Consider the following 57,671-nt stretch of genomic DNA (forward strand, 5'->3'; position numbering starts at 1 on the left):
CATCGCCTTCTTCTTCGAGTCCACCTTCATCGGGCTCTGGATCTTCGGCTGGGAACGCCTTCCCAAGAAGATCCACCTGGCCTGCATCTGGATGGTGTCCATCGGCACCGTCCTCTCCGCGTACTTCATCCTCGCCGCCAACTCCTGGATGCAGCACCCGGTCGGGTACCGGATCGGCGCCAACGGCCGGGCCCAGCTCACCGACATCGGCAAGGTCCTGTTCCAGGACACCACCCTCGTCGTGGTGTTCCACACCCTCACCGCCGCGTTCCTCACCGGCGGCGCCTTCATGGTCGGCATCGCCGCGTACCAGCTGCGCCGCAACAGCCGGCTCTCCGCCGTAGACCGCAACCCCGACAAGGTCGGCTCCATGCGGACCTCGCTGCGCCTCGGCCTGATCGTCACGATCATCGCCGGGCTCGGCACCGCGATCAGCGGAGACACCCTCGGCAAGGTCATGTTCGAGCAGCAGCCCATGAAGATGGCCGCCGCCGAGGCACTCTGGGACACCGCGCAGCCCGCGCCGTTCTCCGTCTTCGCCTACGGCAACGTCTCCCAAGGCCGGAACACCATAGAGATCTCCATCCCCGGCCTGCTCTCCTTCCTCGCCCACAGCAACTTCCACGACGCCGTCCCCGGCATCAACAACACCAACGCCGCGGAGAAGGCAAAGTACGGCGACAAGGCTCCCAACTACGAGCCCAACATCCCCACCACCTTCTGGGCCTTCCGCTGGATGATCGGCTTCGGCATGACCTCCTTCGTGGTCGGCGTCATCGGCCTCTGGCTCACCCGCAAGCGCTTCTGGCTCGCCCCCGAGCACCGGCGCGGCGGCGACGAGGTCCCCCTCCTCATGCTCACCAAGCACCGGGAACTGAGCCCCTTCCTCAACACCTGGGCCTGGCGCCTCGCCATCCTGACCATGGGTTTCCCCCTGATCGCCAACTCCTGGGGCTGGATCTTCACCGAGATGGGCCGCCAACCCTGGGCCGTCTACGGCCTGATGACGACCGCCTCCGCGGTCTCCCCCAACGTCTCCCTCGGCGAGCAGATCACCTCGCTCACCGTGTTCACGCTCCTCTACGCGATCCTCGCGGTCATCGAGATCCGCCTGCTCGTCACCTACGCCAAGGCGGGCCCCACCGACGAGGAGCCACCCGCCCAGGACCCCACCCTCCGCGGCCCGTCCGGCGACGCCGACAAGCCACTCGCCTTCGCGTACTGAGGAGATCCCCATGCAACTCCACGACGTCTGGTTCGTGCTGATCGCGGTCCTCTGGACCGGCTACTTCTTCCTCGAGGGCTTCGACTTCGGCGTCGGCGTCCTCACCAAGCTGCTCGCCCGCGACGAGCGCGAACGCCGGGTCCTGATCAACACCATCGGCCCGGTCTGGGACGGCAACGAGGTCTGGCTGCTCACCGCCGCGGGCGCGACCTTCGCGGCGTTCCCCGCCTGGTACGCGACGCTCTTCAGCGGCTTCTACCTCCCGCTGCTCGTCATCCTGGTCTGCCTGATCGTCCGCGGCGTGGCCTTCGAGTACCGCGCCAAGCGTTCGGACGAGCGCTGGAAGCGGAACTGGGAACACGCCATCTTCTGGACCTCCCTGGTACCGGCCTTCCTGTGGGGCGTGGCCTTCGGCAACATCGTCCACGGCGTCAAGATCGACGCCTCCGGCAACTACGCGGGCGACGTCATCGACCTGCTCAACCCCTACGCCCTCCTCGGCGGTGCGGTGACGCTGGCTCTGTTCACCTTCCACGGCACGGTGTTCGTCTCGCTGAAGACGCTGGGCGACATCCGCGACCGTTCCCGCAGCCTGGCCCTGAAGCTCGGCCTGCTCACGGCCGCGCTCGCGCTGGGCTTCCTGAGCTGGACCCAGGCGAGCAGCGGGAACGGCCGATCGCTGGCGGCGATGCTCGTCGCCGTCATCGCGCTGGTCGCTGCGCTCGGCTTCAACCAGGCCGGACGCGAGGGGTGGGCGTTCATCCTGTCCGGCCTGACGATCGTCGCCACGGTGGCGATGCTGTTCCTCTCGCTGTACCCGAACGTGATGCCCTCGTCGCTGAACCCGGCCTGGTCCCTCACCGTCGCCAACGCCTCCTCCTCGCCGTACACGCTCAAGGTGATGACCTGGGTCGCCGGGTTCATGACGCCGGTGGTGCTCTGTTATCAGGCCTGGACGTACTGGGTCTTCCGCAGGCGGATCGGTGTCCGGAACATCCCGGCCTGAGGGGTGCGCCTGCGGCGGGGGTGGGTGCAGGTGGTGCGGGGGTGGGCCGGTTCGGGGTAGTCGCTCTGGGGCCTTCATATTTACGGGCGGCTGTGGACTCGAGGTGCCTTTGCTACGCCGCTGCCACCCGCACATACGAGGTACGGCCCCTGCCGCGACCACCCCGCCCCGTCCCACCCCCTCCCCTGCGTCGGTGGGAAAAGCGCGGTGAATCCGCCGTAGTTCAAGAGTCTGAGGTGAGTGGTCATGAAGCCGGTTGATCCGAGGTTGGTGCGGTACGCCGGGGCGACGCGGGTCTTCCTGCTGGCGTCCGTGGTGTTGGGGATGCTCGGCGCGGGGCTGGTCATCGCCCAGGCGATGGTCATCGCGGACGTTGTGGTGGGCGCCTTCCAGCAACACCGTTCCGCAGCGGAGCTGTCAGTCGCTCTCTGCCTCCTTGCCGGTGTGAGCCTTCTGCGGGGTCTGGTCTCCTGGGGGACCGAGGTGGCCGCGCACCGGGCTTCCGCCCAGGTCAAGTCGCAACTGCGCGAGCAGCTCCTCGACCGGGCCACTGCCCTCGGACCGTCCTGGCTGACGAGTCAGCGCAGCGGGGAGCTCGTCACGCTCGCGACCCGCGGCGTGGACGCGCTGGACGACTACTTCGCCCGTTACCTCCCCCAACTCGCCCTCGCCGTAGTGGTGCCGGTCGCCGTCATCGCGCGCATCCTCCTGGCCGACTGGCTCTCCGCACTGATCATCGTGCTCACGCTCCCCCTCATCCCGGTCTTCATGGTCCTGATCGGGCTGGCCACCCAGAGCAGGATGGACCGCCAGTGGCGGACCCTGGGCCGTCTCTCGCACCACTTCCTCGACGTGGTGGCCGGCCTGCCGACGCTCAAGGTGTTCGGCCGGGCGAAGGCCCAGGCCGAGGCCATCAGGAAGACCACGGACCAGTACCGCAGGGCGACCATGCGCACCCTGCGGATCGCCTTCGTCTCCTCCTTCGCGCTGGAACTGCTGTCGACCGTCTCGGTCGCCCTGGTCGCCGTCACCATCGGCATGCGCCTGGTCGACGGCAGCCTCGACCTCTACACCGGCCTGGTCGTCCTGGTCCTGGCCCCCGAGGCCTACCTCCCCATCCGCCAGGTCGGCACCCACTACCACGCCAGCGTCGAGGGCCTGGCCGCCGCCGAGCGGATCTTCGAGGTCCTGGAGACCCCGAAGCCCGCCACGGGCGACCACGAAGCCCCCATCTCATTCACCATCGACATCAGTGACCTGACAGTCACTCACGCACCCGGGATCAACAACCTCTCCCTCCAGATCACCCCAGGGGAGACCCTGGCCGTCACCGGTGTGTCCGGGACCGGCAAGACAACCCTGCTGAACGTCCTCCTCGGCTTCACCACCCCGACCTCCGGCCAGATCCGCATCAACGGGCAGGACCTCAACGACATCTCCACGGAGTCATGGCGCTCACGCATCGCCTGGGTCCCCCAGCACCCCTACCTCTTCGCGGGCACCATCGCGGACAACGTCCGCCTCGCCCGCCCCGAAGCCTCCGACCAGGATTTGCAGCGCGCCCTCCAGTCCGCGCACGCCTGGGACTTCGTCAGCAACCTCCCCCAGGGAGTGCGCACCCCTCTGGGCGAGAACGGTCACGGCCTCTCCGCCGGCCAGCGCCAGCGCCTGGCCCTCGCCCGCGCCTTCCTGTCCGATCGCCCCCTGGTTCTCCTCGACGAACCGACGGCCAACCTTGACGGCGCAAGCGAGAAGACCATCGTCAACGCGATCCGCGAACTCGCCCGCGACCGCACGGTGATCGTCACCGCACACCGCCCCGCGCTCCTTGCTCTCGCCACCGCCAGGCTCGCGCTGTCGGACGGCGAGCGCACCGCGCTTTATCCCACCCACGCAGGGGAGGGGGTGGGACGGGGCGGGGTGGTCGCGGCAGGGGCCGTACCTCGTATTTGCGGGTGGAGCGGCGAGGAAAAGGCACCTCGAGTCCACACCGCCCGTAAATATGAAGGCCCCAGAGCGACTACCCCGAACCGGCCCACCCCCGCACCACCTGCACCCACCCCCGCCGCAGGCCCAACAGCAACCCCGCTGAAGCGCATCCGCGCCGCCGCCCGAACGCCGAAGCACCGCCGTCGGATGACCCTCGCGGTGACCCTCGCCGCGGCCGCACTCCTCAGCGCCACCGCCCTCATGGGCACCTCCGGCTGGCTCATCGACCGCGCCTCCCAGCAGCCGCCGGTGCTCTACCTGATGGTCGCGGTCACTGCCGTCCGCACCTTCGGCACGGCGCGCAGCGCCCTCCGCTACGCGGAGCGCCTGGTCAGCCATGACGCGGTGTTCCGCTCGCTCGGGACCCTCCGCGCCACCGTCTACCGCCGCCTGGAGCGCCTCGCGCCGAACGGCACCGGAAGGAACCTCCGCGGCGACCTCCTCTCCCGCATGGTCGCCGACGTGGACGCCGTCCAGGACTACTTCCTCCGGTTCCGCCTCCCGGCCGCCGCAGCCGCCCTCGCGTCCGCCGCGACCGTCGCCGTGGTGGCCTGGTTGCTGCCCGCCGCCGGGGCGACCCTCGCCGCGGGCCTGCTCCTCGCAGGCGTCGCCGTCCCCGCACTCACCGTGCGACTCTCGGCCCGCGCCGAGCAGGCCCAGGCCGCGACCAGGGGAAAACTCGCCGCCGAGGTCGTCGGCGTGCTCGACGGCACCGCCGAACTGACCGTCAGCGGCGCCCTCCCGCGCCGCCTCGCCCAGCTCAGGGCCACCGACGCCGGTCTCACCGCGCTCGCCCGACGCTCCGCCGCAGGCGCCGGTGTGGGTACGGGACTGGGCACGGCGTTGACCGGGCTCACCGCGACAGCCTGCGCGCTCCTCGGCGTTCAGGCCGTCGCCTCGGGCCGGATCCACGGCGTGGTCCTCGCCGTGCTCGTCCTGGCGCCCCTGGCCGCCTTCGAGGCGGTGACGGGCCTGCCCGTCGCCGCCCAGGTCCGTCGCCGCAGCGCCCAGTCCGCCGCCCGGGTACTGGAGCTCGTCGACGCACCCGAGCCGGTCCGGGAGCCCGAGCAGCCCCGCCCGCTCCCCCGGAATCCGTTTCCCCTGCGGGCCCGGGGCCTCGCCGCCCGCTGGCCGGGACAGGAACAACTGGCCCTCCACGCCCTCGATCTGGACCTCACCGAGGGCCGCCGCGTCGCGGTGGTCGGCCCCAGCGGGTCCGGCAAGACCACCCTCGCCAACGTCCTGCTCCGCTTCCTGGAGCCGGCCTCCGGCGAGGTCACCCTGAACGGCGTCGACGTCACCGGGATCGACAGCGACGACGTCCGCACAGCGGTGGGAGTCTGCGCCCAGGACGCGCACATCTTCGACAGCTCGCTCCGGGAGAACCTGCGGCTCGCCCGCCCCGAGTGCACCGAGGCCGACCTGTGGGCCGCCCTCCGCGCCGCCCGCCTGGACGGCTGGGTCGAGGCGCTGCCGGAGGGCCTGGACACCATGGTCGGCGAGCACGGGGCCCGCCTCTCCGGCGGCCAGCGCCAGCGCCTCGCGCTGGCCCGCGCGCTGCTCGCCGACTTCCCCGCGCTGATCCTGGACGAGCCTGCCGAGCACCTGGACCTGGCAACGGCAGACGCCCTGACGGCGGATCTGCTCGCTGCGACCGAAGGCCGCACCACGCTGCTGATCACCCATCGGCTCGCGGGCCTGGACGCCGTGGACGAGATCCTGGTGCTGGACGCGGGCCGGGTCGTCCAGCGCGGCGGCTGGCACGAACTGGTCCTCGCCGACGGCCCCCTGCGGCAGATGTGGGAGCGCGAGCGGGAGGCGGACGCGCTTCTGGTCTAGCCGCTACAGCGAGGCGACCAGCTTCTCGATGACCTCCGCCACGCCGTCCTCGTCGTGGTCACCGGCTCGCCCCGGCGTCGCGGCCAGCACCTGCGGGTGCGCATTCGCCACGGCGTACGCCGTCCCGGCCCAGGCCAGCATCGGCAGGTCGTTGGGCATGTCGCCGAAGGCGACGACCTCCTCCGCGGCGATCCCGCGGTCCGCGCACCACCGCGCCAGCGTCGTGGCCTTGCTCACGCCGGTCGCGCTGATCTCGAGCATCGGGCTGGAGCGGGTGATCTCAGCGAGGTCCCCGGCCGCGAGGCAGGCGCGGCGCAGCATCTCGTCCGGGTCCAGGTCCGGGTGCTTCGCGAGGATCTTGAAGACGGTGTGGGCGTCGGCGGCCCCGAGGATCTCCTCGGCGGGGGCGATCCGCTGCACCCCGTCCGAGCCCCACATCTGCGAGGTGTAGTCCGGTTCGTGGGAGAACCCGCTCGGATACTCGAAGGCGAAGGACACCCCCGGCAACTCCCTGCGCAGCGCCTCGACCACGGCCAACGCGTCCTCCGCGCGCAGCGGGAACGACTCCACCAGCTCCTTGCGCCGCACGTCGTACACCGCGCCGCCGTTGGAGCAGATCGCGACCCCGTGCGGCCCGGTGTGCTCGCTCAGTGACTCCATCCAGCGCGGCGGGCGGCCGGTCACGAAGACGATGCACAGTCCCGCGTCCTCGGCCAGCGTCAGCGCGGCCTGGGTACGGGCCGACACGGTGCCGTCGCTGCGCAGCAGGGTGCCGTCGAGGTCGGTGGCGATCAGGCGCACAGGTGGGTGCGGGGGAGGATTCACCTCACCATCCTCGCTCACCTCCGGAGAAACACCGACGGGCCGGTACCCGGGTGGGGTCCGGCCCGTCGCGGCGGCGGTCAGCCGACGGCAGGGAGCGGGATCTCCGCCACCTCCTCGTTCCGCTCGTCGTCCTGCGTGTCGGTGATCACCGCCGGGACTCCGCGCAGGGCGAAGAGCGTGACGGCCGCGCCGGCTGCGAGCAGGGCCGCGCCGATCAGCGTGGTGGTGTGGATGCCGTGGACGAACGCCTGCTGGGCGGTGTTGACCAGCGCGGGCCCCTGCGGCGCGGGCAACGCCGCGCCGGTCGCCATCGCGCCGCCGACGGTCTGGTGCGCCGCGGCGACAGCGGCCGGGGACAGCCCGGCCGGGAGGTGCAGTCCGCTGCGGTAGCTGCCGGCGAGGACGCTGCCGAGGACGGCGATGCCCAGGCCGCTGCCGAGCTCCATGGCGGTCTCGCCGATCGCGGCGGCTCCTCCGGCCCGCTCCTTGGGGGCGGTCGCCATCATGGTGTCGTTGGTGACGCCGAAGATGAAGCCCATGCCGACGCCGTTGAGGACCACGGCGGGGGCGAGCAGCGCGTAACTGGTGTGCACGCCGACCAGTGAGAAGCAGACCATGCTGACGGCCATCAGGCCCAGTCCGAGAGCGGTGGTGCGGGCCCGGCCGATGCGAGCGATCAGCACGGCGCAGGAGGGGCCGCCGATCATCGCGCCGACCGGTCCGGCGAGCAGCGCCAGCCCTGCGGTCAGCGGCGACCAGCCGCGCACGTCCTGGAAGTACTGGGAGAAGGCCAGCGACAGCGCTGACACGGACAGGATCGTCACCAGGTTCGCGCCGAGCGAGCCGGCGAAGGCCCTGTCGCGCAGCAGCGGCAGGTCGATCAGCGGGGAGGCGATGCGCGTCTGGCGCAGACCGAACGCTGCCAGCGCGGCCAGGCCGACCGACGCGGCGACCAGGACCTTCGGCTGGGTGAAGCCGTCGTGCGCGCCGGTCTGGACGGCGTAGATCGCACCGAACAGGCCGACCGCGGACAGCAGCACGCTGGACATGTCGAGGCGTCCGCGGGCCGGGTGCCGGGACTCGACCAGCAGCACCGAACCGAAGCCGAGCAGCAGCAGCATCACCGGCACGTTGATCAGGAAGACGGATCCCCACCAGAAGTGGTCGAGCAGCGCGCCGCCGATGACCGGGCCGAGTGCGAACCCGGCCGCGCCCACGCCGCCGGCGATCCCCATGGCGAGGGTGCGCTCCTTGGCGTCGGTGAAGGTGGAGCGGACCAGCGAGGCCGTGGACGGCATGATCGTCGCTCCGGCGACGCCGAGCAGTACCCGGGCGGCGATCAGCAGGTCCGGGTTACCGGCGTAGGCGGTGAGCAGGGAGGCCAGACCGAAGCCGGTGGCGCCGACCAGGAGCAGCCGCTTGCGGCCGATCCGGTCGCCGAGGCTGCCCATCACCACGAGCAGGCTGCCCAGGGCGAAGCTGTAGGCGTCGGCGATCCACAGGATCTGGGTGGACGACGGGTGGAGGACCTTGACCAGGTCGGGGATGGCGAGGTTGAGGACGGTGTTGTCGATGCCGAGGAGCAGCGCCGCTGCCGAGCAGATGGCAAGCGTGCCCCACTTGCGGGCGGAGGAGACTGTCGAGGAGGTCATGTGCGGTAGCGTCGCGCCGCGCGCTGACCGCTCACTGACCGGTCACTGACCGCCTCTGGGCCTCGTCGGTCAGCGCCCGGACCGCGTCCTCGACCCGGAGTGCCGCGCCTTCGGCGTGGGTCCTGTCGTAGCCGGCCCTGCCGAGTGCGGCGAGGGCCGCCCCGGTGGTCCTGAGCTGGTCGGCGTCGGCTGGTGCCTCGTTGCGCCGCAGGGCGCGGGAGACGCCGAGCAGGTAGGCGGCGCGCCCGGGTTCTCCCTCCAGCACGCCGAGGCCGGCGACGGCCTCGGCGGCGATGGCCAGGGCGGGCAGGTTGCGGTGGTCCACGTCGTGGGGCAGCGCCTCGCGGTAGTACGCCCGGGCCGCCTCGGCGTTCGGCTCGGCCTCGGCGATCCGGCCGAGCTCGACCAGAACGGAGATGCGGAGCCAGTCCCCGCTGAACGATCCGGGCGGGGAGGCCGCGAGGGCGCTCGCGCAGAGCTCGCGCGCGGTGGAGAGATCGCCTCGGAGCCGGGCGATGTCGGCCAGGCAGAGCCGCGCGCGGGCGACGCTGTCGGGCGCGCCCACCCGCCGGAACAGGCCGATCGCCTGCTCGCAGTCGGCGACCGCGGCGTCCAGCTCCCCGGCCCTGACCCGGCGTTCGGCGCGGGCGCAGACCAGCTCGGCGATGTCCTCGGCCGCGCCGAGCTCGGCCGCGAGCCGTAGTGACTCGGCGGCGAGCCCCTCGGAGCGCCCGTGGTCACCGCGCCAGTCGGCGATGTTCGCGAGCTCGCCCAGCGCGATGATCTGGCCCCAGCGGTCGCCGATGCTCCGGAACTGCTCGACGGCGGCGGTGAACTCCCGGTCGGCGGAGGCCGCGTCAGCGGTCACATAGAGGTGCCGGAAGCCGTCGCCGACGTGGATCAGGCCGGTGGACCAGGGGTCCGCCCGCCACTGCGCGACTTCGGCCGGAGTCAGCTGGTCCATTTCCTCGGGGACGCCGGTGAAGGGTGCCCAGAGCAGGGTCAGCGCGGGGTTGCGCCTGGGCGTGCGCCGGAAGTTCCTCATCAGCGCCTCGGTCACGGCGAGCTGCGGTGCCAGTTCCTCGCGCCAGTTGGGGGTGGTGGCGGCGAGCATCAGGCAGATCGCGTACTCCTCCTCCAGGCCCGGGGCGGGGTGCGGGCCGAGTTCCTCCAGGACCTTCCGGGCGTGCGGGGCGCCCTCGAAGCGCAGGCCGCGCAGCATCCAGTAGCCGGACAGCTCGCCGATCATCCGCAGTGCGGTGAGGGTGTCGGCGCCGCGCAGCGCGGCGTGCAGGTTGTCGTGGTCGGCGGTCAGGCGGCGCAGCCAGCGGAGCTGGTCAGCGGTGCGCAGGCGCGGGTTGGCGGTGGTGGCGAGGTCCAGGAAGAACCGGAGGTGGGCCTGACGGGCGTGCTCCGCCTCGTCGGATTCCGCGAGGCGCTCGGCGGCGTAGGCGCGGACGGTCTGCAGCAGCCGGTAGCGCACCTCGCCGTCAGCCTCCTCCTGCTGGGCGACGACGAGGGACTTGTCCACCAGCGCGCCGATCAGCTCCAGCACGTCGTCCGATCCGTCGCAGCAGACCGTTTGGCCAGCCTCCAGGGTCCATCCGCCGGAGAAGACGGAGGCGCGTCGCAGGGCGGCGCGTTCGGTCTCGGGCAGCAGGTCCCAGCTCCAGTCGACCACGGCGCGCAGGGTCTGCTGGCGGGGCTGCGCGGTACGGCTGCCGCCGGTGAGCAGCCGGAACCGGTCGTCCAGCCGTTCCGCGATCTGACGCGGCGACAGCATCCGCAGCCGGGCCGCCGCCAGCTCGATGGCGAGCGGCAGTCCGTCGAGACGGCGGCAGATCTCGGCGACGGTGTCCGCGTCCTGCTCGGGGTCGAAGCCGGGGTGCACGGCGAGGGCGCGCTCGGCGAACAGCTGGATGGCGGCGGCCTCCGGCAGCGGCGGCAGCGGGAGCAGCCGCTCGCCGGTGATGCCGAGGGGCTCCCTGCTGGTGGCCAGGACGCGCAGCTCGGGGCAGGCGGCGAGCAGTTGGACGGCGAGCCGGGCGGCGTCGGCGACCAGGTGCTCGCAGTTGTCGAGGACGAGCAGCAGCGGACGCTCCGTCAGGGCGGCGGTCAGCCGGACCATCGGGGTGGGGCCCTCGCCGGAGCCGAGCAGGCCGGAGCTGCGCAGCCCCAGCGCGCTGAGCACGGCCTGCGGCAGGTCGTCGCCCTGGCCGAGACCGGAGAGGTCGGCGAAGCAGCTGTCGCCGGGGTGGCGTGCGGCGGCCTCCACGGCGGTCCGTGTCTTCCCGGTGCCGCCGGGGCCGGTGAGGGTGACCAGCCGTCCGTCGTGGAGCAGCTCGACGATCCGGGCGAGTTCCCGTTCGCGGCCGATCAGCCCGCTGAGCTGTGCGGGCACTGCGAGGTGGCGTGCCGCAGGAAGGGCGGCGACCCCTCGGACGATCCCGCTCGGCGGCGGCGCGAAGGCGTCGGGCTCGCCCCGCAGCACCGCGAGGTGCGCGGCGGCCAGTTCGGGACCCGGGTCAGCCCCGAGCGCGTCGGCCAGGGCCTCGCGGGTCTCCGCGAACGCGGCCAGCGCTTCGGCCTGCTGCCCGCTTCCGTGCAACGCCCGCACCAGCTGGGCGCTCAGGCGCTCGCGCAGCGGATGCGCGGAGACCAGCTCGCGCAGCTCGGAGATCACCGTCCGGTGGTCGCCGAGCTCCAACTCGGCCTGTATTCGGTCCTCGGTCGCGGCGAGCCGCTGCTCCTCGAGCCGTACCGTCTGCGGCCCGGCGAACGGTGCGTCGCCGACGTCGGCCAGCGCAGGACCGCGCCACAGTGCCAGTGCGTCCCGCAGCAGGTCCGCGGCCTTGGCCGGGTCTCCGGCGGCCAGGGTGTCGCGGCCCTGCGCGGCCAGCCGGGCGAAGCGGTGCGCGTCGACGTGGTCCGGGTCCACCGCGAGCCGGTAGCCGGCGGGATGGTTCTCGATCAGCTCGGGCCGCCCGGCCCCTCGCAACGCACCACGGAGCCGGGAGATCTGCGACTGCAGGGCGTTGCCGACCCCGGCGGGTGGGTCCTCCCCGTACAGCCCGTCGATCATCCGCTGCACGGTGACGATCCGTCCGGCGTCGAGCGCCAGCAGCGCCAGTGCCGCCCGCCGCCCCGGGCCGCCGACGGCGACCGCGCCCCGGTCGGCGTCCCACGCCTGTGTCGCGCCCAGAAGCCCGAATCTCACCCGCTGATTCTCCCGTACACCCGCTCTGTACGACAGCAGGATCCGCGAGCCCGAGCACGACGCTGCGCGGCACCCGGGGGAGCCGCGCAGCGGAGGGAACCAAGGGTCAGGACGCCGCCGGCGTGCTCTGCGCGACCACCGCGAAGAACGCGCCCTGCGGGTCCTGCAGGACGGCCATCCTGCCGACCTTCTCCATATCGAAGGCGGGCGCCATCACCGAACCACCGGCCCGCACCAGCGCGTCGACCGTGCTGTCGGTGTCGTCCACGGCGAAGTTCACGAGCCAGTGCGGGGGAACCCCGTCCGGGAGGTTCTCCATGCCCTGCACGCCGCCGATGGGGCGCCCCTTGACCATGAGCCCGGTGAACTCCGGCATCTCCGGGATCGGTGCGGCCTCCAGGCCCAGCGCGGCCTGGTAGAAGACCCCGGCGGCCTTGGGGTCCGTGGTGCTGAGCTGGTTCCAGACCAGTGCGCCGGGCTCGTTGACGATCTGCGCCCCGGGGAACTCCAGCGGCTGCCACACCCCGAACACCGCGCCCTGCGGGTCTGCGGCGACCAGCATCCGGCCGAGAGCGCCCACGTCCATGGCCGGGGAGATCACCGTGCCGCCGTTCGCGCTGATCGCCGCCTGGGTGGCGTCGGCGTTCGCGCTGGAGAAGTAGGTGGTCCAGGTGGGGGGCGGCGCGGGCTGGTCGCCCATCGCCATCGACTTCATGATGCCGGCGACCGGCTTGCCCTTGAGCGCGCAGACCGAGTAGCCGCCGAACTCCTCGGGACCCACCTCGCCCTGCCAGCCGAGGAGGTCCCGGTAGAAGTCCAGCGCGGCCTGCTGGTCCGGGGCCATCAGGTCGATCCAGCACGGCGTGCCGGGTTCGTACGGAGCGGTGACTTCAGACATGTGTCGTCTCCAAGCGGTGGTCCGCCTCGGGCGGGCGCCCGGGCGGGTTCGCGTCCCCCTGGACCACCTTCCCCGCGCTCCGCCGAAGGCGCCATCCGGGGCAGCGGAGGTAGCCCCGTCCGGGCGAGAGTCCGCATGTGAGGAGCGTCAGTGGAGCTGACTGAGGCTCTCGGTGGCGATGTCCTCGAAGACGCTGAGGTCGGTCGCGAAGATGGAGTCGGGGACGGGCCAGTGGATGACCACTTCGTCGATGCCGAGTTCCTGGTAGGTGCCCGCCCAGTCGACGAACGCGTCCACCGAGGCGAGGGGCTGCTCGGCGGTCGAACCCTGGAGCAGCATCGTGTCGATGGTCGCGTAGTCGCGGCCCCGGGCCTCGCAGGCGGCGCGGAGCTTGGCGAGCTGGGCCTCGATCACGGTCGGCGCCTGGTCGACGGGGACGTCAGCCGGGCCGCGCGGGTCGCCGTAGGTGACCGAGCCCTGACCGTGGTCGGCGGCGAGTCCCAGTCCGCGCGGACCGGTGGCGGCGACGTAGAAGGGGAAGCGGGGCCGCTGTACGCAGCCGGGGATGTTGCGTGCCTCGACGGCGGAGCAGTACTCGCCCGGCTCGGTGGTGGAGTCCTCGGTCAGCAGTTTGTCCAGCAGCCTCCACCTTCCACGCCCAGGCCACCACCACCCTGCGCGACCAAAATGTCGCTAAAACGACCCACGGGAATCAGGCCGGCACATCCGAGCCGAGTAAAGCCACTGCGGCGATTCCGGGAATTCGATGTCTATTCACGCGTATCCCCCATCGTGGACCCTCTCGTGAGCCCGACTGGAACGCTACCCCTGCCCCTCCCCGGGGTTCTGACAGGGCGGGCAGGCAGAACGGAGCCATGTGCCCCTGCCGCAGACGGCAATGGACGGGGCGTTCCGACCGGCCGGAGAATAGCGTGCGCGGCGCCCGGCGAATCACCACTAGAATCGCTGCGCCGCATGTTTTCCCAGGAAAAGCGAGCATAGATGCACGAGATACTTTCCCGACGATTTGTTCCGATTGTGGCGGTGGCAATCACCGCCGTGGGCCTTTCCGCCCTCTCCGCCCCCGTTGCCCAGGCGGCGCTGCCCGGGAGCCCGGGCCTACTGGCGGGCTCCAAGATCATCAACGGTGGCGAGGTCACCACGGCCACGGAGAACCCGGACGGCTCCCGCCTGGTACTGCACCTGAACTCCGGCGGTGGATCGGACCAGGGTGGAGGTACCGCCTGGTCCCCTGACGGCAAGTCGGTGGCCTATGTCAACGGCGCTCCGGCGGTGGACACCTACTTGCCGAACGGCACCAGTGAGCAGTTCATCACCGAGGGCGGCGTGGACCCGACCTTCACCCCGGACGGTTCGACGATCGTCGAAGGCATGGTGGGCAGCGACTACACCACCTACCAGTTGGCGTCCACCACGGCCACGGCCCACCCGCTGGGCCCCAACCCGCAGCCCCCCGCACCCTGGTTCGCGACCCCGACCGGCGGGTCCGACCGCTACCCCAGCGTGTCGTCGACGACCGGCGCGGTGCTGTTCGAGCACGACGCCAACGGCGCGTCGGACATCTGGACCGACCACGGCAACCACACCGCCGGGCTGCTCATCGTCAACGGCCACCAGCCGGACGTCTCGCCGGCCGGTTCACAGGTCGCCTTCTACCGGGCCGTGAACGGCTGCGACCAGCTCTTCGTCCAGGCCTCGGACGGTTCCGGCACCGCCACCCAGGTGACTAGGGGCAACACCAACCACACCCACCCCAAGTGGACCCCGGACGGCCTGGGCCTGGACTACAACGCCAACCCGGGTACCAACTACCTGGACATCGTGGGCCACCACCTGGTGCTGGCGTCCAGCACGGACACGGTCATCCCGGGCGGCCTGTTCTCGGTCACCCAGCAGCCGACAGGCAAGACGCCAGTCGGCATTGCTTCCACGTTCCACAGCGCCGGTCCCCAACGGGTGCTGGACACCAGGTACGGGATGGGCCAGGTGTCCAAGGGCGCCGTCCCGGCGGGCGGCACGGTCGCGCTGGCCGTCGACGGCACGAACTCGCTCCCGGCCGGCGGGATCACCGCCGTCGTACTGAACGTCACCGTCACCTCGCCCGCGTCCAGCGGCCACCTGTCGGTGTACCCCGAGGGGACGGCTGTGCCGAGCACGTCCAACCTCAACTGGACGGCGAACCAGACCATCTCCAACCTGGTCACCGTCCCCGTGGGCGCCGACGGCGAAGTCGACCTGACCAACCAGAGCGGCGGCAGCACCCAGGTCATCGCTGACGTGCAGGGCTACTACACCGGCGACGCCAGCGGGTCGACCTTCACCGGCGTCAGCCCCGCACGGATCCTGGACACCCGCAGCGCCGTGGGCATCTCCACCACCACCCCGATCGACAACAGCACTGTCACGTTGGCGGTGCGCGGCAAGGGCGGCGTTGCCGTCGGTGCCACCGCCGTGGCGCTCAACCTGACCGCGGTCGGTACCGTCGGCGCAGGCTACCTGGAGGCCTACAGCGACGGCAGCAGCGTGCCGACGGTCTCCAACATCAACTGGACCGGCTCCGGAGCCACCCTGGCCGGGCTGGCCATCGTGCCGCTCGGCGCGGACGGCAGCGTCGACATCAAGGTCCACGGCCAAGCCCACGTCCTGGCCGACGTGTTCGGCTACTACGGCGGCTCCAACACCGGGCAGGATTTCGTCGGTGTGGCACCGAACCGCCTCCTCGACACCCGCCACGCCGTCGGCGTGTCCACCAGCACCCCGCTGGCCGCCGGGCACACCATCGCGCTGCAGGTCACCGGCGGCAACACCGGCGTCCCCAGTGGCGTCAAGGCCGTCATCCTGAACGTCACCGTGACTGACACCACCGGCTCGGGGCACCTCACTGCCTGGGCCGACGGCAGCGCCCAGCCGAGCTCGTCCAACCTCAACTGGACCGGCAGCAGCCAGACACTCCCCAACCAGGTGATCGTCCCGGTCGGCAGCAACGGCAAGGTCGACCTGTACGTCAACAGCACCACCGACGTCATCGCCGACGTATTCGGCTACTACGGCGGCTGACACTCAGGCGGCTCGTGCCCAGCGCACAGCCGACGCGCCCGCTGTCCCGGCCGTCCAGAGCCGGGGCAGCGGACCAGTGAGGAACTGCTGACGGTCGACGACATCTCGGGTGGCAGGCTGACCGTAGGAATCGGACTGGGTGGGACGGTCTTCGACGCGACGGCGATGGGGCAGGAGGAGTGGACGGCGAGGCAGCGGGCGGACCGGTTCGACGAGTTCCTGCCGCTGCTGGACAGGCTACTGACTCAGGACGCGACCACTGAGCGGGGCGAGTACTACTCCGCCGTCGAGGCCCGCACCATCCCCGGCTGCGTGCAGCAGCCGAGTGTCCCCTTCTACGTGGCCTGGGGACGTTCTCGTCGAGGAGGAGCTTCAAGACGCAGCCTGGCGCAGTTGCGGATCCAGGTAGCTGTCGACGTAGTCGGCGAAAGCAACGGCATCCCGTGCGGCTTCGGTTGTCACCCCCGGATAGAAGTCGCCGATCTGTTCGGGAGTGATTCCGTCGCGAACCAGAGCAGCGACCTCGGCAGCCGGGATCCGTGTGCCCTCGATGACGGGCTCGCCGCCCCGCACCGCAGGGTCGATCGACACATACGGTCGAGGGGCCAGCAGCGCAGGGATGTGGCGCCCGTCGCGGTAGAAGGGGGCGAGCACGTCCACCAGGTCGTGGATCACCACGTTGCCCTTGCTCCGCACGAGATCCACGGCATGGTCGGGGGCGGCAAGGTAGATCGTGTCCCGATCGGCGACAAGCCGGTAGGACGAAAGGTGCTTCCGCTCGTCAAGGCCGTCCCGCAGGGTGTTCAAGGCCCGGCGAATCATCTGCAGCGAGGCTTCCTCCCGCAGGCGCACACAGGCCCGCAGGGCCACGACATCGCGGAAGGAGTAAAGGATCGGCCTGGCCGCGGAGAGCTCCGGGGTGAGCAGTGGCCCGCTCGCACCTGCGGCACTGCGCCACTGGGAGAGCTGGCGCAAGGTGGCACCGGACAGAGCAGCAGCGAGTTTGGGCTCGTACGACACCTGCCACCTCCCCCTCTCCAAACGTGTGGGACGGCCTGTACGCGGCTGAATTCACTTCATCGTCTCGCGGCCGGGACGGATCGGCTTCGGATTGATCCGTATCGGTGACGAATCGTACGGACGACCGCGGCGAGCATGCTCAGCCTCCATCGTTCCGAACCTTTAAGGTCGGAGTCATGCGTTTGAGTACCGTGATCCTGCCGATCCACCGCTGGACCGAGGGCCGGAAGGTCTGGCGGCGGGCCGAGGAGCTGGGCTTCCACACCGCCTACACCTACGACCACCTGTCCTGGCGAAGCTTCCGGGACCAGCCGTGGTTCGGGGCTGTACCTACCCTCACGGCCGCCGCCTGCACCACCGAGCGGCTACGGCTCGGCACCCTCGTAACGTCTCCCAACTTCCGGCATCCGGTGACGCTGGCGAAGGAGCTGCTGACGGTCGACGACATCTCGGGCGGCCGGCTGACCGTCGGCATCGGGGTGGGTGGGACCGGCTTCGACGCGACCGCGATGGGCCAGGAGGAGTGGACCGCGCGGGAGCGGGCCGACCGGTTCGACGAGTTCCTGCCGTTGCTGGACAAGCTGCTGACGCAGGACTCGACCACCGAGAAGGGCGATTACTACTCCGCCGTCGAGGCCCGGAACATCCCCGGCTGTGTGCAGCAGCCCCGGGTGCCGTTCTATGTGGCGGCTACCGGTCCGCGTGGGCTGAAACTCGCCGCCGAGCACGGCCATGGCTGGGTCAGCTACGGCGACCCACGCGGCCCGGCCGACGTCCCCGTCGAGCAGGCGCCGGCCGTGATCGAGGCACAGCTGGGCAAGCTCCGCACCGCGTGCGAGGCCCAGGGCCGGGACTACGCGTCGCTGCGAAAGGTCCTGCTCCAGGGCTCCACGGCCGAGCAGCCGCTGAAGTCCCTCGACGCCTTCGTCGACTACGCCGGCAGCTACCAGGCGCTGGGCATCGACGAGATCGTGATCCACTGGCCGGTCCCCGACTCCATTTTCGCCAATGACCTGACCGTCTTCGAGAAGATCGCCACCGAAGGCCTCGCCCAGCTGGGCTGACCACCTCTCCGGGAGACGTTCAGCAGGTCAGGCCGTGATGGGTGAACGACGCCAGCTCAGGTGGTCGTAGGTGTAGGCGGCGTGGAACCCGACATCCTCGGCTCGCCGTCAGATCTTCTGCCCCTCGCCCCACGGGTGGATGGGAACGATCACCGTGCTCAGACGCATGGCTCCGACCCTAAGCGATGGCGCCGGCGCAAGAGTTCCCATAACGGCTTGAAGCGGACCTTTCCCTGGAATTTTCTGGGCCTGCGGACAGCTCGGGTACCAATCATATAAAGAAGTTGTTCGTTGCTTGATCGGTTGGACATACTCGCTGATCGCGCCCCTTGTGAGGCGAATCGATTTTCTGTCTTTGGGGGTACGTGTGGGGGGTAGTGACGCCGTGTCCGATATGCGCGACGGCGAGACGGCAAAGAATCCGGACGCGGAATCGGCGAAGCCTGAGGAAGGGGTGGAGGCACCCCGTGACGCGACTCCGCAGGCCGCGACTCCGCAAGACTCGGTGCCTGAGGGCGCGGTGCCTGAGGACGAGGCTCCACAGGACGCAGCGCCGGAGGGGAAGACTCCTGAGGACACGAGCCCGGAGGCTTCCGCTCCCGAACCCGTAGCAGAGACGGTGGCGGAGCCCGCGCCCGTGGCCGCGCCCGTGGCGGAGCTCGCGCCCGTGGCGGAGCCCGAGCCCGCGCCCGTGGCCGCGCCCGAGCCCGTGGCCCTGGTGAAGGCGGAGGCTGAGCTCGCAGCCGCCGCCGCAGCCGAGCCCGAGCCGGCGCCTGTGCCCGCCCCGGTGTCGGTACCCGCACCCGCGCCCGGCTTCGGTCCGCCGGTGATGCCGGTCGCCGCGCCGCCCGTGCCGGTGCCCGCTGCTCCGCAGGGCGGCTACTACCCGCCGGTCCCACCGCCCCCGCCGGGGTACCAGCAGCAGTGGCCGGCCACGGCCGGCTACCCCGTCGCACCCCCGAAGCCCCGTTCCCGTACCGCGCTTTACGTGTCCCTCGCGGTCGTCGGCCTGCTGGTCGTCATCGCGGGCACGGCGACGGCGGTCATCGCCCTCGGTGGCTCCGTTGCCTCTCAGGCGACACCCGCGGTCACTCCCAGCACCGTCTCGCCGTCGGACACGCCGACCGCGGCCCCCACCACGGACGCGCCCACCCCGACGCCGACCGTCGCACCGAGCCCGAGCTCCACCGTCAAGGGCTCGGTCAACGGCTCCAGTCACAGCGGTGACCTGCGCTTCTTCCTTCTCCCCGTCCCCGCTGACGCCGAGGCGTACGGCGACACCGACGGCCAGAAGCTGAGCGTCGACGACATCTCCAAAATGATGAGCAACCCGTCGACCAGCAAGGGCATCCTCAACCAGTTCGGCTGCTCGGGCGGTGCGACGCGCACGTACCGCACCAACGACGGCGCCCTGACCGTCAGGACCGAACTGATCCACTTCGACGGCCCCGGGCACGCCGGCGACTGGGTCAGCGGGCTGTCCTTCAACAAGGGCAACTCCTTCAACGTCAGCGGCATCACCAACGCCCAGGGACAGGCGTACGACCCGACCACCAGCGACGGCATCGGTTCACTCGTCGGCGTCTCCCACGTGGGCGACGTCGAGTACGAGATCGAGGTCACCGGGACGGGCAAGCTGCCCCATTCGCTGCTCACCCCGTTGATGCAGCGCGAGGAGCAGCGCCTCAGCACCGGCCGCTGAGCGCGAACGCCCCGGTCTCCCAGAACTACTCGTCCGAGAACGTCCCGTGGAGGAACGTTGACCACCGAACCAGCCGAGGCGGAGGCACCCGAGCCTGCCGACCCGGCCCCCGAAGCTGTACCTGACGCAGCGACACCCGAGGCTCCCTTGGCTGACTCGGCGCAGCCCAAGCCCCGCCGTCGCGGCAGGACGGCGCTGATCATGGCGGTCGCCGTCGTCCTCGGCGTCCTCGGCGGCGGTGGTGTGGGCTATGCCGTCCAGTACCACCGCCAGCCCACGCCGCTCCCCCCGCTGTCCGTCGCTCAGCCCCAGTACCCGACCACCCATGCCGCGGCGCCCGTGCTCTCCCCCGCCGACGACGACATGGTGCGGACCGACGGCGACCTCACCAAGCTCGTCGTCCCCGCGCCCAAGGGCTCGAAGGCATGGGACCAACCCCTGGGCGAGGGCGGCTGGCTGACCCTCTCCGATCTGTCCGAGAACTACACCAAGCCCGGCGTCCAGTTCGGTTGGCTGCTCGACCACAACTTCCGGCGGGCGGCCGTCAACACCTGGATGGAGGGAACCGCGACCTACGAGGTCGATCTGATTCAGTTCGACCATGCGCACGAGGACTCGGACCAGGTCTTCGTGACCACCCAGGACAGCTACGCCAAGGCCGACGCCGGCGGCTCGCAGTATCGGACGCCCATTCCCGGCACGGACAACGGGGCCGTGTACGCGGGACCGAACCAACTCCACTACTCGGACGGAACGCCGTATTACCGGGCAGCGGTGCTGGCGGTGCACGGTGACATCGCTCTGGCCATCTGGGTCTACTCGCCGACGCAGGTCAGCTCCAAGTCCCTGATGACCCTCGCCCAGAGCCAGTTGGAGCGACTGTGACCACTGACCTTCCGCAGCCGCAGACCCAGTCTGTGGAGCCGCCTCTGGGCGGCCCGGCCGACGAATCGGCAGCGCCCGCACCGGCGGGGCGACGTAGGGCCCGCTCGATAGCACTCGCGGCTGCCGCCGCACTCGTGGCGGTCGCCGCGGGAGGCGGCATCGGTTACGCGGTGCTCAAGAGTCAGCACGCGCAGCCCAAGCCGCCGGCCGCCGCCGTGGCCAAGCCGTCCCCTTCACCGGCGTACGGCGCGCTCTCCGACGGCAACCACTTCGGTTCGCTCAGCGACCTGCTGCTGCCCCTCCCCGCCGGATTCACCCTGGGCCCGGACGACCCCGGGCTCGGCGACGATGCCGTGCTCACTTCGGCCGCCTTCCTGCAGTACGCACAGTCCGGGCAGAAGGGCGTGTCCAGCAGCGAACGGCAGCAACTCAAGAGCTGGTTGGACGCCAGCCACGTCCTGGGCTACGCCGTGCGCAGTTTCCACTCCACCGACCAGCAGACCTACGAACTCACCCTGCTCCAGGAGAACCAGGGCTTCGCCAAGGTCGAGCCGGAGGCGGACAAGGAACTCGCGGACTACACCAACCTGTTCCGAGCCGGCCCCGCCATCTCGGGCTTCCCCAAGGCCCGCTGCTACCTGCCGCCGCTCCGCACCGGCGACAAGCTGGATCATCTGCAGTGCCGCGCCGCGCTGGGAGATCTACTGGTCACCATGTACGTGGACGGTGTGGCTCCGCTGGACCGGGACAGCGCAGCCGGATTGTTCCAGCAGCAACTGACCCGACTCGCGATTCCGGCGGCACAGGTATGAGTGAGCAGACCGAGACCACGGGCGGGTCCTCCGCCACTCCCGCAGCGCCGGAGCCCAGCATCGTGCCCGAGCAGAAGCCGGCTGCGACGTCGGCCGCACCTGTCCCCACAGTCACACCCGTCCCCGCGACGGCGGTGCCGATCGACCCCGCCGCAGTGTGGGCCGTGCCTCCGAACCTCGCGCCCCCGGTACGCCGCAAGCGGCCATGGGTGCGTACGACGCTGCGATGGACGACGGCCGTTGTGGTCTGCGCAGCGGTCGGCACCGGCACCGCCTTCGGCGTGATGGCACCGCGCCGAACCGACGTGCCCGGCCTCAAGACCCCGGCCGACGCCCGCTACGCCTTCCCGGCGTTGAAGCTTCCGCGCCTGCCGTCGAACGCGGCGAACCAGACGGCGACCGGATCGATGGTCCATCTGGCGGATCTGCGGCAGCTGCTCCTGCCTGCCCCAGCGGGCGCCCAGCCGGACCCGAAGTTCCCCGGCCTCCATGGCTGGTACCCGCTCGCGGCGTACACCGCGCAGTTCGGAAACGGCACGGTACTGAGCGGCAAGCTCACCGAGAACGGTATCCGGCACATCGCAGCTACGGCCTGGACCATGCCGGACGGCACCCGCACCGAGATCTACCTTCTCGGCTTCCGGTCGGACCGGAGCGCGTCGTCCATCTACAACTACGACAGCGTCAGCACGCTGCCCAGCTCGGCTCCCGGAGCCATCACGGACCTGGGCGGAGCGGCGTACTCGGGGGTCGACAGCTCCTACCTGACGGTGAAGGCACAGGCCGGAGGCGGACTGGACAAGGCCGTCCGCTTCGACTTCCTCAGCGAGGGCGATGTCGAGGCGGTGATCGTGATGACCAATCCGAAGGCGGTTCCGGTGGTGGCGAACGAGCAGGTCGCCGTCCTGCAGCACGAGCTGCTCCAGGACTGACGGAGGAGTGCTGGGTGAGTGCGGCAGCACCGGAACAGCGCGCCTGGGGCTGTCCCCTAGGGGACAGCCCCAGGCGCGTACACCTGAAGAGTGGGGGAATCCTGGTGCCCAAGCCTGATGCGCGCCGGATCACCACAGCTATACGGTCATCCTGTGTCTGTCATCACTACGGACAACCTCACCAAGAGGTTCCCTCGGGTCACCGCGCTGGATCGACTGACCGTCGATGTGCAGCCCGGAGTGGTCGGCCTGGTCGGAGCGAACGGCGCTGGTAAGTCCACACTCATCAAGATCCTGCTGGGCCTCGCCCCGGCCACCGAAGGCACCGCTCGCGTTCTGGGGCTGGACGTGGCCACCGAGGGCGGCGCCATCCGCGAACGCGTCGGCTACATGCCGGAGCACGACTGCCTGCCCCCCGATGTCTCCGCCACCGAGTTCGTCGTCCACATGGCGCGGATGTCCGGCCTCCCGGCCGCCGCCGCCCGTGAACGAACGGCAGACACGCTGCGCCATGTCGGCCTCTACGAGGAGCGCTACCGTCCCATCGGCGGCTACTCGACCGGCATGAAACAGCGCGTGAAGCTCGCCCAGGCGCTGGTCCACGACCCGCAACTGGTACTGCTGGACGAGCCCACCAACGGGCTGGACCCCGTCGGCCGTGACGACATGCTGGGGCTGATCCGCCGGGTCCACACCGACTTCGGCATCTCCGTCCTGGTCACCTCGCACCTGCTCGGCGAGCTGGAGCGCACCTGCGACCACGTCGTCGTCATCGACGGCGGCAAGTTGCTGCGCTCCTCGTCGACCGCCGACTTCACCCAGGTCACCCAGTTCCTCGCGGTCGAGGTGACCGACAAGCAGTCCGACCCCGGCTTCGACGCCGACACCGCGCTGCGGGACCGCCTCACCGGTGACGGGCTCACCACCGTGCCGGACGGCTCCCGCGTCCTGCTGGTGGAGCTCAAGGGCGACGAGACCTACGACCTGGTCCGCGACGCCGTCGCCGACCTCGGGCTGGGCCTGGTGCGGATGGAACAGCGCCGGCACCACATCTCCGAGGTCTTCTCCACGCGGGACGACGACACCCCCGCCGACCTGACCAAGGAGGCGTCCGCCCATGTCTGACTCCCTGCAGACGTCCCCGCAGGTCCCGCAGCCCTCGCAACCTCCGCTGGAGCCCCGCGCCGACGTCATCCACGACATCGGCTACCGGCACTACGACGGCGCGCGCCTGGGACGCTCCTACGCGACCCGCTCACTCTTCCTGCTCAGCCTGCGCGGCAGCTTCGGACTCGGTCGCTCCATCAAGTCCAAGATCCTGCCGATGGCGCTGCTGGCCGTGATCAGCCTGCCCGCGCTGATCATCGTCGCGGTCGCCGTCTACACCAAGATGGGCAAGCTCCCGCTCGAGTACCCGCACTACCTCTCGATCATGCAGTTCGTGATCGCGGTCTTCGTCGCCGCCCAGTCGCCGGTGGCGCTGTCCCGCGACCTGCGGTTCATGACCCTCCCGCTCTACTTCTCCCGCCCGTTGACCTCGCGCGACTACGTGCGGGCCAAGTTCGCGGCGATGTTCAGCGCGATGTTCATCCTCACCGCGCTGCCGATCCTGATCATGTGGGTCGGCTCGCTGCTCGCCTCCATGTCCTTCGGCTACAACCTGGAGCACTTCGCGTACGGGCTGGTCGCCGCCGCCCTCTACGCCCTGCTCTACTCCGGGATCGGGCTGGTCATCGCCTCCCTGACGCCCCGTCGGGGCTTCGGTGTCGCGGCGATCATCGCGCTGTTCCTGATCTCCGAGGCCGTGTCCGGCATCATCTACGGCGTCCTCACGGTCAAGGGACACGATCACGCCGCCCACTGGGCCATCATGATCAACCCGGGCTCGCTGGTGGACTCCACGGTCACCTGGCTGTTCAACCTGCGCCGGCAGGGCCTGGCCGGCGTCCCCTCCACTCTCGGCGGTTACCTCTTCATCGCCGAGATCGTCCTGCTCGCCGCCGCCACGTACGGGCTGCTGGTCCGTCGCTACCGGAAGATCTGAGAGGCCACCCGTGACCACCATCAGCATCGACCGGGTCTCCCGCTGGTTCGGCAACGTCGTCGCCGTCAACGACGTCAGCATGACCATCGCGCCGGGCGTCACCGGTCTGCTCGGCCCCAACGGCGCGGGCAAGTCCACCCTCATCCACATGATGAGCGGCTTTCTGCCGCCCTCCTCGGGAACCGTCACCATCGACGGCGTCCAGGTGTGGAAGAACCAGCAGGCGTACCGCCAGATCGGCCTCGTCCCCGAGCGCGAGGCCATGTACGACTTCCTGACCGGCCACGAGTTCGTCCTCGCCAACGCCGAGCTGCACGGCCTGCCCGACCCCGGCGCGGCGGCCCAACGTGCGCTCGCCACCGTCGAGATGGAGTACGCACAGGACCGCAAGGTCACCACCTACTCCAAGGGCATGAAGCAGCGCGTCAAGATGGCCTCGGCGCTGGTCCACGACCCCGCCGTGCTGCTCCTCGACGAGCCCTTCAACGGCATGGACCCGCGGCAGCGGATGCACCTCATGGAGCTGCTGCGCCGCTTCGGCGCGGACGGGCGCACCGTCCTCTTCTCCTCCCACATCCTGGAGGAGGTGGAGCAGCTCGCCCGCCACATCGAGGTGGTCGTCGCGGGCCGGCACGCGGCCTCGGGCGACTTCCGCAAGATCCGCCGTCTGATGACGGACCGTCCGCACCGCTACCTGGTCCGCTCCAGCGACGACCGCGCGCTCGCCGCCGCGCTGATCGCGGACCCCTCCACGGCCGGGATCGAGCTCGACTGGACCGAGAAGGCGCTGCGCATCCAGGCCATCGACTTCTACCGCTTCACGGAGCTGGTGCCCCGGGTCGCGAAGGAGGCCGGCATCCGGCTGCTCACCGTTTCGCCCGCCGACGAGTCCCTGGAGAGCGTCTTCTCCTACCTCGTGACCTCCGCATGACCAGCACCCACGGGACTCCAACGTCTGACAAGAAGGTGAATCAGTGAACACCACCGTCGCCCGGCTGACCGTACGCGGCCTGCTCGGTCGCCGCCGCGGCCTGCTGCTGCTCGCGGTGCCCGCGCTGCTGCTGGTCCTGTCGGTGATCATCCGCCTGGCCGTCGGCCAGGACGAGTCCACCACCGTCAACGTCCTGGGCACCCTCGCCCTGGGCACTCTGGTTCCGCTGCTCGGCCTGATCGCCGGGACCGGGGCGATCGGCCCGGAGATCGACGACGGTTCGATCATCTACCTGCTGGCGAAGCCGCTGCCGCGCTGGAAGATCATCATCACCAAGCTGCTGGTGGCCATCGGGTGCACCGTCGTCTTCGCCGCGATCCCGACCTACCTGGCCGGGGTCATCCTGTTCGGCAACTTCGAGAGCCTCGCGCTGGCCTACGGGGTCGGGGCGCTCATCGCCGGGGTCGCCTACAGCGCGATCTTCCTGCTGTTCGGCGTGATCACCAGGCACGCGGTCGTCGTCGGCCTGATGTACTCGCTGCTCTGGGAGAGCATCGTCGGCAACTTCGTCACCGGCGCCAAAACCCTCAGCGTCCAGCAGTGGGCGCTGTCGGTGGCCAAGCGCATCGCCGACCCGGGCGTGGTCAGCTCGTCGGTGCACCTGCCCACCGCCGTGCCGCTGCTCATCGTGGTCACGCTGGGGACGGCCACGCTGGCGGCGGTCCGGCTGAGCCGACTCACCCTCGCGGGCGAGGAGTAACGACCCGCCCGCACCCTCGGGGTGAGTTGCCGTCGCGGGGGGACGGCAACCCACCCCGAGGCACGTCTGCGCCCCAGGCCGTCAGCGCTAGGGTCTGTCCGGCCGATCTTCGCGGGCGCCCACCGCCGCAGTGACACCATGCGGCTCCGCCGCGTGACGGCACCTCGCCGCGTTGGCGAAACGCCCTGGTAGCTCCGCTGCGAAGGGCGCTCCGCCGCCTTGCGAGGCACCGCACCAGACGGCGTGCGCCCCGCGGCGGAGCCGCTGATGCCCGCAGCCGCGAAGATCGGCCGGACAGACCCTAGGCGCGCAGAGTGTGCGCGCGCCCCGCGCCGAGACCGGCGACTAGGCCCACCGCGCAGCAGACCAGCAGCAGCACCAGCGGCAGCGTCCAAGCCCCGGTTGCCTGGTGCAGCGCGCCGAAGCCGACCGGACCGCAGGCCGCGATGAAGTAGCCCACCGTCTGCGACATCCCGGACAGCTGCGAGGCCACGGCCGCGCACCCGGAACGCAGCACGATCAGCGCCATCGCCAGCCCGAAGCCACCGCCCTGGGCGATCCCCAGCAGCACCGCCCACGCCCAGGCGCCGCCGACCGGCGCGAGGACCAGCCCCAGCACTCCGGCGGCGTTGCAGCACACCATCAGCGCGACCAGCTTGCGCTGGCTGCTCATCCGACCGGCCATCAGCGGCACCAGGAACGCGCCCGCGATCTGCACCAGGTTGCTGAACGCGAAGATCACTCCGGCGGCGGAGCGGGACATGCCCTGGTCGGTGAGGATCGTCGGCAGCCAGGCGATCAGGGTGTAGGACAGCAGCGACTGGATGCCCATGAACACGGCCAGCTGCCAGGCCAGCGGGTGCCGCCACAGTCTGGTCATCCGTCCGGCGGAGGCCGCGGAGGCGGTGGGCGTGCCGGGCGTGCCGGGCGGGCTCGCCTGCGGCACCGGGGTCGCTGCGGCGGGCTTCCGTACCTGCGGCAGCCACACCGCGGCGGCCACCAGCGCCAGCACCGACCAGGACGCCAGCGAGCCCTGCCAGCCACGGAGGGCATGCTCCATGGGAACGGACAGCGCCGCGGCCATCGTCGCGCCGACGATCATCGCGGTGGAGTAGACACCGGTCATCGTCGCCGCGCGCTCCGGGAAGTCCCGCTTCACCAGGCCCGGCATGGTGACGTTGAGCAGCGCGATGGCCGCTCCGATCACGATGCTGCCCGCGAACAGCGTCCACATCCCGCTGACCACCCGCAGGCCGACCCCGGCCGCGAGCAGCCCCAGCGCACCGAAGACGACCCGCTCCGGGCCGAACCGGCGCACCAGCTTGGGCACGAACGGCGCGGTCACACCCATCAGCAGCACCGGGAGGGTGGTGAGCAGACCGCCGGCGGTCGAGGACAGGCCGTAGCTTCCACTGACGTCGGTGAGCAGCGGGGACACGGCGGAGAGCGCGGCCCGCATGTTGAGCGAGACCAGCAGGATGCCGACCAGCGCCGTGGCCGGGTGGACGGCGATGCGGGCGAGGAGGGAGGGGGAGGCAGTGGCGGCTTGGCGGACCGGCGCGTCGAGTGTGGTGCGGGACATGGCGTTCTTTCCGGAGTTTCGGGCGGTGCGAGACGTCGGGCGGGCAGGTCAGCCGTTGTCGCCGAGCAGTCGGTCGCCGAGCAGTCGGCCCACGGCCGCCATCGGCTCGGCCAGCAGCAGCCGGCACGCGGCCTCGGCGCTCTCCGGGTCGCCGGAGGCGACGGCGTCGACCAGGGCGCGGTGCGAGGTGAGGTCGACCTCGGGCATGTCGTGGTCGCCGAAGGCGGAGTGCATCGACTCCCGTACGGAGGCGCTGAAGTAGCGGTAGACCTCGGTGAGTGCGGGATTGTGCGCGGACTCGACCATCGCCGTGTGGAACTCCAGGTCGTGCTCGACGCTGGCTTCGCGACCGGCGCGCTCGGGGTGGCTGCGCAGGATCTCCGCCTCGGCGTCGAGCGCGGCGCGCATCCGGGCCAGGTCCTCGGGGGTGTGGCGGAGCGCGGCGAGCCTGGCGGCCTCGGTCTCGAGCGCGGCTCGGACCTCCAGCACGTCGCGCACGCCCGCGCGCTGCACACCGTGCAGGACGGCAGCCGGGTCGCTGGTGGAGCGGACGAAGGTGCCTTCGCCCTGGCGCGACTGCAGCATCCCGGTGTGGACCAGGACGCGCACGGCCTCGCGGACGGTGTTGCGGCCGACCTGGAGCTGCTCGGCCAGTTCGTGCTCGGTCGGGATGCGGTCGCCGAGCTGCCAGGCGCCGCTGCTGAGCTGCGCACGGAGTTGCTCGATGGCAGAGTCGACCAGGGAGGTGCGCCCGGCGGCCTGCAGATTGTTGCTCACGGGATCCGTCCTCCGGTCGTCCTACATCCTCTTGCCCGGTCATCCTACAACTGATTTCGCCGCCGATGCCCACCGGGGTCGAGCAGCAGCGCCGCGAGCGCGGGAGCGTGCTACCCGCGACCGATCAGCGGCATCGCGGTCGCCATCACGGTGACGAAGGGGATGTTGGCCTCCAGCGGTAGTGAGGCCATGTGGACCACGGTGCGCGCCACGTCGGCGACGTCCATGGTCGGCTCGACCGCGGTGCTGCCGTCGGCCTGCAGGATGCCGGTGCTCATCCGCTTCGTCATGTCGGTGGCGGCGTTGCCGATGTCGATCTGCCCGCAGGCGATGCGATGCCGGCGGCCGTCCAGGGCCAGCGACTTGGTCAGGCCGGTGATCGCATGCTTGGTAGCGGTGTAGGCGATGCTGTGCGGCCGGGGTGCGTGCGCCGACACGGAGCCGTTGTTGATGATGCGTCCGCCCTGAGGGTCCTGAGCCATCATCAGCCGGTAGGCGCCCTGCGCGCAGAGGAAGGCCCCGGTGAGGTTGGTGTCCACGACCGCGCGCCACTGCTCGTATGCCAGTTCCTCGGGCGGCGAGGCGATCGCGGAGACCCCGGCGTTGTTGAACAGCAGGTCCAGGCGGCCGAAGCGCTCCCGTACGGCGGCGAACAGCGCGTCGACGGACGCGGGGTCGGACACGTCGGTGGGAGCGACCAGCGTCGCGCCGGGCGTTCCGGCCGCCGCGGTCTCCCGCAGCGGCTCCTCCCGTCGCCCGGCGAGCGCCACCGCCCACCCGGCGTCCAGCAGGGCCAGCGCGGTCGCCCGCCCGATGCCGGAACCCGCTCCCGTGACCACCGCCACACCCGTGTATCCGCTCATGCTGGGCAGCGTAGCCGCACGGTCCGGTTCAGCGGGTTTGGGGGAAGAGCCGTTCGAGCACCACGGCGACGCCGTCCGCGTCATTGCCGAGGGTGATCTCGTCGGCGGCCTGCAGCAGTTCGGGGTGGGCATCGGCCATCGCCACGCTGTGCGCGGCCCAGGCGAACATGGGCAGGTCGTTGGGCATGTCGCCGAAGGCGATGGCCCGGTCCTTCCGGACGCCCAGCCGGGCGGCGGCCAGTGCGAGGCCGGTGGCCTTGGACATGCCCAGCGGGAGGACCTCGACGAAGCCGGGGCCCGCCAGCACCACATCCACCAGCTGCCCCGCGATCGCCTGGGCGATCCCGGTCAACTCGTCGTCGGAGAGGGCGGCGTGCTGCAGGAACATCCGGGTGATCGGCTCGGTCCACAGCTCGGCCGGGTCGTCGACCCGCACGATGTCGCCGTCCTCGGGCAGCCGGTAGCCGGAGCCGCACAGCACCTCGCCGTCCAGACCCTCGCGGGAGACGGCCAGGAACAGTGGGCCGGTCTCGGCCTCGATCTTGCCGAGCGCGACCTGCGCCAGCTGGCGGTCGAGGGTGATCGAGGTGAGCAGCCGGTGCGCACCCGCGTCGTACACCTGCCCGCCCTGGCCGCAGACGGCGAGTCCGGTGTAGCCGATGGCGTCGAGGGTGGGCCGGGTCCAGGCTGCCGAGCGCCCGGTCACCACGATGTGTACCGCCCCGGGGGCCCGAGCCGCGGCGAGCGCCCGCTGCGTGCGCTCCGACACGGTGTGGTCGGAGCGCAGCAGGGTGCCGTCGAGATCGGTGGCGATCAGGTCGTACGGACGGGGCTGATGACTGGTGAAGCCAAGACTGTCGGTCGGACTCACTTGCCGATCGGCTCCAGGACGGAGCGGCCACCCAGGTAGGGGCGCAGCGCCTCAGGGACGACGACGGAGCCGTCGGCCTGCTGGTGCGTCTCCAGGATCGCGACGATGGTGCGCGGCACAGCGCACAGCGTCCCGTTGAGGGTGGCGAGGGGGCGGTTGCCCTTCTCGCCGCGCATCCGGATGTCCAGGCGCCGGGACTGGTACTCGGTGCAGTTGGACGTCGAGGTCAGCTCGCGGTACTTGCCCTGGGTGGGGATCCACGCCTCGATGTCGAACTTCCGGGTCGCGGAGGAGCCCAGGTCGCCCGACGCGACGTCGATGACCCGGTAGGCGAGACCCAGCTTGTCGAGGAACTGCTTCTCCCACTCCAACAGCCGCTGGTGCTCGGCTTCGGCGTCCTCCGGCGTGGTGAAGACGAACATCTCGACCTTGTCGAATTGGTGCACCCGGATGATGCCGCGGGTGTCCTTGCCGTACGTCCCGGCCTCGCGGCGGAAGCAGGGCGAGAAGCCGGCGTAGCGCAGCGGCAGCCGGTCCGCGTCGATGATCTCGTCCATGTGGTACGCGGCCAGCGGCACCTCGGACGTGCCGACCAGGTAGAAGTCGTCCTCCTCCAACCGGAAGACGTTCTCCGCGGCCTGGCCGAGGAAGCCGGTGCCTTCCATGGCGCGGGGCTTGACCAGCGCCGGGGTCAGCATCGGGGTGAAGCCGGCCTCGACGGCCTGGGCGATGGCCATGTTGACCAGGGCCAGTTCCAGCAACGCGCCGACGCCGGTGAGGTAGTAGAAGCGCGAACCCGACACCTTTGCGGCGCGCTCGATGTCGATGGCACCCAGGATGCGGCCCAGCTCGACGTGGTCGCGGGGCTCGAAGCCCTCCGCGGCGAAGTCGCGCGGGAGGCCGACCTCCTCCAGCGTGACGAAGTCCTCCTCGCCGCCGATCGGGGCGTCGGGGTGGAGCAGGTTGGCGAACAGCCCCTGCAGGCGCTTCGCCTCCTCGTCCGCCTCGGACTGCTCGGCGGCCGCGGACTTGACCTCGGCGGCGAGGGCGGAGGCGCGCTGCAGCAGCTCCGCCTTCTCGTCGCCCTTGGCGCTGCGGATCTGCAGGCCGATCTGCCGCTGCTCGTTGCGGAGTTCGTCGAATCGGGAACCGGACGACCTGCGCCGCTCATCGGCACTGAGGAGGGCGTCGACCAGGGCGACGTCCTCTCCACGGGCGCGCTGCGAGGCGCGTACTCGGTCGGGGTCCTCACGGAGCAGGCGAAGGTCAATCACGGGGATGAGCCTACCGGTCGCGCGAGTGCGAATGCCTCTGCATTGCCGCCCGGGCGAGGGCTGAGGGGGTGAGCCGAGTGCTTTGTCACATGTTCGTCCCGCGTCCGTCCCGGTACCTCGCCAACCCTCATAAACCGTAGCAAGGCTCACTATTCGACTGCATAGGGTGGGCACACGTACCGATCGAGGGGGGCATCGCATGGGCATGCGTTGGAACGGCCGAATAGCTGTGGCAGGGGGCGCAGTCGTGGCGCTGATGACGCTGGCGGGCTGCGGCGGCTCCGCCACCGGGGCGGCGGCGGGCAGGCCGTCGACCAGCTCGTCCCCGTCGGCGAAGACCACTTCGGGCGACAACGTGCCGCCCGGCGGGACCGAGACGGTCAGCCGGACGATCGAGTACACCACCGGTGCGAAGGACCGCTCGATCGCGCTGACCTTCGACGACGGGCCGAGCCCGGTCTGGACGCCGAAGATCCTCGCCCTGCTGGCGCAGTACCACGCCCACGCGACCTTCTGCGAGATCGGGCCCAACGCCAAGGCGGCACCGGCGACGGTCCAGGCGATCCGCGCGGCCGGCGACCGGCTCTGCGACCACTCGGTCTCGCACAACGAGGCCATGAGCAAGTGGACCGAGCAGCGGCAGACCTACGAGATCACCGGCGCCAGGCAGATGATCGTGGAGGCGGGCGGCAGCGGTACCGAGGTGAGCTGGTTCCGGGCGCCGGGCGGGGACTTCTCGCCCCTGAACCGGCACATCTCGGCGGTGAACGGACTGCGTCCGCTGGGCTGGACCGTGGACAGCAACGACTGGCAGCGGCCCGGGGTCGCCACGATCCTGTCCAACATCCGCAAGGAGATCAGGCCCGGCGCGATCGTCCTCATGCACGACGGGGGCGGCGACCGGAGCCAGACTCTGGCCGCACTGCAGCAACTGCTCCCGCAACTGGTCAGCGAGGGGTACTCTTTCGATTTCCCCGCCAAATGATCAACCATTGACAACGCCTGTCCGGTTCTGTCCGTAATGATGACAGTTGTGGCGGAATGCCGAACTGGGGATAACTGCCCTCAGCCTGTGGATATCTCGATTGATCCTGCGGATTCATGGATTTGTCCACAGTCGCAGCGGGCGGCCTGTGGATCGCGGGGGATGGCGTGCGCGGCAGGCCCGGAGCGGGGAAGGACGCCTCTAAACCCTGATACTCGCCACGGTTGCGTGATTTTTGGCGAACCTACGGAGAGCGGAAGGGAAACGCGTGGCCTGTATCCGCATATGTCCGACTCGGGCGGCCGGGCGGCTATCAGGGTGACAGCGAGGGCATCCCGGCGATTTGTCGACTCATCCCCAGCCTGTGGATAACTTGCGGCCGTCCCCACCTGGGCCGGTCTGGGGAAAACCGCCAAGAAGCGGTCGGGTGACCGTCAATCCCAGGCTGAAAAAGATGATCCAAAGCGATCCAAGGCGATCACCGGCGAGGGGTGGACGCGTGCCGGGTGGGTCGCGGAAGGGTGGCGGACGGCTCGGCCTACGGCCTGGGGAGCGATCGGGCTCGGGTCAGCGCGCGCCGTCGCAGTGACACTGTGCGGCTCCGCCGCGTGGCCTTCGATGGCCAGGCGCCGGGACGCCCTTGGAGCGGAGCTACGTGCGGCCTGCTGTTGCCAGCCGCTGCTGTTGCGGCCGGCAACGCGGCAAGCGGAGGTGCGGCAGGCGGAGGTGCCTGGCGGTGGGCGCCGGAACCCTGTCGCCCCCCGGGCCGTTACTGTTCGCCGCGCCCGTCGAGGCAGCGCGACAGCCAGTCGGCGGCCTCGCTGAACTCCGCGTCCGAGGTCCCCTGCCGCACCTTCGGGGCGACCTTGTCCGCGCGCGGGTACGAACCGAGGAAGCGCACCTTCGGGCAGATCCGATGCAGCCCCATCAGCGCCTCGCTCACCCGCCGGTCGGTGATGTGCCCCTCGGCGTCCACGGAGAAGCAGTACTGGCCGAGCCCTTCGCCGGTGGGGCGCGACTCGATTCGGGTCAGGTTCACCCCGCGCACCGCGAACTCCTGCAGCAGTTCCAGCAGCGCGCCCGGATGGTCGTCGGCCAGCCAGAACACCGACGAGGTCTTGTCCGCGCCGGTCGGCGCCGCGGTTCGGCCGGGACGCCCCACCAGGACGAAGCGCGTGGTGGCGCTGGACGCGTCGTGGATGTCCGTGACCAGCGGCTCGAGCCCGTACAGCGGGGCGGCGAACTCCCCGGCGAAGGCGCCCTCGAAGCGTCCCTCCTGAACCAGCCGTGCCCCGTCCGCGTTCGACGCCGCCGACTCCCAGTGCGCGTCCGGCAGGTTCGCCGCCAGCCAGCGTCGCACCTGGGGCTGGGCGACGGGGTGCCCGGTGACCGTCTTCACGTCCGTCAGCGCCGTGCCCGGCCGCACCAGCAGCGCGAACGCGATCGGCAGCAGAACCTCCCGGTAGATCATCAGCGGGGTGCCGGTGGCCAGCTCGTCCAGCGTCGCGGTGACGCCGCCCTCCACCGAGTTCTCGATCGGCACCAGCGCCGCCGCCGCCGCACCGCTGCGCACCGCGTCCAGCGCCGCCGGCACGGACACCGACGGAACCAGCTCCCGCGTCGCCGCCTCGGGCAACGTCCGCAGGGCCGCCTCGGTGAACGTGCCCTCGGGGCCGAGGTAGGTATAGCGAGTGGCGGACAAGGAAGCCTCCGAGGGGCCGAACCGTGCACAACAGACGACTGCAACGTTAGCCACATCCCGCCTCCGGAGTCGGCGGATCTCAGTCTGCGGTCTCATGCCGGTGGTCATGCCGGTGGTCAGGACTCCAGCAGGGGCCGGCCGACGTAGCCGCCCGGGGCGGTGGCGCCGGGCGGGACTGCGTAGAGGCCGCTCGACTCGTGGGCGATGAAACGGGAGAGCGCGTCGCCGCGGGAGAGCTTGCGTTGGACCGGGACGAAGCCGGTCAGCGGGTCTGACTGGAAGGCGACGAAGAGCAGGCCGGCGTCGGGGGAGCCGTCCGGGCGGAGGCCGTCGTGGTAGGAGTAACCGCGGCGGAGCATCGCCGCGCCCTGGTTGGAGGCGGGGGCGGCCACGCGGATGTGGGCGTCGCCGGGGACCGCGGGGGAGCCGTCCGGGTTCTGCCGCTCCAGGTCGACGGCGGTGCCCTCGGTGCCGCCGGACATTGGCGCTCCCGATGTCTTGCGCCGTCCGATGACGCGTTCCTGACGCTCCTTCGGCTGCTGGTCCCAGCTGTCGAGCAGCATCCGGATCCGGCGGAACACCGCGTAGCTGCCGCCCGCCATCCAGGCCGGGTCGCCGCTTCCCTTCGCCGGGACAAACACGCGTGCGTCGAAGCCGGCGTCGGACGGCTTGGGGTTGTTGGTGCCGTCGATCTGACCCATCAGGTTCCGTCCGGTGCGCGGCTGCGCCGTCGCACCCGGGCTGCGGCTGAAGCCGCTCATCTGCCAGCGGACCGCGGCCGCGCCCGCAGCGAGGCGCTGCAGGGCGCGCATGGCCGCGAAGGTCACCAGGGCGTCGTCGGCGCACACCTGGACCCACAGGTCGCCGTCGCTGCGCCTGCGGTCGAGGGCGTCCTCGGGGAAGGCGGGCAGCGGCGCGAGCGCCTGCGGCAGCTGCGCGGACAGCCCCGTCTTCGCGAAGAGGGAGGCGCCGAAGCCGAAGGTGACGGTGAGCGAGCAGGGACCGGCGTCCAGCGCGACATCGTCGGCGAGGCCCTGCGGGGAGCGGCCCTCGGCCATGGCGGCGGCTGCGGCTGACCAGCGCTTCAGCAGGGAGATGAGTCCGGGACGGGCCGTGCCCGCTGTCAGGTCGAAGGCGGTGGCGTACATCCGGGCCTGCATGGGTTCGACGATGCCCGGCTGATGCGTCCCGAAGAAGGGGACGGAGTCCGTGCCGAGGGCCGTGAGCGGAGGGTGGGTGCCGGAGTTCTGCGACGTGCTCGCGAGGACGTGCGCCCCGCTGTTCGCGCCCGCGCCTGTCGCGAGCCCCGCAGCGCCCGCGACCCCGGCGGTGGCGAGCAGCCGCCGCCGGGACACCTGCTGATCGTCCGTCATATCAGTTCACCTGCATCTGCGCGGTCACGGTCGTCTCGTCGATGGCGTCCGAGCGGACGCTCACCGACAGCTGCCAGCTGCCTGACATCGGAAGCTGGAGGCCGGAGGCGGCCCAGTGGCCCACGTCCACCTTGTCGAGCTTCACCGCGAGCGGTCCCAGGCTCTTGGCTGGGAGGGTCAGTGAGACGTCCAGCTCGGGGACGTCCACGGGCTTACCGCTGTTGTCGTAGACGTAAGCGTGCAGCTGGTTCTGGCCCACCCGGGCCGGGTGGATCTCGATGGTGACCCTGCCCTTGGCGCTGTCGCCGGGCCCGCCGGTGTCGAAGGGGAGGGTGAGGTCGACGGGTTGGGGTTGCGCCACGGGGGAGGTGCCACCTGCGCCCTGCGCCTGCGCTTGGGCCTGGGCGGTGACGGCGCGTCCGGGCGGCGCGTTGGTGAGCAGGGTGGTGACGACCAGGACCACGACGGCGAAGGTTACTTCCAGCAGGACGGAACGCAGCAGCATTCCGCGCGCAGGGCTGGCCTCGCGGGCGCGCTGCGCGGAGGCCGACCGGCGCGCCGCGTGCTGGCGGTCCAGTTGCGCCTGGCGGACCGGGTCGTCGGAGCTGGGTGAAGCCGGGGATGGGGTGGCGGGTCGGGACTCGGCTTGGCTCTGGGGCTGGACCTCGGAATCGGAGGCGGCGATCGCAGGAGTGGCGATGGCGGTGTTGAGGGCGGCCTCTTGCGGCTCGGCCGCAGCTTCGTCCTCGGCCTCGCCTGCTGCCACGACGTCGGGCTCCGCGCGGAGCAGCGCCGCGGCCTCTTGCGGCTCGGCCGCAGCTTCGTCCTCGGCCTCGCCTGCTGCCACGACGTCGGGCTCCGCGCGGAGCAGCGCCGTCCAGCGGCGGGACATCCACGCCGCCGCCAGGATCACCAGCACCGCGCCGATCTTGACGAGCAGCAGCCGCCCGTACGTGGTCGTGGTGAGCGCGCTCCAGGAGCCGAGGCCGCGCCACGCCTGGTAGACGCCGGTGCCGACCAGGGCGCTTACGGAGCAGAGCGCGACCGTCGAGAAGCGCTCAACCTGTCGTACCCCTATTCCCCCGTCGGCCACGGCAGTGCGCAGTCCGACGAGGACCGCGGCCAACCCGCCGAGCCAGCAGGCCATGGCGCTCAGGTGCACCACGTCCAGGGGGACCGCGAGGCCGACCTGGATGCCGACCGAGGCGTGATCGGCGAGTGCCCAGGTGCAGGCCAGGGCGATGGAGAGCACTGCTCCGGCGATGCCCAGGGTGGTGCGCAGACGGCGCTCCGTTCTGAGATCGGTGCTCTCGTCCTGCGGCAGGCCGATGCCGGTCTGCCCCGCCAGCAGTGACAGGAACACCCCGACCGCGGCGAGCAGCAGTATCCGCACCACCAGCAGCGTCCCCAGCCGCTCGCCCAAGGTCTGCTGAACAACCGTCAGATCGAAGGCCGCGCCAAGCCCGGTCGCTGCCTCGTAGGGCCCGCGCAGCAGCAGTTGGGCCACCGTCGCCAGCAGCAGCGCCGCCCAGCCGCCGAGCATCAACCGCTGCACGGAGCGCAGCCGTACCCCGGACGGCCAGCAGAGCAGCACCAGCGCGACCGAACCGGCCAGCAGCGCGAACGCGCCGTACTGCACGCTCCGCGCGCTTCCGTAGAGGAATCCCACCAGCGCGTCGCCACGGGTGGCCTGCTCACCGGCGACGGCCGTGGTGCTGGAGGCATGTCCGTAGGAGAAGGTGTACGCGCCGGAGACCGGGTGGGTGTCGGCGGAGATGGCCCGCCAAGCGACCGTGTAGGTGCCCTGGGCGAGAGCGGTGCCGAGCTGGACCCGTGCGGTGGAGTCGTCGTTCCCTGCGTGCCCGCTGCTGCCGGTGTCGACGCGCTTGCCGCTGGGGTCGAACACCCGCACGGCGTCGGACTCCAGCGTGACCTGCTCACTGAAGTGCAGCGTCACCTGGGTCGGCGCGGCCTGCACGACCGAGCCCTGCGCAGGATCGGTGGACAGCAGCGCCGCGTGCGCGGACGCGCCGGTAGCCCCGGCGAGCATCAGCCCGAGCAGGGCGGCGAGCAGCGTGAGCAGTGCGGCTGCGGTGCGCTTGGGCGGGCGGCAGGCTCCCAGCATGGTGTCTGTCAGCATGGTGTCCGTCACTTCGGGGGCTGGTAGGTCAGCGGCTGGACGGTGGCGTGGACGGTGACCGTCCCGGAGTGCTCGAAGGTGAGCCGCAGGTCGACGGTCCGCCCGACCTCGGGCGCGGGCGAGATGCCCATCAGCATGACGTGCCTGCCGCCACGTGCGAGGAGAGCAGTGGCGTGCCCGGGTACGTCCAGGCCGTCGATCCGGTCCATCGAGGTCGCCGTGGACGCGTCGATCTCCGCACTCCGCGCGTCCGGGCTGCTCACAGCGACCAGGCGGTCGGACGTGCCGCCGCTGTTGCTGATCCGGAAGTACGCCGCGGCCATGTCCGGGGAGGCGGGCAGGGGTATGTACGCCCCCTCGACGCTGATCTTCGCAGCCGAGCGGTCCACCGGAGTGACGCCGCCACACGCGGCCAACGTCGCTCCCAGAGCCGCGATCGCCGCCGCGACCGCCGCGCCTGCCAGCCCGGCCCGCCTCACGCGGTCACGCCCTTGATCAGCAGTGGCAGGTCGTGCTGGTAGTCCGCCGACGCCGTCCCGCTGGTGTAGAGGACATGCGCCTTGTTGTCGGTGGGGAGGAACGCCAGCACCTGGGCTCCGTGCACCGGCTCCTGCCCCTGCGCCGGTGCGGCCACGTACACGCCGACCGACTTGGCCGCCTGGATGATGGTGGCGATGTCGCCGGTCAGACCCACGAAGCTGCTGTTGAACGAGTTGAGCCAGCTGCGCAGGGTGCTCGGGGTGTCCTTGGCGGGGTCGGTGGTCACGAAGACCACGGCGATCTGCTGCTGCTGGGACTTGGGCAGCTTGGACACAGCCACCGCGATGTCGCCCATGGTGGTGGGGCAGACGTCCGGGCAGTGGGTGTAGCCGAAGTAGAGCAGCACGGTCCGGCCCGCCGTCTGCTGCGCCAGGTTGTAGGGCTTGCCGCTGGTGTCGGTCAGGGTGACGTCCGGCTTGGTGAAGGTGCGGCCCAGGTAGCTGCCCTTGTACGGCGAGTTGTTCGTCTGTGCGGAGGGCTGGTTCGCCGAGCTGTCCCCGGAGCTGCCGGTCGAGCCACTGCCGCAGGCGCTGAGCAGGAGCGCGGCGGAGGCGGCGACGGCGCCGGTGAGCAGGGAGCGGCGACGCAGGGTGTGCGACATCGAAGATCCATTCATGGTCGGGCGGTGGCGCCGCCCGAGGGTGAGGGGCAAGGGCGGGGCGACGGTGCGGGCGCGGGTGTCGGGCAGGCCAGGTGGGGCGCGGGGCGGACGGAGCTGCTGCCCCGTCCGCCCCGCGCGGGATCAGCCGTCGCTGCGGGTCGCGCTGCCCCGGCGCCAGCCGAGGAAGCCGAAGCCGACGCCGAGCAGGCCGACGACCACTCCGACTCCGCCGAGCACGCGCGCCGTGGTGTCGCTGCCGGACGCCCTGGCAGCGGACGCCTTCGCAGCGGACGCCGCGGCCGCGGACGGCGCGGAAGTCGCCGTGCTGGTGGTGCTGATCGCGCTGGTGAGGTGGAGCACCGGCGCCGGGTTGGCGGGCGCGGGCTGCCCCGCCTGGACGGGCTGGATCCAGCGCACCACCGTGCCGTCGCTGTAGGTCTGCAGGGCCTTGAACGTCAACTGGTCGGTGTCACTGGGCAGCTGGCCGAAGTCCACGGTGAAGTCCTGGTAGTGCCCGGGGTCGATGCTGCCGCCCGTCCAGGTGATCGAGGAGACGGCGTCGGTGATGGCGCCGTCGTCGGTCTGGATCGGGGTCTTGAGCTTGCTCGTGGCGATGGCGGCCTTCCACCCGGGCATGGAGTTCACCAGCACGGAGGGGATGGGGTGGTCCGTCGGGAAGTAGACCTGCACCTCGGTGGTGGTCGCGCCGTCCTTCTCGTTGGGGACCCGGAAGGAGAATGCCTGGTCGGACGCGCCCTTGGCGGCGCTGGAGGGTTGCACGGTGACGTGCGCCGAGGCGGATCCGACGAGCAGCAGGACACCGGCGGCGGCGAGGGCCCCGATCGTGCCGACACGGCGCTTCGCGGTCGCGGTCATGGCGATGGTACGCATGGAATACAGCTCTCCTGATGAGGAGGAACGTGGACAGGACGGCGTGGTCGGCCTGCCCTGTCCGCGCCACCGGAGCTGCCTCCGGAGCAGGAGTGCGTCGCGTGGGCGCAGGGTCAGGCCGCGAGCGCCAGGGGTGGCCCGCGCCGGACGACCTGGTGCCGCAGCAGTGCTGCCCGGGGAAGTCGCCTGTTTCGGGTGTCCCTGGTGCCGAGCCGCGCCGTTCCGTCAGGGGTGCCGAGGGCACCGAGCAGGCCGCGCAGCAGTGCGGTGGCCAGCGCGAGCAGGGTGCGCAGCGGCGCGGTCCAGGTCTGCGCGAGGGTCTCGGTGACCTGGGCGGTGAGCCGGATCAGCCGCCACACGGCGGCCTCGCCGCGTCGAAGCCACCAGCCGGCGGTCAGTGCGGCGGTGAGGTGGCCGAGCATCATCAGCGGGGAGAGGCCGAGGAACGCGGCGTGGGTCCAGAAGGGCAGGTGAGGGGCGACAAGAGAAGAGAGGTGCGGGTCCAGACCTGCCTGGCTGATGATCTGACCGGCCGTGGTCCCCGGGGGAAGCGCGAGGGCGGAGCCGGAACCGTCGGGACCGCAGATCAGCCGGGCGGCGAGCGCGTCCAGCGCGCTCGCCGCACCGGAGCCTCCCGCACTGGGGCTCCCGGTCATGCCGCCCACACCCGCCATGGCAGGCATCGCAGGCATGGCAGGCATCGCCGCCATCCGGCTCATCGCCGCCTGGTGGAACAGCAGATGCAGCCCGAGTTGGCCGACGGCGAGCCCGGCCGCGATGGAGGGCAGCGAGCGTTCCCGGCCGGCGAGCGCCGCCGCGACAGCCCACACGGCGATCCCGCCGAGCAGCAGTGCGTCCAGGGGGATCGCTCCGCCGCCCGCGATGCAGTGCCCGAGCGCGGACACCGCGACGCAGACCGCCGCGAAGGGCAGTGCCCTCAGTACGCGAAGGTCCAGTGCGGCGGCGTGATCCGGCCTGGACGCCGGAGCCTCGGGGTACACAGACATGACGGTCGTCAGTCTCTCATCGGGGGTTGCGCGCCCCCCGACGGGGTGCCCGTCCCGCGTCGAGCCGTGGGAGCGCACGCCCGCGCGCGCACCAATGCGCGCACCCCTCAGCGTGCTCCACACCTGTCCCTTTACCTCTGTACATCCGCCAGAGGAGTGACGAGATGGCGCTGACGAGGTTGATACCCCTGAAGGTCGGTTATAGGTAGTGGTATGTGGAGCCGCAGCCCGGAGGAGCCTGCCGTGGACATCTGGTGGTCTCTACATCTGCGGCGCGAACCGGCCAGCGTGCCCCTCGCCCGTCACATCCTGCTCGGCACCATGGCCTCGGCCGGCGTGGACCCGGACATCTCGCATGAGGTCGGCGTCGCCCTGACCGAGGCCTGCGCCAACGCCGTGGAACACGCGGCGCACATCACCGACGCCGGCGAGGACAACGGCTTCCAGGTGACCGCCATGATCGAGGACGGCTGCCTGCGTGTCGAGATCACCGACAGCGGCCCCGGTTTCTCGGTGGATCCGGGCTTCTCCGTGGACCCCCGGTTCGCCGCTCCCGAGCCGGCGCTCCCGTCGGCCGCGTTCGCGCGTCCCGGTTCCGAGCACGGCAGACAGCGCCGCCGCCGTACTGCCCAGGCCGTCGTCGTCCGGGCCGCCGACGCGGAAGCCGCCGTCGACCTGCGCGAGCTGCGTGAACTGTCCGAGTTGTGCGAACTGCCCGAGCTGCCCGAGCTGCCCGACCTGTACGCCGAGAACGGCCGTGGCCTCTTCCTGATCCAGGCGCTCATGGACCACGTCCAGTACCGCAACCACCCCCGCAGCGGCGCCGTGGTCTCCTTCGACAAGATGCTCAAGTACCGCGACCACCCCCTGCTGCACGCCTCCTGAAGCTTTCCGGCGTGCCTTCCGGAGCCCTTCGCGAGCTGCGGCTTGACCCTCACGCAACGTGAGGAGCCAGGCTGGAGCGCGGAAGGGAGAGAAGAACCATGAGCTACTCGGTAGGCCAGGTCGCCGGCTACGCCAAGGTGACCGTGCGCACCCTGCACCACTACGACGAGATCAAGCTGCTGTCCCCGAGCGGACGCACGCCCGCCGGCTACCGCCGGTACGACGACGCCGACCTGGACCGGCTGCAGCAGATCCTGTTCTACCGCGAGCTGGGCTTCTCCCTCGAAGAGATCGCGTCCATCCTGGACGACCGCGACGTCAGCCCGTCCGAGCACCTGCGCCGCCAGCACCGGCTGCTCAGCGGACGCATCGCCCGGCTCCAGGAGATGGCCGCAGCCGTGGAAGAAGCACTGGAGGCAAGAAAGATGGGAATCAACCTCACCCCCGAAGAGAAGTTCGAGATGTTCGGCGAGGGCTACCAGGAGTACGAGGCCGAGGCCGAGCAGCGCTGGGGCGAGACCGACGCCTGGAAACAGTCCCAGCAGCGCACGGCCCAGCTCACCAAGGAGGACTGGGTCCGGATCAAGTCCGAGAGCACCGACATCATGCAGCGCATCACCGAGGCGGTCCTCGCGGGCGCCGCACCCGACAGCGAGCAGGCGATGGCCATCGCCGAGGAGCACCGGCAGCACATCACCCGCAACTTCTACGACTGCTCCTACGCCATCCAGCGTGGCCTGGCGGAGATGTACATCTCCGACCCGCGCTTCACGGCGACGTACGAGCAGGAGGTCGAGGGCGGAGCCGTCTGGTTCCACGACGCCGTCATCGCCAACGCCGACCGGGCCGAGGGAGTCGACCAGGCCGGGGGCGCGGTGTCCTGACGGATGGTCAGGCCACGCGGGCGAAGGCCCGCCGATAGCCGGTGGGGGTGGTGCGCATGGCGCGGGCGAAGTGGTGCCGGTAGGTCGCGGGACTGTCGAAACCGACCGCGGCGGCGACCTCCTCCACCGTGCCGTCCCCCGCTTCGAGCAGGGGCAGGCTGGCCGCGATCCGCTGGGCGACGACCCAGCGGATCGGGCTGGTCCCGTTGCGCCGGGTGAAGTGCCGCAGGTACGAGCGCTCGGACATCCGCGCCGCCCGCGCCAGCGAAGGGACCGTCAGCGGGGAGGCCAGCCGCTCCAGCGCCCAGGCCATGCTGCGGGCCACCCCGTCGTCCTCCTCCGCCATCGGCCGCACCGCCGCCTCGATGAACTGCGCCTGCCCGCCGTCCCGGTGCGGCGGCACGACGAAGCGGCGGGCGACGGTGTTGGCGACCGTCGCGCCGTGGTCGCTGCGCACCAGATAGAGGCACAGGTCGATGCCCGCGGCGCTGCCGGCGCTGGTCAGCACGGAGCCGTTGTCGACGTAGAGCACGTCGGCGTCGACCTCGACCGAGGGGTGGCGCTCGGCCAGCAGCTCGGCGTAGCGCCAGTGCGTGGTGGCCCGCTGCCCGTCGAGCAGCCCGGTCGCGGCGAGCGCGAAGGCGCCGGAGCAGATCGACACCAGCCGCGCGCCGCGTGCGTGTGCCGTCCGCAGTGCGTCGACCAGCGCGGGCGACACCTCCCCGCGTGCGTCCGCCACGCCGGGGACGATCACCGTGTCGGCGGTGGCGAGCACGTCAAGGCCGTGTTCGGCCCTCAGGCTGAACCCGCCGACCGCCCGGAGGTCGCTCCCGGGCTGTTCCGCGCAGACCCGCAGCTCGTACCAGGGGATGTCACCGACCTCCGGCCGGTTCAGCCCGAACACCTCGACCACGACGCCGAGCTCGAACGGCGCCATCCCGTCGAAGGCCAGCACCGCGACGGTGTGCGCGGCCGGGGGAGGGGACGCGATGGCGAGCATGGCGGACAGCGGCATGGCGGGATCTTATCGGCCTTGAAGATCCCGCCACCACCGGCCCCCGCAAGTCTGGAGGCTCAGCCCTGCAGGCCCGCCATCCACGCCTCGATGTCGGCAGACCTCCGCGGCAGGCCCTCCGACAGGTTGCGGCTGCCGTCCGCGGTGACCAGGATGTCGTCCTCGATCCGCACACCGATGCCCCGGTACTCCTCAGGCACCGTCAGGTCGTCGGCCTGGAAGTACAGGCCCGGCTCGACGGTCAGCACCATGCCCGGCTCCAGCACGCAGTCCACGTACGTCTCCGTACGCGCCTGCGCGCAGTCGTGGACGTCGAGGCCGAGCATGTGACCGGTACCGTGCAGGGTCCAGCGGCGCTGCAGCGCCAGCTCCAGGACGCGCTCGACCGGGCCCTCGACCAGGCCCCACTCGACCAGGCGCTCGGCGAGTACCCGCTGCGAGGCCTCGTGGAAGTCGCGGTAGCGCGCGCCCGGCTTCACCGCGGCGATGCCGGCCTCCTGGGAGTCGAACACCGCGTCGTAGATCTTGCGCTGCAGCTCGTTGAAACGGCCGTCGATCGGCAGGGTGCGGGTGACGTCGGCGGTGTAGAGGGTGTGCGTCTCCACTCCGGCATCGAGCAGCAGCAGCTCGCCGGGTCGGACGTCGCCGTCGTTGCGGACCCAGTGCAGCGTGGTGGCGTGCGGCCCGGCGGCGCAGATCGAGCCGTAGCCGATGTCGTTGCCCTCCACCCGGGCGCGCCGGTAGAAGGTTCCCTCGATCCAGCGCTCGGACGTGGCCACGGCCTGCGCCAGCTCCCGGACGACGTCCTGGAAGCCGAGGACGGTGGCGTCGACGGCGGCCTGCAACTCCCCGACCTCCCACTCGTCCTTGACCAGGCGGAGCTCGCTGAGGAAGACCCGCAGCTCCTCGTCGCCGTGCGTGGTGGTGTGCTCGGCGAGCGCTGCCTCCAGGGCGGCGTCGTAGGAGCGGACGATGCGGGTGGTCGCGGGCCTGGTGGCGGCCGCCTCGACCAGCTCCGGGACCACCTTGCGCACGTCGCGCGTCGGCAGGCCGAGCAGCGCCTCGGCCTCGGCGAGGCTGTGGCGGCGGCCGACCCACAGCTCTCCCTGGCCGTCGAGCCAGAACTCGCCGTTCTGCCGGTTGGAGCGGGGCAGCAGGTAGGCGGTGGCGTCGTGGCCGGTCAGCCCGGGACCGGTGCGGGGCTCCAGCACCAGCACGGCGTCCTGGGTCTGGTCGCCGGTGAGGTGCACGTACTCGGTGGACGCGCGGAAGGGGTACTCGGTGTCGTTGGCGCGCGTCTTCAGGCTTCCGGCGGGGATCACCAGTCGGTCGCCGGGGAAGCGGGCGGACAGCGCGGCACGCCGCTTGGCCGCGTACGCGGACTGCTCGATGGGAGCGAGGTCGCGCAGCTCTGTGTCGTCCCAGCCGGACTTCATGACCTCGGCGAGCTCGTCGGACAGCGCCGGGTAGAGGCCGTTCTTGCGGGCCTTGATCGGCTTGTCGTCGCTGGTCGCTTCGTCGCCTGCGTCGATAAGGGCCTCGGTACGGTCCTCGGTCACCTGCGTCGCCTCCTCGTCGTACGAGACCGCCCCGGCGCGTCAGGGGTGAGACGGGTGGGCGGTCCCTACAATCCTATGACGTACCGGTGGGTGATCGACAGGGCCGAGGTGTCCCTCCCTTCCTGAACCGGCTCCGGCGCTGCTGTCGCGCGGCCGCTTCGTAGCTATTCGAACCGTGCGGCGAGCAACACGATGTCGTCCGCCCCCGAGGGCGCGGCGCCGTTCCGCCCGGGGGCGTCCAGGCAGGTGCTGAGCAGGTGCGCGCAGAAGCGATCGGGGTCCTGCCGGGCCTCGCGCGGCGCTGCCGCCGCAGCCGAGCGCAGCCGCGCCTGCCCGGTGTGCAGCGAGTCGCCGCAGCGGCGGGCCAGACCCTCGGTGTAGAGCAGCAGCAGGTCGCCTCGGTCGGCGCGCAGTTCCACGCCGGGGGCCTCCCAGCAGCTGAGCATCCCCAGCGGTGCGGACAGTGAGGTCTCCACGAAGCTGGCGCCGAAGGAGGTGACCAGCAGCGGCGGGCACTGCCCCGCCCCGGCGAGCGACAACTGCCGGCTGCGGGGGTCGAGGTAGGCGTACAGCGCGGTGGCGGTGCGGGCGGGCTCGGTAGTCTTCAGCAGCAGTTCCAGGTCGCCGAGGACGGAGACCGGGTCCTCACCCTCCAGCACGGCGTACGCGCGCAGCGCGGCGCGGATCCTGCCCATCGCGGCGGCGCAGTCGGCTCCGCCGCCGGTGACGCTGCCCACGCTGAGGGCCACGCTGTTGTCGGGCAGGGCGATCGCGTCGTACCAGTCGCTGCCCTCGGAGAGGTCGAGCCCGGCGGGGAGGCAGCGCGCGGCGAGCTGGATGCCGGACACACGGGGGAGCCGGTCGGGGAGCAGACCCCGGCGCAAGGCGTCGGCGGTGCGCCGCAGCCGGTCCCGTTCGATCTCCTTGGTGATCAGCCGGGAGGCGGCTGAGCAGTACAGCCCGGCGAGTCGCCGTTCACTCTCGCTCGGGGTGGCGGGGGCGTCGTAGAACCAGACGACGGCGCCGAAGGGGTCTCGGCCTTCACCGGGGGTGGCGAGGGGCAGGGCGTAGGAGGCGCTGATGCCGAGCTGCCCCGCGACCTCGCGGAACCTGGCGCCGGGGACCGTAGGAGCGGCCGACGCGGGACCTCCACTGGATCCGGGGCCTGGGGCGGAATCGGGTTCGCGGCTGGCACCGACGGCCGTGAGGGAGGTGTCGGTGGTGCCGGTCCCCGGGTTGAGCGGGCCGGCGTTGAGGACGTCGGGGGAGCCGCTGAGCAGGCCCGCGTACGGACCGCTGTCGCGGGGCACGGTCTCCAGGGCGCCGAGGGCGGGGCGGTCCAGACCGAAGCCGACGATGGTGCCGGGGGAGTCGATGGTGCCGAAGGCGGGGGCGTGCGGCTGGTGGTTCTCGGCGAGCAGCAGCATTCCGCGCTGCGCGCCGAGGATGGCGGCCCCTGCCTGGAGGACTCCGCGCAGTGCGTCCTCCAGGCAGGAGGCTGCGGTCAGCCGCTCGGTGAGCTGGTAGAGGGTGGTGAGCTCGGACAGCGGATCGGCGCTGGCAGCCTCGTTGCGAAGGCCGCTGTCCGGCGTCGCCGCTGTCGCCTGTGGCTTGGACTGTCCTGTGGCTTGTTCCTTGGGCGGCGCCACGGGGGCGGGGAAACCGAAGGCCTGACTGCTTCCGCCGTCGAGGGTTCGGCCGGTACCGGGAGAGGAGGACTCAGCCATGTCGCACGCCCTTCGCTTCGGGTGCGAGCGGGAAGGGAGACGCACCGAATCGGGTAACGCTGAGTGAATGGCCGACTCTGGCAGCCGACAGGGATGCGTACCTCTTTTGCCTGAAATCGGTCATTTTGCACCCCCATGTCATGCCATACGGCAATTAATGACTCACTTCTACACACACCGATCGGGTGATGTCCAGAACTGTGAGCTGTCGGATGATTGGTGTCTTTGCCCGAATACGTGGCCGAAAAACGTTGCTCTAGGTGATCGTTTCTGTGTTCGTTTTCGGCAGAGTGCTGACGCCGGGTCAGCGGGACGCGAGCGCCCGCCGCACCTCGCGCCACCGTCTGAGCTCGCGCAGCCGGGCCCGCGCACCGCGTCGGGGCGGCCGGTGGGCCCAGGCGACGGGCACTTCCACGACGCGGAAACCCTGCTGCAGCAGGTCGATGATCAGACCGGCTCCGGCCCCGGCTCCCCCGGACAGCGGCTCGGCGGCGCTCAGAGCAGCCCTGGTCAAGCACGCCTCGATGGCCAGCGGGCGGGTGCTGGCGAACCCGGTGGACTGCTCGATGTCCCTGCGCGCACGCCGGGACGCGACCCCCTCGGGCCCCGGGTCGGCGGTCGGTGCCGCCAGTGCGAGGTCGGCCGCGCCGGCGAGCACGGGCTCCAGCAGGCGGACCGCCTCGGCGGCACTCTGCTGGAGGTCCGCGTCGAGGAAGAGGAGGTGCCGGGGTGCGGATCCAGCCAACGCGCCTCCCGGAGGCCCGCCCTCGGGCCCTCGTTCACGCACTCCCCCAGGCTCCGCCGACCGCCCCGCTGACCGCTCGGCCGACCGCTCGGCCGGCAGTCCGGCTGTCGCCGCCTCGCGCGCTGTGACCTGCGCGATTCCCTGGACCAGTGCTTCCGTCCGCCCGCTGCGGGTGGCTAGGCGCACCACCGTCGCCCCCGATTCCTCAGCGACCCTGGCGGTGGAGTCGGTGGAGGCGTCGTCCACGACGACGACGAGATCCACACCGGGGATCTGCCGCGCGGCGAGCACGGTGAGCGCGATCCGCGACGCCTCGTTGTGCGCGGGGATCACCACCGCCACTGCGGCGGGTGCCGCCGCTGGTGCCGCTACCGGCTCCGGGGTGGGGGACGGCACGTCAGAAGTGCTGGTTGCCAAGGGTTTCTCGCCAGTCCGTGGGTGGCTCTCCTGCTCCCGCTGCGCGTCCATCCCCGGATCGTACGAGGACAGCGCGTCCGGCGCTGCCCATATGGACATGCCAACCCTGCCAAAGACCTGGTCGCCCCCGGTGCGTCCGTGTTCCCGTCCTTGGATTCGGTCCTCCTTTGGCTCCTGACCTTCATCCGGAATGACCCGAACGGTGGAACCATCTCCGGTTCCGCTGCGTCATTCCAGACGATGCGTCAATCTCGTAAGTGGACATGCTCGCGAGACGCTCCGCGAGGGTGCACGAGGGCATGTGCGCGACGGAGCCGACGGGATCGCCCGCCCAGGGCGGGGCCGGTTTGGCTGCGGTCCGGAAAGCCTCGGAAGCCGAGCGGGAAATACTGAGGCAACTTCCGGGTTCCGGGGTAGAAGCCTGGTACGGATGGCGTGTCAATCGCCACCCTGCGCCACCCCTTCGCCAGGTTCCGCAGAGCGCGTCGGGCGTGGTGCGCTACTCGTTGCGCGAGATCACGTACCGATCCTTGACTGGTCACGGAAAGGAACGAGTGCTCATGCGCGGGGTTCTCACCACTCTCCTCCGACGGGAGCTGTCCCGGCGGGGTCGTCTTCCGTGGGGTGCGCGACGCAGGGATCGGGCTCTTCTGCTCGCCGCCGCGACGACCTGTGCCGAGGAGTGGGGCTGGCCGGTGCTCCCCGGTGCGGTCGCGAGCGCGGAGGGCTGCCACTGCCCTCGTCCTGACTGCCCGACGCCGGGGGCGCATCCGCACGACCCCTCGCTGCTCGCGGCCACCACCGATCCCCGGATGGTGCGCTGGTGGTGGCGGCAGCACCCGGACGCGCCGATCCTGGTGGCGACCGGTGGCCAGGTCTCCGCGGTGAGCCTGCCGGCCGCGGCCGGGGCGCGGGTGCTCGAGTACTTCGACGCGCTGCGGATCAGGACCGGCCCGGTGATCGCGACGCCGACCCGGTACGTGCTTCTGGTCGCGCCGTACACGATGCAGGAGTTGGCCGAGCTGCTGATCGCACAGGAATGGGTGCCGACGAGCCTGCGCTACCACGGCACGGGCGGCTACCTGGTGCTTCCGCCGTCCAGGATCGGCACGGGAGCGGTCGGATGGGCGCGGCTGCCGGAGCCGGCGGCGGTCATGGCGGTGCCGTCCGGGGCGGGCGCTGCGGGTGGTGAGGCGCCGTTGCCGCCCCTGCCGTGGCTGCCCTCGGTGAGCGATCTGATGGGTGCTCTGGTCGCGGCGAGCGCGGCGACACCTGACGGAGCCCGGCTGGCCTACTGAGGGGCCTCGCGCAGGCGCGGCCCTGCGGCCGGCTCCGGAAAAAGCAAAGGCTCGGCCGCTGGCGACGGGGGATGCACCAGCGACCGAGCTGTTTAAACCGTAACAAGAATTGCGCCGCAAGCAAATTCCCTCGGCGGACTCGAGTGCCACGAATGTGGCACTCCACGGGAATATGTGATGCACATCACGCTTCTTGGTCCCGACTGGCGCGCCCCCGTTGCCGATTGTGTTCTTTCGGATGCTTTCCGTAAAGGGGGCGCGGTAGTCATCCGGACGTACTCAGCCGAGTGTCACCTGACGGTTCACCAGCCCGGCGCGCGCCCGGCGCTCCTGCGCCGTGAGGGGCGCGGTCTCCGCCAGTGCGCCGGCGAGGCGCTCGACGAAGGCCGCCGCAGGCTTCTCGCAGTCCTCCGCCGACATCGCGGACGGCAGGTCCCACACCGGAACCGTGAGCCCGTGCGCGCGGAAGGAGCCGACCAGCTTCGTCCCCTCGCCCAGCCCGGCCTGCTCCGCCGCTGCCAACCGCGCCAGGGCGTCCAGCAGTTCCTCCTCCGCGTGGGGCATCACCCAGCGCAGGTGGTTCTTGTCCGGCACCGAGCACCAGTAGGCGGTGTCCACCGAGGTCAGCCGCACGGTCGGGATCACCGCGGCGTTCGCCTGCTCCAGCGAGGCGGCGACCTCGCCGGTGGCCGAATCCGCGTCCTCCAACCAGAACTCGAAGCCGGTGTGCACGGCAGGCCGGAACGGCGCCGAGCCGTCCAGCAGGTCCTGCAGCCGGGGAGAGTCGGCCTGCGGGCGACGCGGCGGGACGGGCGTGCCAGGCTCCGCGGCCAGCGCCTGGACCAGTGCGTCCGCCACGTCCCGGCTGATGTCGCCGGACGAGCTCTGCGTCTGCAGACCCAGCAGCACGCTGCCGTCCTGACGGCGCATCGCGGGCCAGGCCATCGGCAGCACGGTTGCCAGCATCACCGAGGGAACGTCACCGTTCGCACCCGCGAGGGCTTCCGTCGTCAGGGTCAGCGGCACCGTCGCCGCCGGGACCAGCTCGCGCAGCGCGACCCAGTCGCCCTCGCCGACCAGGCCCTCGAACGGACGCTGCACCAGTTCCTGTACGGCGTGCGACGCCTCGCGTCCGTGGCAGGCCTTGTAACGGCGGCCCGAACCGCACGGGCACGCTTCCCGCGCGCCGACGACGGGGACGTCCCCGGTTCCGGCTGCGGTGGACTGTGCGCGCGCGGGCGCCTTCTTCGCGGGCTTCTTCGCCATGGTGTGGATCTCCAGATGGGCAGCTCTCGGTGTACCGCCCCGAGCCTAGTGCCGCCGCACCGCGCGACCCGTCACCCCGACGGCGGCCGGTCCGCCGATCGGGGTAGCCCCGGGCATCGGAGGCGCGCCGCGCTACGCCGTGGTCGAGTTCGCGCCCCCGCGCCGTGCTACGCCGTGGTCGAGTTCGCGCCCCCGCGCCGTGCATGCCGGGCCCGTACCGGCAGCACCGCCCACACGGTGACCTCGCCCGGAGCGTCCCGCACGCCCCAGTCGCTGGCCAGTTGCCCGACGATGCTGAGCCCGCGCCCCCCGCGCGCGGTCAACGACGGGCTCCCGCGCCGGGGACGGGTCGGCCCGCCGCCGTCCGTGACCTCGACCGTCAGCAGACCGTCGCTGTGCAGCTCCCAGCCGACGACCACGCGGCCGCCGTCGGGACGGCCGCCGTCGGGACGCGCGCCGCTCGGCGACGCCGGTTCCGACGCGTCCCGTACACCGTCGTGGGACCCGCCGTGCGCTCCGGCGTGTGACCCGTTGTGCGCGCAGTCGAGCGCAGGGTCCAGCGGCCGGGCGTGGCGGCAGGCGTTGCTCAGTAGTTCGGAAAGTATGAGTACGGCGTCGTCGATGACGACGTCCGGCACCTGCTGTTCGGCGAGATCTTTTCGCAGACGACGCCGTGCGGTGCTCACGCTCGCGGGACCATGCGGCACGGCCATGGTCGCCGAAGAAGTCGGCACATCACGCGCTACCACCAGCGCCACCCCCGGACCTCCTCCTCAGCTGTCAGCCAGGGTGTGAATGCCCGGTGCGGACGTGGCGGAAACGAGAATGGAAGGACCTCAGGGCATCCCGAAGCATCGGTAAGTCGAACCCTGGCACTCTTTTTACTATGCGTAGCGACCTGGTGACTGAGCGTTTATCCAGGGTGGTGAAGAATGGCGATCCGGGGGAATTTCCGGTGATTTCGGTGCGCCCGCGCACGCCGTCCGGAGAGCTACGTCCGGAGTACGTCGCGGCGAACCCTCTGACTCGGTATGGTCCGCACTACCGGCCCAGCTGGTCAAGTACCTGGCGCGGATGATTGCTGATGATCGCGTCCACGCCCAGCCGCAGGCACAGCTCGACGTCCTCCGGATCGTCGACTGTCCACACGTGCACCCGGTGCCCGGCGCGGTGCAGCACGGCCACATAACCGGGATTGGACCGCACCAGGTCGATGCCGGGTCCGGCGATCCGTGCCCCGTGCGGGAGGCTGCCGTCGCGGAAGCGCAGCGGCACCCGTTCCATCAGAAAGACGGTGGGGATGGCGGGAGCGAGTTCACGCACCCGGCGCAGCGACAGCTGGGAGAAGCTCATGATCCGCACCGGGGAGCGCTCGCCGCTCTTGGGCGTGACCAGGTCGAAGCGGTGCAGCAGCTCCAGTAGCCGGCGCTCCACCAGGCCCGCGTAGCGGGTGGGGTGCTTGGTCTCGATGGCGAGCTCGATCCGGCGGCCGCAGGTTGTGGCGAACTCCAGCAACCGCTCCAGGGTGAGCACCGACGTGTGCGTGGCGTCCGCCCAGTCCACCACGCCCTTCCAGGAGCCGAAGTCCAACTCGGACAGCTGGGCCAGCTCCAGGGTCGACACCACGCCCCGGCCGTTGGACGTGCGGTCCACCCGGCGGTCGTGGACACAGACCAGGTGGCCGTCGGCGGTGAGCCTGACGTCGCACTCCAGGGCGTCCGCACCCTGCTCGACCGCGAGCTGGTACGCCGCGAGGGTGTGTTCGGCCAGGGTGCCGGACGCGCCCCGGTGCGCGACGACACGGGTGGCCGCACGGTTGGGAAGCACGATCGGCCTCAGCGGCGTCCGGGGGTGCGGCGTCTGCCGCTGCGGCGTCCTGGTCTGCGGTGACCGGGGCTGCGGCGTCTGCGGATGAGGTGCGTTGGACACGGAACAACGATAGGCGCGCGCCCGCCGCCACCTCGGTTGCGTCAGGTGAATTCTGACGGTGTGGCCGGTTAACGGCCCCTGCGGAGCAGCGGCGTCAGGGCCCAGGTCAGTAGAGCGGGGACGACGAAGGAGAACAGCGACGCGGACGTCCACACCTGCGGGTGGATGTGGGTCGCGTCCTGCGCGTGCGCCCAGAAGTCGGGCCAGCCCTTCGCCCACCCGGTGAGCTGCGCCGGTGCGATCAGCTGGTACACGGCGAAGCCCACGGCCCAGGGCAGCAGCGTGAGCCAGCGCGTCGGCGCGGTCTCGGACAGGTCCCAGCCGCCTTCGCGCTTTCCCGCGCCGAAGAAGAAGTCCACCGCCAGCACGGCCGACAGCGGTACGAACACCGCGCCGATCAGCCCGAGGAAGGACTCGTAGCCGGTGAAGTCGGTGACCAGCAGCGCGAGCCCGGTGACCAGCGCGCCGAGCCCGACGGTCAGGATGCGGCGGTCGACCCTGGGGAAGAGGTTCTGCAGCGACATGGCGGTGGAGTAGACGTTGGCGAAGGACTGGTCCGCCTCGCGCACCACCAGAACGGTGAAGAAGACCCAGCCCGCCGTGATGCCCATGAAGGTGGTGAAGATCTTGTTGGGGTCCCCGCCCACCTGCACCAGCGCCAGCAGACCCACGACGTAGCACCACACCTGGGAGACGGTGTAGCCGGTGAACGCGCCCCAGAAGGAGCTCCGAGTGGTCTTCGCGTGCCGGGTGTAGTCGGCCGCCAGCGGCACGAAGGAGATGGAGACCGCGATCACCGAGTCCACGGCCGGAAGGAAGCCGGTCCAGTTGCCGGGGCTCGGGTCCGGCACGCCCCGGCGCAGCAGCTCCACGGTGAAGAACAGCATCGCGACGCCGACCGCGACTGCCACGTACTTGCGCAGCACGGCGATGGAGCCGAGCGGACGGATCGTCATCGCCGTCGTCAGCGCGCCCGCGGCCACGACGTACACCCAGTGCGGAACGCCGCCGTACAGCGCCTCCGCGCCCATGGCGATCACGGTCAGCTCGAACACGCCCCAGCCGAGGCACTGGACGATGTTGAGCACGGTCGGCAGGTAGGACATCCGGGTGCCGAACAGTCCGCGCAGGATCGCCATCGCGGGCGCGCCCGCCCTGGTCCCGATGACGGCGGCGACGCCGAGCATCAGCGAGCCGATCACCGTACCGGCGACGATGGCGGTGAAGGACGCGGCGAGGGAGAGGTCCTTGCCGTTGAAGACCAGGACGGTCGCGGCGCTCTGGAAGCCGATCAGGCTCACGCCGAGGTTCGTCCAGAAAGCCGCCTGGTCGCGGAAGCCGAGAGTGCGCGGCGGGTTGGTGTCCAGGACGAGTGGCGCCTCGGGGCGCGGGCCGGGCTGCGGCTGGTCCAGGACAGGGGACGGCGACACGGACGTCACGATGCTCAGCTCCCTACGCCGGCATTACCCGGTCAGGTTCAGGCGGTCGGCGCCCCGTGTTCGGCGCCCTCTCAGCCTGGATTGGTCCAAGCTCCCGCGTATCAGTTCGAGGGTCATGCTAGGGCCACAGGCGCGACAGGCCAAGGCACGGTCGCGTCTCGGACGCCCGCCGGACGCCGACCTGGAGCTGGCCCAGAGCTGGCTCAGAGCCTGCCGAACGCCTCAAGTGCCCTCGGACGCCCCCGAACAGTCGCGTTAACAACTTCCTTCGGGACTCGTAAGGAACCTCTCAGACGGGTGCGCTATAGATGCGACATGGGGAATAGCGCATGGCTGGCCCTTACGATGCCCTGACACTGGGTGGGCAATGCTTGGGACCGAGGTCCCGCACTAGGAGGTCATTCGTGAGTACCGAGCACGAGGGTGGGAACGCCGGGTCGGAGCAGCCCGTCCCCACCAGTGGGGATTCGGCGGGACCGTCCCCCGACGTGCGGACGCGCGCCGTGCCGACCGACGCCGCGCCGGACGACACCGTCGTCCAGCCCGTCCAGCCCGTCCAGCCCGTCCAGCCCGTCCAGCCCGTCCAGGACGCCGGCGCCCCGGACAACACAGCGGCCGAGCAGACCCTCGTCCAGCCGGTCGCCGCTCAGGAGCCGATCGACCCGCCGGCTGACCCGGCTCTCGCCGGCTACCCGCCGCCGAACGCGCAGCAGCCGATAGCTGAGCCGACCGTGCCGCCCGTTCCACCCGTCCCACCGGTGCCTCCGGTTCCCGCCGCGCCCGTCCTGGCCGCGTTCCCGGAGCAGCCGCTGCCGACCGTTGCCGCCGCCCCGGAGTTCCCGCCGCCGGTGGAGGCGACCGCCTACGCCCACCAGTCGCCCCCGCCGCCCCCGTACGGTGCTGCGCAGCCGCAGTACGGCGGCTACCCGGGCGGAACTCCCTTCCCGCCGTACGACGACGGCACCGCGTCGCGCAAGAAGCGCCGCGGCGGCCTGATCGCCTTGCTCGCCGCGACGGCGATCATCGCGGGCGGTATCGGCGGCGGTATCGGCTCCTGGCTCGAGACTCGGGACAGCTCGAGTGGCAGCACGACCGTCACCTCGACCATCGACCCCAAGGCGCTCAGCCGCGCACCCGACAGCATCGCCGGGATCGCCGCCCGTGCGCTGCCCAGCGTGGTGACCATCGAGGCCAGCAACTCGCAGGAGTCCGGCACCGGTACCGGCTTCGTCTACGACACCCAGGGCCACATCCTGACGAACAACCACGTCGTGGCTCCGTCGGACAACGGCGGCAAGCTGACGGTGAAGTTCTCCGACGGCAGCAGCTACCCGGCCACGATCGTCGGCCGGGCCTCCGGCTACGACGTCGCCGTGATCAAGCTGTCCCAGACGCCGAAGAAGCCGCTGGTGCCGCTGGCCCTCGGCAACTCGGACCAGGTGGCTGTGGGTGACACCACCATCGCCATCGGCGCGCCCTTCGGGCTCTCCGGCACGGTCACCTCGGGCATCGTCAGCGCCAAGAACCGCCCCGTCGCCTCGGGAGACTCGACCGGCGCGCAGACCTCCTACATGAACGCCCTGCAGACCGACGCCTCGATCAACCCGGGCAACTCCGGCGGCCCGCTGATGAACGCCTCCGGCCAGGTCATCGGCATCGACTCGGCGATCCAGTCGACGGGCAGCAACAGCTCCACCGGCGGCCAGTCCGGCAGCATCGGCCTGGGCTTCGCAATCCCGATCAACCAGGCCAAGTGGGTCGCCGACCAGCTGATCAAGACCGGCAAGCCGGTCTACCCGATCATCGGCATCCTGCGCGACGACAGCTACACCGGCGTCGGTGCGAAGATCGCCTCCGCGCCGGTCCAGGGCACCCCGGCGATCACCGCCGGCGGCCCGGCCGACAAGGCCGGCCTCAAGCCGGGCGACGTGATCACCCAGCTGGACGGGGTGGCGATTGACAGCGGCCCGACCCTGGTCAGCGAGATCTGGTCGCACCACCCCGGCGACACGGTCAGCGTCACCTACACCCGCGACGGCCAGAGCCACACCACCAACCTGACCCTCGGCTCCCGCGTCGGCGACCAGTAGCCCCCCGCCCCACCCTGCGCACCCGGCCCCGTACGGCAACCAGCCCCACCGCCGTACGGGGCTATTCGCTTCCCACACACGCCCCGAGTCATGAGAAGATCCCTGGGCGCGGTCATCCACGGGGCCTCCCCACGGACCATGCCCGTGCATGGAGAGCTGCCCGAGCGGCCTAAGGGAACAGTCTTGAAAACTGTCGTCACGGGGAACCGTGACCGAGGGTTCGAATCCCTCGCTCTCCGCAGCTCAGAACACGCAGATCAGGGCCGGTATCGGGATGAGCTCCCATACCGGCCCTTTTCGATTCCTGTCCCACCATGTATGCCCGGATACCGCTGTGGACCAGCGCGTGTGCCCCAGGTGTGCCCCAGGGGGATTCGCTATTCCAGCAGCTCAGCTCCGTTGAGGAAGCGCTCGATCTGCTGGTTGGCGTGGTCCCTCCTGCCAGCGATGATCTTTGCGTAGAAACGGAACAGAACCGCGACGCTGTGTCCCGCCCGCCGCGCAACCTCGATCGGGTCGACGCCGGCCAACAGCCATCCGGACACACAGGTGTGGCGCAGCGCGTAGGGCACGTCGGCCAGCAGGGACGCCACTTCTTCGGGGGTGAGCGCACCCCTGCGTGCCCCCTTCCACACGGCGGCGTATTCCTTCGACAGGAGCCGACCGCCCTCGGCTGCCCGAAACAGCCGGCCGTCGGGTGCCACACCGAACTCGTTGATGTGCTCGCGCAGCAGCTGCACGAGACCGGAGGGATGGGGATCTCCCTGGTGCTCTTGCGCGCTCGACGCTTCAGGCCCCGCACGTCGTGGGTCTGACCGTCGTCGGTCCACATCGTTCCCGCACGAGGGGAACTGCCCGCCAGCAAGACGACGCCCCATCCCTGGCCAGGAAGGGTGCAGTCGGCCAGGTGCAGATCCGTCGCTTCTGCCGGATGGGTGGCCGCATAGAGGATGCAGCCGTAAAACGCCTTGAGGTGACGTCCCCGAGCCGAGACCTCCCCGGCTGCCTCGATCAGCGCACGGCCCTGCGTGGGGTTGGGTACCCAGCGCCAGTCAACCTCGTCGTCTACCTCGGGAGGCGTCCAGTCCACGAACTGAAGCGGGTTCGCGGTCAAGTGGCGACGCTCAATGGCGTACTGCAAGGCATTGTTGAAGACCATCCGTTTACGACGGATCGTGTTGTCGGCGGCCTGCGTGCCATCGAGCTTGAGGGACAAGGCATCCAAGGCCGCGCGGATCGTGTCGGAGTCCTCCAACGCAGGCAGTCGGACCGATTTCCCAGCGATCCACGCGAGGGCAGCCGCAATGCCGGCAGGCGGCTCGGGCAAGCGTCCGGAGGCATTGAACGCCCAGCAGGACAAGGCTCTGCGTAGAACCTTCGCGTCCGGCGCACCCTGTCGATCGGTCACTAAGGCGGAGGTGACGGTGGCCAGAGCGTCAGCACGGGCACCGCGGCTCTTTGCCGACGACCGTGGCCACTTCATCGCCGCATGGGCCTTGGCGTGCTCGAACCATGTCGGCTGCTGGAGCAGTTTCCACTCTGCAGCAGGGAGACCGGACTCCTCATCGAACTGCTGGCCCTCCCGGAGCGCGGTCATGAGCTCCGAACGCCGGCCGTCCGCCTGTACTTTGAGGACGTAGCTCTTGCTGTGAGGCGTAGATCCGACCTTCCAGCGCACCCGGAAGGGCTTTGGCCTGTCCGGACGCCGCTCAATGGCGTAGATCCGAACGTCGAAGGTCAGCACGCCACATCCTCGCAGTGCTGCCACCAGGCATCCAGGTCGGAGCGGCTGACCCGGATCTGGCCATTGGGCAGCTTCGAGCACTTGGGAGCCTCGCCCAGGGCGCGCATGCGGTAGAAGGCAGAGCGGGAGACGCCCATTTCCTCTAGCGGTGGTTTGTTAAACCGGGGAGTAGAGATCAAGTGGATGGC

46 protein-coding genes, 1 tRNA gene, 3 pseudogenes and 1 riboswitch (2 of these 51 cut by a window edge) are annotated in these 57,671 nt (G+C 70.8%); of the genes and pseudogenes, 20 read left to right on the top strand and 30 right to left on the bottom strand.

Going from position 1 to position 57,671, the window contains the following annotated elements; translation table 11 throughout:
- The 3 genes from ABIA33_RS17805 to cydD all read left to right on the top strand — a co-directional run.
- Positions 1-1,225 carry the 3' portion of a cytochrome ubiquinol oxidase subunit I gene (locus tag ABIA33_RS17805; RefSeq protein WP_370082618.1) on the top strand. It extends 311 nt beyond the left edge of the window, so only the last 1,225 of its 1,536 coding nucleotides appear in the window; its start codon lies off the left edge, out of view; the stop codon is at positions 1,223-1,225.
- 10 nt (positions 1,226-1,235) lie between these two features.
- Positions 1,236-2,231: a cytochrome d ubiquinol oxidase subunit II gene (cydB, locus tag ABIA33_RS17810; protein ID WP_370082620.1), complete on the top strand. Its 996-nt coding sequence runs from the start codon at positions 1,236-1,238 to the stop codon at positions 2,229-2,231.
- Positions 2,232-2,477: 246 nt separating this feature from the next.
- On the top strand, positions 2,478-6,059 hold the full coding sequence (cydD, locus tag ABIA33_RS17815) for a thiol reductant ABC exporter subunit CydD (RefSeq protein ID WP_370082622.1): 3,582 nt from the start codon (positions 2,478-2,480) through the stop codon (positions 6,057-6,059).
- 3 nt (positions 6,060-6,062) lie between these two features.
- Here cydD and ABIA33_RS17820 read toward each other — a convergent pair whose 3' ends face one another.
- From ABIA33_RS17820 to ABIA33_RS17840, 5 genes and pseudogenes are all read right to left on the bottom strand, one after another.
- Entirely contained in the window at positions 6,063-6,884 is an 822-nt protein-coding gene (locus ABIA33_RS17820) for an HAD family hydrolase (RefSeq protein WP_370082624.1), read from the bottom strand.
- Positions 6,885-6,961: 77 nt separating this feature from the next.
- A complete protein-coding gene (locus ABIA33_RS17825) occupies positions 6,962-8,536 on the bottom strand; it encodes an MFS transporter (RefSeq protein WP_370082626.1) in 1,575 nt (524 codons plus the stop codon).
- A gap of 31 nt (positions 8,537-8,567) precedes the next feature.
- Complete coding sequence (locus tag ABIA33_RS17830; protein ID WP_370082628.1) at positions 8,568-11,753, bottom strand: BTAD domain-containing putative transcriptional regulator; 3,186 nt, start codon at positions 11,751-11,753, stop codon at positions 8,568-8,570.
- 106 nt (positions 11,754-11,859) lie between these two features.
- Positions 11,860-12,651 carry a VOC family protein gene (locus tag ABIA33_RS17835; protein WP_370082630.1) on the bottom strand — a complete coding sequence of 264 codons (792 nt, stop codon included), beginning with the start codon at positions 12,649-12,651 and terminating at the stop codon, positions 11,860-11,862.
- 147 nt (positions 12,652-12,798) lie between these two features.
- Positions 12,799-13,293, bottom strand: a pseudogene (locus ABIA33_RS17840) (LLM class flavin-dependent oxidoreductase); the annotation flags it as partial.
- Positions 13,294-13,695: 402 nt separating this feature from the next.
- Here ABIA33_RS17840 and ABIA33_RS17845 point away from each other — a divergent pair.
- Positions 13,696-15,729 carry a TolB family protein gene (locus tag ABIA33_RS17845; protein WP_370082632.1) on the top strand — a complete coding sequence of 678 codons (2,034 nt, stop codon included), beginning with the start codon at positions 13,696-13,698 and terminating at the stop codon, positions 15,727-15,729.
- 81 nt (positions 15,730-15,810) lie between these two features.
- Positions 15,811-16,074 (top strand): annotated as a pseudogene (locus tag ABIA33_RS17850) (LLM class flavin-dependent oxidoreductase); the annotation flags it as partial.
- A gap of 27 nt (positions 16,075-16,101) precedes the next feature.
- Here the strand turns inward: ABIA33_RS17850 and ABIA33_RS17855 are convergent.
- On the bottom strand, positions 16,102-16,749 hold the full coding sequence (locus ABIA33_RS17855) for a DUF433 domain-containing protein (protein ID WP_370082634.1): 648 nt from the start codon (positions 16,747-16,749) through the stop codon (positions 16,102-16,104).
- Positions 16,750-16,925: 176 nt separating this feature from the next.
- On the opposite strand from ABIA33_RS17855, the gene ABIA33_RS17860 reads away from it, so the two are divergent.
- Positions 16,926-17,813 carry an LLM class flavin-dependent oxidoreductase gene (locus tag ABIA33_RS17860; RefSeq protein ID WP_370082636.1) on the top strand — a complete coding sequence of 296 codons (888 nt, stop codon included), beginning with the start codon at positions 16,926-16,928 and terminating at the stop codon, positions 17,811-17,813.
- Positions 17,814-17,861: 48 nt separating this feature from the next.
- On the opposite strand, the pseudogene ABIA33_RS17865 reads toward ABIA33_RS17860, so the two are convergent.
- Positions 17,862-17,981, bottom strand: a pseudogene (locus tag ABIA33_RS17865) (LLM class flavin-dependent oxidoreductase); the annotation flags it as partial.
- A 469-nt stretch (positions 17,982-18,450) separates the two neighbouring features.
- On the opposite strand from ABIA33_RS17865, the gene ABIA33_RS17870 reads away from it, so the two are divergent.
- The 8 genes from ABIA33_RS17870 to ABIA33_RS17905 all read left to right on the top strand — a co-directional run bounded on the left by ABIA33_RS17870 (position 18,451) and on the right by ABIA33_RS17905 (position 25,879).
- Complete coding sequence (locus ABIA33_RS17870; RefSeq protein WP_370082638.1) at positions 18,451-19,515, top strand: hypothetical protein; 1,065 nt, start codon at positions 18,451-18,453, stop codon at positions 19,513-19,515.
- Between the two features lie 57 nt (positions 19,516-19,572).
- Positions 19,573-20,400, top strand: coding sequence for a hypothetical protein (locus tag ABIA33_RS17875; protein WP_370082640.1), 828 nt, complete (start codon positions 19,573-19,575; stop codon positions 20,398-20,400).
- A complete protein-coding gene (locus ABIA33_RS17880) occupies positions 20,397-21,212 on the top strand; it encodes a hypothetical protein (RefSeq protein ID WP_370082642.1) in 816 nt (271 codons plus the stop codon). The genes ABIA33_RS17875 and ABIA33_RS17880 overlap by 4 nt, the downstream gene beginning before the upstream one ends.
- Entirely contained in the window at positions 21,209-22,144 is a 936-nt protein-coding gene (locus ABIA33_RS17885; RefSeq protein WP_370082644.1) for a hypothetical protein, read from the top strand. Before ABIA33_RS17880 ends, ABIA33_RS17885 begins: the two co-directional genes overlap by 4 nt.
- Positions 22,145-22,297: 153 nt before the next feature.
- Positions 22,298-23,269, top strand: coding sequence for an ATP-binding cassette domain-containing protein (locus tag ABIA33_RS17890; RefSeq protein ID WP_370082646.1), 972 nt, complete (start codon positions 22,298-22,300; stop codon positions 23,267-23,269).
- Positions 23,262-24,188 (top strand): ABC transporter permease, encoded by a 927-nt coding sequence (locus tag ABIA33_RS17895; RefSeq protein ID WP_370082648.1) that lies wholly within the window; start codon positions 23,262-23,264, stop codon positions 24,186-24,188. Before ABIA33_RS17890 ends, ABIA33_RS17895 begins: the two co-directional genes overlap by 8 nt.
- A 10-nt stretch (positions 24,189-24,198) precedes the next feature.
- Positions 24,199-25,119: an ABC transporter ATP-binding protein gene (locus ABIA33_RS17900; protein ID WP_370082650.1), complete on the top strand. Its 921-nt coding sequence runs from the start codon at positions 24,199-24,201 to the stop codon at positions 25,117-25,119.
- Positions 25,120-25,162: 43 nt separating this feature from the next.
- Positions 25,163-25,879 carry an ABC transporter permease gene (locus tag ABIA33_RS17905; RefSeq protein WP_370082652.1) on the top strand — a complete coding sequence of 239 codons (717 nt, stop codon included), beginning with the start codon at positions 25,163-25,165 and terminating at the stop codon, positions 25,877-25,879.
- 301 nt (positions 25,880-26,180) lie between these two features.
- Here the strand turns inward: ABIA33_RS17905 and ABIA33_RS17910 are convergent, their stop codons facing one another.
- The 5 genes from ABIA33_RS17910 to serS form a co-directional block, all read right to left on the bottom strand.
- On the bottom strand, positions 26,181-27,461 hold the full coding sequence (locus ABIA33_RS17910) for a CynX/NimT family MFS transporter (RefSeq protein WP_370082654.1): 1,281 nt from the start codon (positions 27,459-27,461) through the stop codon (positions 26,181-26,183).
- 48 nt (positions 27,462-27,509) lie between these two features.
- Complete coding sequence (locus tag ABIA33_RS17915) at positions 27,510-28,238, bottom strand: FadR/GntR family transcriptional regulator (RefSeq protein WP_370082656.1); 729 nt, start codon at positions 28,236-28,238, stop codon at positions 27,510-27,512.
- 110 nt (positions 28,239-28,348) lie between these two features.
- Positions 28,349-29,101, bottom strand: coding sequence for an SDR family oxidoreductase (locus ABIA33_RS17920; protein WP_370082658.1), 753 nt, complete (start codon positions 29,099-29,101; stop codon positions 28,349-28,351).
- A gap of 28 nt (positions 29,102-29,129) precedes the next feature.
- Positions 29,130-29,972 (bottom strand): HAD family hydrolase, encoded by an 843-nt coding sequence (locus tag ABIA33_RS17925; protein WP_370082660.1) that lies wholly within the window; start codon positions 29,970-29,972, stop codon positions 29,130-29,132.
- Entirely contained in the window at positions 29,969-31,246 is a 1,278-nt protein-coding gene (serS, locus tag ABIA33_RS17930; protein ID WP_370082662.1) for a serine--tRNA ligase, read from the bottom strand. The genes ABIA33_RS17925 and serS overlap by 4 nt, the downstream gene beginning before the upstream one ends.
- A 256-nt stretch (positions 31,247-31,502) precedes the next feature.
- On the opposite strand from serS, the gene ABIA33_RS17935 reads away from it, so the two are divergent.
- Positions 31,503-32,231 (top strand): polysaccharide deacetylase family protein, encoded by a 729-nt coding sequence (locus tag ABIA33_RS17935; RefSeq protein WP_370082933.1) that lies wholly within the window; start codon positions 31,503-31,505, stop codon positions 32,229-32,231.
- 769 nt (positions 32,232-33,000) lie between these two features.
- Here ABIA33_RS17935 and pheA read toward each other — a convergent pair.
- The 7 genes from pheA to ABIA33_RS17970 all read right to left on the bottom strand — a co-directional run bounded on the left by pheA (position 33,001) and on the right by ABIA33_RS17970 (position 40,485).
- Positions 33,001-33,933, bottom strand: a complete 933-nt coding sequence (pheA, locus tag ABIA33_RS17940) for a prephenate dehydratase (RefSeq protein ID WP_370082664.1) — start codon at positions 33,931-33,933, stop codon at positions 33,001-33,003.
- Positions 33,934-34,049: 116 nt separating this feature from the next.
- Positions 34,050-35,306 carry an iron uptake transporter deferrochelatase/peroxidase subunit gene (gene efeB / locus ABIA33_RS17945; protein WP_370082666.1) on the bottom strand — a complete coding sequence of 419 codons (1,257 nt, stop codon included), beginning with the start codon at positions 35,304-35,306 and terminating at the stop codon, positions 34,050-34,052.
- A 1-nt stretch (position 35,307) separates the two neighbouring features.
- Positions 35,308-37,446, bottom strand: a complete 2,139-nt coding sequence (locus ABIA33_RS17950; protein ID WP_370082668.1) for a copper resistance CopC/CopD family protein — start codon at positions 37,444-37,446, stop codon at positions 35,308-35,310.
- Between the two features lie 8 nt (positions 37,447-37,454).
- Positions 37,455-37,925, bottom strand: a complete 471-nt coding sequence (locus tag ABIA33_RS17955; RefSeq protein ID WP_370082670.1) for a copper chaperone PCu(A)C — start codon at positions 37,923-37,925, stop codon at positions 37,455-37,457.
- Positions 37,922-38,587 carry an SCO family protein gene (locus tag ABIA33_RS17960; protein WP_370082672.1) on the bottom strand — a complete coding sequence of 222 codons (666 nt, stop codon included), beginning with the start codon at positions 38,585-38,587 and terminating at the stop codon, positions 37,922-37,924. Before ABIA33_RS17960 ends, ABIA33_RS17955 begins: the two co-directional genes overlap by 4 nt.
- A gap of 141 nt (positions 38,588-38,728) precedes the next feature.
- Complete coding sequence (locus tag ABIA33_RS17965) at positions 38,729-39,478, bottom strand: YcnI family protein (protein ID WP_370082674.1); 750 nt, start codon at positions 39,476-39,478, stop codon at positions 38,729-38,731.
- A gap of 113 nt (positions 39,479-39,591) precedes the next feature.
- Positions 39,592-40,485 carry a hypothetical protein gene (locus tag ABIA33_RS17970; RefSeq protein ID WP_370082676.1) on the bottom strand — a complete coding sequence of 298 codons (894 nt, stop codon included), beginning with the start codon at positions 40,483-40,485 and terminating at the stop codon, positions 39,592-39,594.
- A 243-nt stretch (positions 40,486-40,728) separates the two neighbouring features.
- Here ABIA33_RS17970 and ABIA33_RS17975 point away from each other — a divergent pair, with 243 nt between their 5' ends.
- Positions 40,729-41,370 (top strand): ATP-binding protein, encoded by a 642-nt coding sequence (locus ABIA33_RS17975; protein ID WP_370082678.1) that lies wholly within the window; start codon positions 40,729-40,731, stop codon positions 41,368-41,370.
- A 98-nt stretch (positions 41,371-41,468) separates the two neighbouring features.
- Positions 41,469-42,254, top strand: a complete 786-nt coding sequence (locus ABIA33_RS17980) for a MerR family transcriptional regulator (RefSeq protein ID WP_370082680.1) — start codon at positions 41,469-41,471, stop codon at positions 42,252-42,254.
- A gap of 7 nt (positions 42,255-42,261) precedes the next feature.
- Here ABIA33_RS17980 and ABIA33_RS17985 read toward each other — a convergent pair whose 3' ends face one another.
- The 4 genes from ABIA33_RS17985 to ABIA33_RS18000 all read right to left on the bottom strand — a co-directional run bounded on the left by ABIA33_RS17985 (position 42,262) and on the right by ABIA33_RS18000 (position 47,696).
- Complete coding sequence (locus tag ABIA33_RS17985) at positions 42,262-43,269, bottom strand: helix-turn-helix domain-containing protein (RefSeq protein ID WP_370082682.1); 1,008 nt, start codon at positions 43,267-43,269, stop codon at positions 42,262-42,264.
- Between the two features lie 59 nt (positions 43,270-43,328).
- The gene (locus ABIA33_RS17990; RefSeq protein ID WP_370082684.1) at positions 43,329-44,828 is read right to left on the bottom strand and encodes an aminopeptidase P family protein; all 1,500 of its coding nucleotides are present in this window, start codon (positions 44,826-44,828) and stop codon (positions 43,329-43,331) included.
- A 164-nt stretch (positions 44,829-44,992) separates the two neighbouring features.
- Entirely contained in the window at positions 44,993-46,555 is a 1,563-nt protein-coding gene (locus tag ABIA33_RS17995; protein WP_370082686.1) for a PP2C family protein-serine/threonine phosphatase, read from the bottom strand.
- A 304-nt stretch (positions 46,556-46,859) separates the two neighbouring features.
- On the bottom strand, positions 46,860-47,696 hold the full coding sequence (locus tag ABIA33_RS18000; protein ID WP_370082688.1) for a glycosyltransferase: 837 nt from the start codon (positions 47,694-47,696) through the stop codon (positions 46,860-46,862).
- 581 nt (positions 47,697-48,277) lie between these two features.
- Here ABIA33_RS18000 and ABIA33_RS18005 point away from each other — a divergent pair.
- Positions 48,278-49,015, top strand: coding sequence for a bifunctional DNA primase/polymerase (locus ABIA33_RS18005; protein ID WP_370082690.1), 738 nt, complete (start codon positions 48,278-48,280; stop codon positions 49,013-49,015).
- Between the two features lie 279 nt (positions 49,016-49,294).
- Here the strand turns inward: ABIA33_RS18005 and ABIA33_RS18010 are convergent, their stop codons facing one another.
- From ABIA33_RS18010 to ABIA33_RS18025, 4 genes are all read right to left on the bottom strand, one after another.
- A complete protein-coding gene (locus ABIA33_RS18010) occupies positions 49,295-50,281 on the bottom strand; it encodes a DUF5926 family protein (protein ID WP_370082692.1) in 987 nt (328 codons plus the stop codon).
- Positions 50,282-50,448: 167 nt separating this feature from the next.
- Positions 50,449-51,039, bottom strand: coding sequence for an ATP-binding protein (locus tag ABIA33_RS18015; protein ID WP_370082694.1), 591 nt, complete (start codon positions 51,037-51,039; stop codon positions 50,449-50,451).
- Positions 51,040-51,322: 283 nt separating this feature from the next.
- On the bottom strand, positions 51,323-52,111 hold the full coding sequence (locus tag ABIA33_RS18020) for a glycerophosphodiester phosphodiesterase (RefSeq protein WP_370082935.1): 789 nt from the start codon (positions 52,109-52,111) through the stop codon (positions 51,323-51,325).
- A gap of 167 nt (positions 52,112-52,278) precedes the next feature.
- Positions 52,279-53,640: a cytosine permease gene (locus ABIA33_RS18025; protein ID WP_370082696.1), complete on the bottom strand. Its 1,362-nt coding sequence runs from the start codon at positions 53,638-53,640 to the stop codon at positions 52,279-52,281.
- Positions 53,641-53,642: 2 nt separating this feature from the next.
- A riboswitch (TPP riboswitch) is annotated at positions 53,643-53,757 on the bottom strand.
- A gap of 296 nt (positions 53,758-54,053) precedes the next feature.
- Between ABIA33_RS18025 and ABIA33_RS18030 the strand changes: the two genes are divergently transcribed.
- Both ABIA33_RS18030 and ABIA33_RS18035 read left to right on the top strand, forming a co-directional pair.
- Positions 54,054-55,739, top strand: a complete 1,686-nt coding sequence (locus ABIA33_RS18030; RefSeq protein ID WP_370082698.1) for a trypsin-like peptidase domain-containing protein — start codon at positions 54,054-54,056, stop codon at positions 55,737-55,739.
- Positions 55,740-55,889: 150 nt separating this feature from the next.
- Positions 55,890-55,978 (top strand) — tRNA-Ser (locus ABIA33_RS18035).
- Positions 55,979-56,116: 138 nt separating this feature from the next.
- Here ABIA33_RS18035 and ABIA33_RS18040 read toward each other — a convergent pair.
- The 3 genes from ABIA33_RS18040 to ABIA33_RS18050 all read right to left on the bottom strand — a co-directional run.
- Positions 56,117-56,479, bottom strand: coding sequence for a hypothetical protein (locus tag ABIA33_RS18040; protein WP_370082700.1), 363 nt, complete (start codon positions 56,477-56,479; stop codon positions 56,117-56,119).
- A 997-nt stretch (positions 56,480-57,476) separates the two neighbouring features.
- Complete coding sequence (locus ABIA33_RS18045) at positions 57,477-57,620, bottom strand: helix-turn-helix transcriptional regulator (protein WP_370082702.1); 144 nt, start codon at positions 57,618-57,620, stop codon at positions 57,477-57,479.
- Positions 57,621-57,658: 38 nt separating this feature from the next.
- On the bottom strand, positions 57,659-57,671 hold the end of the coding sequence (locus tag ABIA33_RS18050) for an IS701 family transposase (protein ID WP_370082704.1). 1,412 nt of this gene lie beyond the right edge of the window; the window shows 13 of its 1,425 coding nt (coding positions 1,413-1,425); its start codon lies beyond the right edge, outside the window — the gene reads right to left on this strand; the stop codon is at positions 57,659-57,661.

This window comes from Streptacidiphilus sp. MAP12-16 (assembly GCF_041262165.1).
GTDB lineage: Bacteria > Actinomycetota > Actinomycetes > Streptomycetales > Streptomycetaceae > Streptacidiphilus.

Excerpts from the sequence above, each read along its gene's own strand:
- ABIA33_RS17950 (WP_370082668.1), bottom strand. The coding sequence starts at position 37,446 with ATGCTGACAGACACCATGCTGGGAGCCTGCCGCCCGCCCAAGCGCACC.
- ABIA33_RS17970 (WP_370082676.1), bottom strand. The coding sequence starts at position 40,485 with ATGTCTGTGTACCCCGAGGCTCCGGCGTCCAGGCCGGATCACGCCGCC.
- ABIA33_RS17980 (WP_370082680.1), top strand. The coding sequence starts at position 41,469 with ATGAGCTACTCGGTAGGCCAGGTCGCCGGCTACGCCAAGGTGACCGTG.
- ABIA33_RS17910 (WP_370082654.1), bottom strand. The coding sequence starts at position 27,461 with ATGTCCCGCACCACACTCGACGCGCCGGTCCGCCAAGCCGCCACTGCC.
- ABIA33_RS18005 (WP_370082690.1), top strand. The coding sequence starts at position 48,278 with ATGCGCGGGGTTCTCACCACTCTCCTCCGACGGGAGCTGTCCCGGCGG.
- ABIA33_RS17965 (WP_370082674.1), bottom strand. The coding sequence starts at position 39,478 with ATGCGTACCATCGCCATGACCGCGACCGCGAAGCGCCGTGTCGGCACG.
- ABIA33_RS17860 (WP_370082636.1), top strand. The coding sequence starts at position 16,926 with ATGCGTTTGAGTACCGTGATCCTGCCGATCCACCGCTGGACCGAGGGC.
- ABIA33_RS17985 (WP_370082682.1), bottom strand. The coding sequence starts at position 43,269 with ATGCCGCTGTCCGCCATGCTCGCCATCGCGTCCCCTCCCCCGGCCGCG.
- ABIA33_RS17920 (WP_370082658.1), bottom strand. The coding sequence starts at position 29,101 with ATGAGCGGATACACGGGTGTGGCGGTGGTCACGGGAGCGGGTTCCGGC.
- cydD (WP_370082622.1), top strand. The coding sequence starts at position 2,478 with ATGAAGCCGGTTGATCCGAGGTTGGTGCGGTACGCCGGGGCGACGCGG.
- ABIA33_RS17835 (WP_370082630.1), bottom strand. The coding sequence starts at position 12,651 with ATGTCTGAAGTCACCGCTCCGTACGAACCCGGCACGCCGTGCTGGATC.
- cydB (WP_370082620.1), top strand. The coding sequence starts at position 1,236 with ATGCAACTCCACGACGTCTGGTTCGTGCTGATCGCGGTCCTCTGGACC.
- ABIA33_RS17895 (WP_370082648.1), top strand. The coding sequence starts at position 23,262 with ATGTCTGACTCCCTGCAGACGTCCCCGCAGGTCCCGCAGCCCTCGCAA.
- ABIA33_RS17825 (WP_370082626.1), bottom strand. The coding sequence starts at position 8,536 with ATGACCTCCTCGACAGTCTCCTCCGCCCGCAAGTGGGGCACGCTTGCC.
- efeB (WP_370082666.1), bottom strand. The coding sequence starts at position 35,306 with ATGACGGACGATCAGCAGGTGTCCCGGCGGCGGCTGCTCGCCACCGCC.
- ABIA33_RS18045 (WP_370082702.1), bottom strand. The coding sequence starts at position 57,620 with ATGGGCGTCTCCCGCTCTGCCTTCTACCGCATGCGCGCCCTGGGCGAG.
- ABIA33_RS17885 (WP_370082644.1), top strand. The coding sequence starts at position 21,209 with ATGAGTGAGCAGACCGAGACCACGGGCGGGTCCTCCGCCACTCCCGCA.
- ABIA33_RS17960 (WP_370082672.1), bottom strand. The coding sequence starts at position 38,587 with ATGTCGCACACCCTGCGTCGCCGCTCCCTGCTCACCGGCGCCGTCGCC.
- ABIA33_RS18010 (WP_370082692.1), bottom strand. The coding sequence starts at position 50,281 with ATGGCGAAGAAGCCCGCGAAGAAGGCGCCCGCGCGCGCACAGTCCACC.
- ABIA33_RS17935 (WP_370082933.1), top strand. The coding sequence starts at position 31,503 with ATGACGCTGGCGGGCTGCGGCGGCTCCGCCACCGGGGCGGCGGCGGGC.
- ABIA33_RS17995 (WP_370082686.1), bottom strand. The coding sequence starts at position 46,555 with ATGGCTGAGTCCTCCTCTCCCGGTACCGGCCGAACCCTCGACGGCGGA.